Consider the following 57,671-nt stretch of genomic DNA (forward strand, 5'->3'; position numbering starts at 1 on the left):
GATTTTCTGCTCGATTCTCGCGCTCGGTATAGCCGGTATCATTCCTTGGTGGATGCTGATTGTGGTCGGCTTAAGGGACCTGTGGATGGCTATTCAAGTACTCTGGCTGGCACAGTATGGATACGGGCCTTTGCCTGTCCATTTCGTTGGAAAAACAGGAACCGCGCTGCTTATGATGTCCATTGTGGGCCTCATTTTTGCGGATCTTGGTCGTACCACGTTCTTCCATACGTTGTACCTCGCTGCGCTTGCCGCGGGTATCTGGGGCATTGCCATGTACTGGCTTGCCGGATACATCTATACCCGTCAGGGCGTCGGTCTGCTTCGCAAGGAACTGGGTGAGCGATATGGTGCCTGATACGTCGGCTCCGGTTTCATTCCCCGTGCCGAAGGAGAATGAACCGGTACGCCGTCGGTCCGTGTTCTCTCGATCATTCCGCGGCGCGGATTCACACCATGCGCTTGCTCCCGATGACGCTTCTGCTATTCGAAGCCGTAGAAGACGTAAAACGAGCGACGACTCACTCAGACTCATCGACGATTTGGTGAATCGTCCGATGGATCCAATGTTCTCCGACTCTCGATTGGTTCATGAACATCATTCAGTGATTGTCACATGGTTGAATCGCGTGATTGTCTTCATCATCTGTGTCGGGGTGGGATTCGCTGGCTCCCTGTTCGTGCAACAGCTCCAGTCTGATCCGCGCAAACAGGTTAGACAAACATTGGCGAGTCAGCTGGAAAACCGGAATTCCCAGATTGATGACTTGACTACGCAAGTGAATGATTTACGCAGTCAAGTCGATGAACAGTCGAAGAGGATATCCGGCAGTGTGAAGAGCGATGTACTGCGACGCGATGAGTTGGTCAATGGCACAGTAGCGGTCGCTGGAGAAGGAATAACGATGAGTCTGGCGGATCCCATCGCCGCAAGTCAGTCGGGAACTTCCTCCAATCGTGTGGGTACGACCAGTAGTATTCGTGTCGTCACCGATCTCGATTTGCAGCTATTGGTATCGCTGATGTTCCAAAATGGTGCTGAAGCCATTTCGATCAATGGAAACAGGCTTGGTGCACAAACCTCCATTCGCAAAGCCGGAGGTCATATTCTTATTGGTATGAGTGCCGTGGAGAGTCCTTATTCCATCGAGGCCATCGGGAATAAAAACACGCTTGCACAAGCTATGAATGAAGAACATTTGCCAAACCTCTACGCATCGTTCAAAGCGGCAGGTATTTATCCGCAGGTAAGTAAATCCAATTCGATTACACTTAAGGCAGCGGTTACTAGCGAAATACAATATGCGGAAAGGAACGAGTAATGGCAGCCGTTCTAGGTCTGATTATCGGCGTGGTTGTCGGTGTGTTCGTCAAACCAGACATTCCCATTGTTGTGCAGCCGTATCTTCCTATTATGGTGGTTGCAGCTCTTGACGCCTTACTGGGTGCTGCCAGAGCCTACTTCGAGCGCAGCTTCTCCGATCGCGTATTCGTGATTTCGTTCTTTGCCAATGTATTGACCGCGACTCTATTGGTATTTCTCGGCAATCAGCTTGGTGTCGGCTCTCAGCTGCAGACGGCTGTCATCGTTGTGTTGGGCATACGTATCTTCTCCAACGTGTCCGCCATCAGACGTTTCATCTTCCGGAGCTGACGATGAAGCGAACAAAGCAGTCGAACACTTTACTCGATAAGATGCGCGATCAGCATGCGCAAGACAAAGTCAACGATCGGATGGAAACCGGCTCCTTCCCGACGGTACGTAAAAAGCCCAAAAAACGTCTGGACCGTGGATCGACTCGTTCCCGACTGATTTCTTCCGTGTTGGTCTCTCTGATGTGCGCACTGCTGGGATTTGCCTACATGAGTCAAATCAACAACACCAAATCAACATACGAGACCATGGACGAAAGCGAACTCGTCCGTTTGCTCAATGAATCAAATACACAGATTTCCAATCTCGAACAACGCAAAAACCAGCTGAGCAGTCAGCTGGAATCGCTGAGATCCGCGGCCGACGAGCAAGAACAGGCCGAAAAAATCGCAAAACAGAATGAGGAAACCAGCGGATTAATCTCTGGCAGACTGCCGGCAAAGGGCAAAGGGGTCACCATTAAGGTGGACCGAGGTACCACGAAAGTGGATGCTTCGATCATGTTCAATCTCATCGAAGAGTTGCGTAACGCCGGAGCCGAGGTCATCGCGATCAACAATGTCCGAGTCGTTGCATCCACTTATATTCAAGATGCTGAAGACGGGCTAATTGCGGATGGCGTCTCCATCACACCGACATATGTCGTCAAAGCGATTGGCAACCCTCAAGAGCTTTCCAATGCAGTAGACATCGCTGGCGGTGTGGGTGCCCAGCTGCAGGTCAAATACGGCGCGAACGTCGATGTGGAATCCTCAGACAATGTCGTTATCGATGAAGTTCGAGATGCCGCACAGAATCAATATGCAAAGCCCGTCGAACAATAATCGCGTTTGCGAAACGACAGACGTTGCCGTTGCCTTCACTGATATTTCACTATTGAACACGGATATTGTTGTCTTTGATCGCGATAAAAAGCGCTAGACTAGTGCATTGTCGTTATACGAAAGGGAACTGAATTGACCGAACTGAACAATGAAGCCCAGCTCAATGCCGTTGCCGCCGGCGATACGGCGCTGGATGCGGAAGCGCTTGCCGAACGGCAGAAGTTCGAGGCTGAAAATGAGGTGTTTCAGCATTCCGCGCAGAAAATGCGTGATCACGGTATGAGCGAAACCGCAATCAACCAGTTCCATCATCTCTATGACGTGTGGCGTCATGAAGAAGCTTCCAGCTGGATTCGCGAAGAGGATATCGAGCCTCTCGAACGAGTGCCTAGCTTCCATGATGTATATGAGACCATTAATCACGACAAGGCGGTCGATGCGTTCGCCAAAACCGCGTTCCTGAAGCTCAACGGCGGTCTCGGTACCTCGATGGGACTTGATTGCGCCAAATCACTGTTGCCGGTGCGTAGGCATAAGGCCAAGCAGATGCGGTTTATCGACATCATCATCGGTCAGGTGCTCACCACACGGACCAGACTTAATGTTGAGCTCCCGCTTACCTTCATGAATTCGTTCCGTACCTCTGCGGACACGATGAAGGTGTTGAAGCATCATCGCAAGTTCGAACAACATGATGTACCGATGGAAATCATCCAGCATCAAGAGCCAAAACTGGTAGCGGCTACCGGCGAACCGGTCAGCTTCCCCGAAAATCCGGATCTCGAATGGTGTCCGCCCGGGCACGGTGATCTGTTCTCCACCATCTGGGAGTCGGGATTACTGGATACATTGCAGGAGCACGGGTTCGAATATCTCTTCATCTCTAACTCCGACAACCTCGGAGCAAGACCTTCACGTACCTTGGCCCAGCACTTCGAGAATACCGGCGCACCGTTTATGGCTGAGGTTGCAATCCGCACCAAAGCGGATCGCAAGGGCGGCCATATCGTGCGTGACAAAGTTACCGGTCGTCTGATGCTTCGTGAAATGAGTCAGGTGCATCCGGATGACAAACAAGCGGCTCAGGATATCCAGAAGCATCCGTATTTCAATACGAATTCGATCTGGATCCGTATCGACGCGCTTAAGGCAAAGCTCGCGGAATACGATGGCGTCCTGCCTCTTCCGGTAATTCGCAACAAGAAGACCGTCGATCCCACCAATCCGGATACTGAAGAAGTAATCCAGCTGGAAACTGCCATGGGGGCTGCTATCGGACTGTTCAACGGTGCCATTTGCGTGCAGGTGGATCGTATGCGATTCCTGCCAGTCAAGACCACGAATGACCTGTTTATCATGCGTTCCGATCGATTCCATCTCACCGATTCGTACGAAATGGAAGACGGCAACTACATTTTCCCGAACGTGGAACTCGACGCCCGATACTACAAGAACATTCATGATTTCGATGAACGATTCCCTTATGCGGTTCCTTCCTTAGCCGCGGCCAATTCGGTATCTATCCAAGGTGATTGGACATTCGGCCGCGATGTGATCATGTTTGCCGATGCAAAATTGGAGGATAAAGGCGAGCCCAGTTATGTGCCAAATGGCGAATATGTTGGTCCTCAGGGCATTGAGCCGGATGATTGGGTGTGATCTGCTACGCCACGCGGAAAAACAAAAAACATACAAATTTCGCGAAATGACACGCAACTGCAAAAAAAGCCTCTAATATAGAGAGGTGGGACAACCCACACCTATAACGAAACTTTAACTATACGTGAGGACTAATGGCAGAGGGCACAAGCGGACGTCGGCGTTTTTCCGACAAATGGGGCAAGCACGAGCTAGACGTATTGGCTGTGCTGTCATCCGCGTTCCCGCAATGGCTCACTTCCCGCCAAATTGCGCAACGTGTGAAGGCATACGCGGATTCGTATGGAGAGCTAGCAGATCAAGCCGCCAAGGCGGCATTTGCCAAGCAATTCCAGCGTGATCGTGCCAAGTTGGCGGCTATGGGCATCGCCATCGAATCGCGGCAACCTGAATATTCTTCTAAATCGGAAGGGCAGGACTTTGCGTCCTATCGTCTTCAGCTTGGCGATGAACCGCGCATCCGTCTGATGTTCGAACCGGAGGATATGCCGGTACTTGCGGCAGCCAATTATCTGGCTCGTTCTATGTCCATCTCCTCGGAGCCGGATCAGTCTCGTTTGACTCAACACGCCTCGCGCACCACACCACGCGTGCCTCAGACCCCGATTCCCGGCCTTGGACTTGATTCCATCGCTCCAGGACTGGGCACACAGCATATTCCTGATACGTTGGTCAAGGTCATCGATTCACGGCGGTTCGCCGCCACCATTGATGTGGATGGTGAACACTTGAACGTGGCGTATGCCGATTCCGATGATTTGGCCATGTACGTGTTGGAACATCCCGGTGCAACCATAGTCAGCCCGCAGGAAGCTGTTGACGCTTATCATCGTCGTCTTCATGCCGCATCTCTGTTTGCGCTGGCAGATGAATCTGCCGGGCAGATCAGCGCTTCTGTTGTATCGCCTTCCATCAGTCGCGATGTCAGTGAACCGGGTGATCCTGAATCCATCAAGGCTCAGAATAAGAAAAATGGTTCTGCGTTCCAGACGGGAAGCGAAGTCGATAGACGCTTACGTTTGATGCTTTTCCTGTCCGCTCATTTGGGTGAAGAGTTCTCCATGAATGAGTTGGCTGAGCGGTTCATCGGCAAAGCCAAGAACGATGATGAGATGAAGAAATTCGTCAACATCATCCATAAGGACATCAATACATTGACCACGGTGTCTGACGATGGCGAGATGGCCGGTAGCCAGTTCTTCGATATCGATTGGCCTCTGTTGGATGCCGAGGGAATCGTTTCAGCCACCAATTCGTTGGGGTTGGAACGACTGGCTGGAATTTCGCCGCAGTATCTCAGCATGCTGACCGCTTCCGTCAGCTACTTGGCGCATTCTCCGTTACTTCCAGACAAGCAACGTGGTCAAGCTGAATCATTGTACGAGCGTCTGCGCAAGCATGTCAGCCCCGGACAAACTCCATGGCTGAGTCTTACCGGGTATGAGTTGGAGCCCCGCAGTTTTTCCAAAGTCAAGCGCGCCATCAATACCGACGCCTTGTTGGATATGGAATACACTGATGGCACAGGACGCACCAGGCGCAGACTAGTGGCTCCGGCGAAGATCTTTATCGATGAGGGTGTGTACTACGCCGCAATGTATACCGATGTCGGCGCGGCGGCACCCAAAGACAAGAAGGCGTTTGTTTCTAAAGACAAAACTATAGACAAGGCCAACGGTAAGCCACGAATCTGGCAGGTGCTGCGTCTGGCCCGTATCGAGAAGGCAGAGCTGGTCAAGCCCACCAAGCAGCTTGATATTCCGAATATGCCGGTCAGTGAGTTGCGCAAATGGAGCTTTGACAACGGCACCGAAGCGGTGTTCATCACCGATCAGCGGGATTTGTCGTTCACCAAAACCCTTCCCGGCGCAACCATTGAGCCGTATGGGGAGGGGGAGAAGGTTCATCTGACCGTTTCCTCCGATTCTTGGTTTGTAGCGTTCTGCATCGCTCATGCACGGCATATTGCTGCAGTGGCTCCAGAAACGCTTCGCACGATGATTATTGCCCGAGCCGAACGTGAGCTGAGCATCAGCGACGACAGCAAGTAAGGAAGAAACACTTATGCCGTGGTGGATATGGTTGATTCTTGCCTTGTTCATGCTGACGATGATTATCGGCGGATTCGTTTATGCGGGTATACATGGAGCTCATTCGCTGAAAGATATAGCTCATACGGGAGAACGTGTAGGGGAACGCATCTCCGCTATGACAGAGAGCAAATCATCTGACGAGAGTCATGAAGTACCTCTATTCGTTCAGCCACTGATCGTTGCGCAAGAGCGATATTCGGATGCACATGCACAAGTACTTCGTCGCAAAGCCGACAAGCGGAATCGTCACGTCCAAGCATGGAATCGCTGGAAACGTTTTAACAACTAACCATTTTTGGTTGTGCGATATGGATATTGCACAACCGGCATGAGGCGGAAAGGCATCATGGTACGTCACCATCACAGCAAGGAAGACTCACAATCACATAACCTCAGTCCTTCGCAACGATATGCCACTTTCCGCAAAGTACAACGGCAACGTATGTCGGTGGCGGCTCGTTTCGCCGCTACTCTGCCGTTCGAACTCGATGATTTCCAGACCGAGGCCAATGAGGCGTTAGAAGCCGACAGCAATGTACTGGTGGCCGCGCCTACCGGTGCCGGCAAAACCGTCGTAGCGGATTTTGCCATCTTTCTAGCACAAGAGCGTAACGTCAAAGCGTTCTACACCACTCCCATCAAGGCGTTAAGCAATCAAAAATACCATGATCTCGTGGAAGTCTATGGTTCGGATCGCGTGGGTTTACTGACCGGCGACACATCCATCAATTCCGAAGCGGACATTGTGGTCATGACCACTGAGGTCTTGCGTAACATGCTTTATGAGCGTTCTTCAACACTGAACGCATTACGCTATGTGATTCTGGATGAAGTGCATTATCTCGCGGATAGGTTCCGCGGCCCCGTATGGGAAGAAGTAATCATCCACCTGCCGAAATCCGTGAAGATCGTAGGCCTGTCTGCGACGGTATCCAATGTAGAGGATTTCTCTAATTGGATCTCCTCAGTACGAGGAGACACCAAGCTGGTAATCAGCGAACACCGTCCCGTGCCACTGGAACAACACGTAATGGTACAAGCGGATGAGCATACTGAGCCCGAAGTGTTTGATTTATATCGCAGAGATGCTCAAGGGCACCAGACGCTTAAGCTTAATTCCGAGTTGATCAACCGGCTTGATCAACTCGATCGGAAAGCGGCAAGACGACGCGGCGAAGAAAGGCCGGATAAAAAACGCGCAGGTCGTTCAGGACGAGGAAAGGGCAAAGAGGGACGCACTGGCCATATGCCACAGCCCGAACGCCACACACCTCGCCGATGGGCTGTGGTGGATGAGCTGAATTTTCTTGACATGCTGCCCGGAATCTACTTCATCTTCTCTCGCAATGGTTGCGATCAGGCCGTGGAACAATGCATTAATGCCGGGCTTGAACTGACAACCGATCAGGAAGCGATAAGAATTCGTCGCATCGTAGATGAGATGGTGGACGGCCAACTGGCACAAGAAGACTTGAAAGCGCTTCAGTTTTCAAAGTTTCGCTTCGCGTTGGAGGAGGGTTTCGCTTCTCACCATGCAGGCATGATTGCCTTGTTCCGTCAAATTGTCGAGCGCCTGTTCGAGGAGGGGCTCGTCAAAATGGTGTTTGCTACCGAAACACTGGCTCTGGGCATCAATATGCCCGCTCGATGCGTTGTAGTTGAAAAACTTGAGAAATTTGATGGTACCGGGCATGTGAGTCTGACTCCCGGTGAATTCACCCAGCTGACCGGTCGTGCGGGACGTCGTGGCATTGATACCATCGGTCATGCCATCGTCGTCGATCATCATGGTTTTGTGCCGGCTACTGCCGCAGCTTTGTCTTCCAAGCGTGTATATCCATTACACTCGAGTTTCCGCCCCACCTTCAATATGGCAGTGAACCTGCTGAACTCCAGTGATTACGAAACCGCTCGCGTAACATTGGATCAGTCATTCGCTCAGTGGGAAGCCAACGAGTCCGCCTGGCAGCTGGAATCCCAAATCACAACATTGAAAACTGCGCTGGACGGCTATGAGCGGGCATTCCAGTGCAGTCATGGTGATTTCCGTGAATTCATGACTATTCGTATGGAGTTAAGCTCCATCGAAAAAGATGGACGTCGCAGCCTTAAACGAGAGATGTTCTTGACCGATAAGGAACGTTCCGCAGCTTTTGCCGCACTCGATCAACGAATTCGACAGTTACGTCAGAAAGAGCAGCAACATCCATGCCGTAACTGTCCTGATTTGCAGCAGCATCTCAAATGGGGACATCGTTGGGCGCGTGAGAAACGTGAGTTGGAACGTGTTCAGAACCGTTATGATTCACGCACTGGCTCCGTGGCTCGCCAGTTCGATCTTATCTGCGATATCCTTGCCCGTCTCGGTTACCTTGATGTGGAGAGCCATGCAAACGGCAAGGTCGACATGACTCTGACAGATAAAGGCCATCTGTTACGTCGTATCTATAGCGAACATGATTTGGAACTTTGCGAAGCGTTACTCGCCGGCATATTCAATAACCTTGACGACAGGGGACTGGCCGCCGTGCTTTCCTCACTGGTCTATGAGGCAAGACGCGGCACAGGCGGCGAACCAAGACACTATCCCGGTGGCATTACCGGCAAAATCGCTATCGCCTCATCTAAACTCCAAAACATTTGTGCGGATATCAATACGATGTGCGAAGATCACGGACTGGAGGAGTTGCAGCAACCAGATTGCGGTCTCCTTGATGTGATGTACGAATGGGCGGACGGTTCGTCTCTCGCCGCATGTCTCTACGGCACAGACATGACCGGAGGCGACTTCGTGCGTACCGCTAAACGGTTATCGGATGTGCTGCAGCAGATCGCGGTTGCTGGACCGTTACCTGTAGATGGGGGAGATGCGCTAGCAGATACCGCGCGCCACGCTGCCGATGCCGTTAATCGCGGTATTGTGGCGTATTCCGGCGTGGAGTAAGAATTCACGGGATTCTCATAAGATGTGACGTCAAATGACGTATCGTCAAGTAAGTATCAGGAAAGAATAAAATAGTTCAGTTCAGGTGAAACCGGAATATCGATCTCGTCCGAACTGTTACGTACAGTAATACGGTTACATGTGATTCAAGGAGGATGCCGATATGGCAGAACGCAGCCTGAGGGGTATGAGCATCGGCGCGAAGTCGTTGGAGTCCGACGACAATGTTGATTTCGCTGCACGAAATGATGTAGCGTATGTGTGCCCGAAGGGTCATCGTACAATTCTGCCGTTTGCAGAGGGTGCTGAAGTACCAGACGAGTGGGAGTGCCGCTGCGGTTCCGTGGCTCATCGCGAAGGCGACGGCGACCGTGAGGGCGACGAAATCAGCAAACCGACCCGTACGCATTGGGATATGTTGCTTGAACGTCGTAGCGAAGAGGAGCTTGCCACTCTTCTGGAAAAGCGTTTGCAGATGCATCGCGATGGGTGGATTCCCGACTACGAGTGATACTCGTACAGTGCGGTAATACATTCTAAATGAACAACACGTGAACTATATGCCCAGTCATGACGGCTGGGCATAATCATTGCTGGTATGTAGCGCGTTGCGATTGAGCCCATCGGCCAGTAATCGGATGGTTTGCACGTGCACCAAGTACAAGATGAATGACAGGGGAGAAGACCTCATGGCACAACACCCGAGAAAAGTGGTCCTGCTGGATCTCGATGGCACACTGACCAAGTCTGATGGAGGCATCATCGCATCCGTCGTGAAGACGTTTGAGGCTCTTGGCCGTCCTGTGCCGGACGACGCCGAGTTGCATCGTTTCATCGGGCCTGCGATCATCGAATCCTTGCAACGTAACCATGTGCCAGAGGCTGAGCTGGATCGTGCTGTAGACATCTACCGCAGCTATTACGCCGATAAAGCCGTATTCGACGATCCAAATGAACCTGGTAACAAAGTGCCTGGCCGTTTGGTAAATGTAGTGTTTCCGGGAATTCGTGAGCAACTGCTTAAGCTACGCGCGGATGGTTATTATCTGGCACTGGCCAGCTGCAAGCCGGAGTATCAATGTGTACCGATCTGCGAGCATTTCCATCTCACCGAGCTATTGGATGGAATATATGGCGCGTCTAAAGACAACACCCGGCTCGACAAGGATCAAGTGATCCGTTATTGTTTCGACAAGATCGGTTTTGATGGTGACGCCGGTGACCGTGCCGTGATGATCGGCGATCGTTACACGGATATTGACGGTGCTCGCGCTTGTGGTCTCGACACTATCGGTTGTCGTTGGGGTTATGCTCCAGCCGGTGAGATGGAAGAACACGGTGTCTACGAAATCATTGAGACCACCGACCAACTTGAAGACGCGGTTAACCGATATTTCCAACACACTGATTCTGCCGACTGATCTCGCTGTCTTCAAGCAGTGACGTTGCTGTTACCACCGAGGGGAGCGAGATCAACGAGTGATGAGAATGTCAGATTGAATTGTGCAGGAGTGAATCCTCTGGTGCCTTTTTATCGTCACTCTATCCAATCTGACATAACGTACATTATCGGCTATTTAGAAAAACTCCACTTATCGTTTGCCGATTGCAGATTTCAATCGTTGATCCATCTCAGATTCCATAGCATGGCGTGCCTGAAAGTACATGGTTACGATTTCCGCCAATACCAGAATCGAGATAATGATGGCCCCAAAGATACCGACACGTTCATACCAATTGCGGAATATACTATCAAGGTCATCGGCAATCAGCATATAAACCGGAAAAGGCAATAACGCCATAATAAATGACATAACATGCAGTCTGACCATGGTCCAGCTGACCATATGTACATAGGATCTGCGGGAACGAGACTTCAGCAATTGGCCGCGATGTACTGTCACAACAATAATAAATATTGCTAAAACAGCAGCGGAAAGCCATAATACGAAAGGTAAAAGATTGTTGACGTTAAACATAGAACGTGTTTTATCCGATCAGTCGTAAGATTCTTTGCGCTGCAATCGTTGCGCTTCAATCTTTTTCCGCATACGCATGGCGGTAAGTTCATCGATTGGTCGTACAGTTCGTCCAGTTGATGGCTGATTCTTAAGATCTACATAATCCTCATGATCCAGAGCAACTGCGATCTGATGCCAAAGCGATCCCACGGAAACCGCAAATACCGCTTTGCCACTACGCAACAGTTCAAGCATTTGTTCACTCGTCGTGCATTCATGCACTGTTTGGCCATCACACATAATGGTTACATCGGCCAACTGCGCTGTAGTTCGTTGGGTAAGGAAGCCAATGGCTGCAGTGACGTTTTGAAGGTTTACGCCAGCATCAAGCAACTTTTTTGAAACGGCAAGAATAACCACATCTTTAAATGAATACAGCCGGCGAGATCCTGAACCATGGGATGGATTAATGGACGGCTCCACGATTTGTTTACGTGCCCAATAATCCAGTTGACGATAGGTTATACCGGCTATTTTCGAGGCGACAGTCCCCCGATATCCGCGTGTGATTTCTTCAATGTCAGGACTTGAAAACAATTCCCCTTGAATTGCACCGTCATTGAGATTCGTGCGTTCCACGAGAGGAACATGTAAAGACAAATGAGTCTGTTCCATATCCCTCTCCCCTGCACTCATTGTTCATTCTGCATCGACTACTACGGCAAAAGGAAACAGACTGCCGTGGTAATTTCTACATTCCAACGATGGTTACCGTGAAATAATGGCGGATTTAGTAAAGAAGACGAGCCGGAATTTACCGATCATAATTTCATCGCCATTCTTCAATGCGACTTGGTCCACACGCTGACGGTTAACGTACGTACCGTTCAAGCTACCTGCATCAACCACGTAGAAAGTACCGTTAACTCTACGGAACACCGCATGTTGACGAGACACCGTAGAATCATCCAGCAAAATATCTGCCCGAGGATCGCGCCCCACGGTGATTTCATCTTCGTCAAGCAAATAACGGGAACCAGATACCGCTCCCCTAGCGGAAATGAGCAGAGCCGTTCCCTCAGACAACCTGGTAATCGTATCCAAGTCCTCTTGCGTAAGCGGACGATCACCGGTAGTGGTAATGGGCAATACATTAATTGCAGGCAGACCAATGATGGTGGTTTCACCTGCGCTTGGAATCGGATCAGTCATAATCTCTTATTCTACCTACTCCCCTGATTTTTTTCCGCATCATTCTGCAGAAACGCCAGAATTTGTGGAATTCGCCTCGTGCAACAGGTACAGGAAAAAACAAATATAACGAAAAACCCGGAACCACAAAGGTTCCGGGTTAATTGTCGGGCCGGCGGGATTTGAACCCGCGACCCCTTGACCCCCAGTCAAGTGCGCTACCAAACTGCGCTACGGCCCGATGTTGCAAAAGCAACATTTGGATAGACTACCGTAAAGGCCGCTGGAGTCAAAATCAATCAGCGTGTCGCCTTCTTTTGCTTCTTTTCTCGAATATTCACCGAAATCTGGATCGGTGTACCTTCAAAGCCGAATTCCTCGCGCAACGATCGTTCGATATATCGACGATAACCATGCTCCAGAAAACCAGTCGCAAAGATAACGAATCGTGGTGGACGAGTGGATGCTTGTGTGGCAAACAATATACGAGGTTGCTTGCCACCACGCAATGGGTGCGGATGGGCTGCCTGGATCTTGCCGAGGAAAGCATTGAGCTTTCCAGTAGGAATACGCTGATCCCAGGATTCCAGAGCGGAGCGCATTGCATTGGCCAGACGATTGGTATGCCAGCCCGTCTTGGCGGACAGATTCACTCGCTGCGCCCATGTCACACGGTCGAATTCGGTAATCCACAAACGCTCCAGACGCTGTTTGTCGAACTCGTCCATTGCGTCCCACTTATTGAAGACAAGCACAATTGCGCGTCCTGCATCCACTGCCGTGGACATGACTTTCAAATCCTGATCGGAGATCGGCTGAGAAGCATCAAACAGAATCAGGGCCAGCTCGGAACGCTCAATGGCAGCCTGCGTACGCAGCGACGAGTAATACTCCGCACCTTTGAGCTTATGCTGGCGGCGCTTGATGCCGGCGGTATCGATGAACAGCCAGTCCTCGCCATCAATATCAATGATCTCGTCGACCGGGTCACGCGTAGTGCCTGCCAAGTCATTGACCACGGAACGTTCTTCTCGTGCCAGCTGATTCAGCAGAGAGGATTTGCCTACATTGGGGCGACCGACCAAAGCCACGCGTCGCAGACTGGAAGGAGTCAGAAAACCAGAGGTCTTCTCGGCCTTCCTTAGCTTGTCAAGCGCAGCATCCAGCAAGTCACCGACGCCTCTGCCATGCATGGCGGAAACCGAATACGGCTCCCCCAAACCCAGCTTCCAGAATTCGGCCGCAAGATACTCGCTGGCCTGATCATCGATCTTGTTAACCGCCAAGGTCACCGGTTTGCCGGAGGCGCGCAACAGTTTGACTATGCGTTCATCCGTGGAAGTCAGACCTACCTGTCCGTCTACCACAAACACCACGGCATCAGCAAGCTGAACAGCCACCTGTGCCTGCGAAGCGATAGCTGATTCAATGCCTTCCACATCGGCTTCCCAGCCGCCCGTATCGACTAGCTTGAAATCAGTACCAGCCCATTCCGCATCATAGCTGACACGATCGCGGGTCACACCGGGCGTATCTTCCACGACGGCGGCGCGACGTCCGAGAATACGGTTCACCAACGAAGATTTGCCCACATTCGGACGTCCGACAATCGCCAGAACACCTACAGGCTTAGGACCGAACTGGCGACCGCTTTCCGTAAAGTCACGGCCGGAAATCAGCGCCTCATCGCCTTCGTCAAGCTCATAACCTTCCAGGTTGGCTGCATATTGTTCATACTCCTGATTCTCGATGGCTTCTTCCACCAAGCCGATCAGTACATCAAGTGTATGCTCGAAATCCATATCCGAATTGTCTATGGTGGTAACTCCGTCAGCAGCGGTCATAAAACTGGTGACCTTGGAATCCGCCTTATCTCGGGCGGCTACATCCTCAACGCCGACTCCCTTGACAGCCTGCCCGGTGCGTCGTGCCTGACGCACCTCCTCACGGGCGGTCAGCAGTACTCGAACCTCGGCATCCGGCGCCACCACGGTGGTGATGTCACGCCCTTCAGCCACGATACCGAGTCCTTCAGAGAATGAGTCGGCAGATGCCTCTCGCGCAATATACGCACGCTGCGCGGCAATAAGGACATTGCGCACGGGAATGACATTCGAGACTTTGGACACGTGAGAGGAAACCTCAGACGATCGAATCGCTTCGGAAATATCCTCACCATCGGCGTATACCTTGGGGGCAGACGGATCTACCGAAATATCAAAATGATCACCGGTGAAGAACTCTCCCACGGTTTCGGTAACGATCCGCTCATCAATGGTCTCGGCATCAAGATCAATGCCCTGTTTCATGCACCACCATGCGCAGGCTCGGTACATGGCACCGGTATCCAGATACGCATAACCGAAATATTTCGCCAGCGACTTGGCAGTAGACGATTTGCCGACGCCGGCAGGACCGTCAATGGCTACACGAATCACAGACCAACCTCCTTGGACAGCGAACGAACTTCGGTCTGGGAGAGTACGCGGTACGAGCCGGACTTCAGATCACCGAGTTTAATCGGCCCGATTTGCGTACGTACCAATCGCTTCACCGGGAATCCGATCGAACCGAAAATACGACGCACGATACGGTTCTTGCCCGAATGCAGTACGACTTTAATCAACGTTACGTCACGGGAAGAATCGATGATGGCACAATGATCCAACTTGATCCATCCGTCATCGAGCTGGACTCCGGTATTTACCAGACGCCGGCATACGGTACCGGAGATGCGCCCTTCCAAGGTCGCGATATAGGTCTTCTCCACCTCATACTTCGGGTGCATGACGTGCTGCGACAATTCACCGTCATTGGTCATAAGAATAAGGCCTTCTGAATCGTAATCCAGACGACCCATATGGAAAATGCGCTCGTACTTGTCCCCTACGATATCTCGCAGTGTGTAACGTCCCTTCGGATCCTCCATAGCGGAAAGCACCTTGCGGGGCTTGTTGAGCGCCAGCGTTACATGGTTCGGATTAATCCGAACACGTGAACCGTCTACACGAATCTGCTGCCTTTTCGGATCGACGCGAGTGCCGAGCTCGGTAACCAGCTCACCATCCACTTCGACACGACCATCGGTAATCATGTCCTCACACTTGCGGCGGGAACCGAAACCAGCCTGAGCGAGCAGTTTCTGCAAACGAATGGAATTGGAATCATCATGCGCCTTAGCAGCGCGAGAATATGCGTTTGGCATCGTTCTCCCAACGTGGCCAGACAGGGAATCCTGTCGATGTGTGCAATATGGTTCTGTATTGTTGGTGAAACTGGTTGTTCCCAGCGAATTCCAACGTTTCCATAATACCGCAGAGGCGGACTACTGGTAGACTGACACCGTTTGCGTGGAGGCACCCCGCCTTCCGGCAATTGACAAAAAGGAATAATCATGGAAGAAACCAAGCAAATGCCGTTGGCGTTGCGAGCATGCGCCGAACTCGCCGGCAGCTTCTTGCTGTGCTTTGCTGTTTATGCTTTCTCGACATGGGGCTCTGCCGTATTCGGCATCAATATCGTGTTCTTCGCCTTGGCCACCGGCCTAGCTTACGCGGTAGTTACCGCCATATTCTCCCGTATTTCCGGTGGACAACTCAATCCAGCCATCACCGTCGCCGCGGTATTGTCCTCGAAGACCCGAGCTGTGGATGGCCTGCTGTATGTAGTGGCGCAAGTGCTAGGTGCTGTCGCTGCTGGTTTCGCAGTGGTCAAGTTGCTGCCTACCTCCGAACAGGTGACTGCCAAGGTGTGGCTGACTCCGGCTGTGAACGGATTTGAAAAAGGCTCTGTGGCATACTCAGTATTATCTCAGTACGGCATTACGTTCTCGGTGACGTTGGCGATTGTCGTTGAAACTGTCGCCAGCTTGATCGTAGTATCCGCTGCCATGTCCACACTGGGCGAGCACGGTGAATCATCTGATCGACATGCAACAACCATGGGTCTTGCCTATGGGCTGGCTGCCGCAATGAGTTATACGGTAACCGGTGCTGGTCTCAATCCTGCACGTTCTACCGGCATTGCGTTAGCCGCCATAAACCAAGGACTTGACCAGAATCCGGTCCAGCAGTTATGGGTGTTCTGGATCAGCCCGATTCTTGCCGCTGCAGTTGTGTCATTGGCGATGATCATCGTGCAGATGGCCACCACAGCCAAACCGAATGCTTCGGACGAAGCAGTGAATGCTGAAGTCACCGAAGATGCCGTTCGTGGCAACTCCGAAGAGACCGAAGACGGTGTATTCTTCGACCAATCAGCTGCACAGGATGATGCTCGTTCAGATCAAAAAGCTGTTGAGCAGACCGAAGAAACTGAAGTACGTGATCAGCAATCCGACTCCCAAAGCGATGCCGATGAAGGAGTCAAACGCGACTGAACGGACCTTCCATGGGCTGTGGTCGCGCAGTATCAGACGGATAAGTCCAGTCATTATGGCCGTCACGGCGATAACCACCGTGGCGGCCATCGTATATCCACAGACAGCAAGCAGCGTGGCGGCAATGATGACGCCGAGAACAATCCACTCGAACCAAGGTTTGCCTTCGTGAGCTTCAGATACATAGGGATGATTATGCATAATGCTGCTTTCCTGTGAGATCGGGCATATATGAATATATGACAGGGCTCCCCCTCGCAAGAGGGAGAGCCGATTATACGATGATTGAATAACGATCAGTGGAAGAAGTGGCGAGTGCCGGTCAGGTACATCGTCACACCAGCATTCTTGGCCGCATCAATAACCTCTTCATCGCGAATCGAGCCTCCGGGCTGGACAATCGCTTTGACGCCTGCGTCGATAAGCACCTGAGCACCATCGGCAAACGGGAAGAATGCATCAGAAGCAGCCACTGAACCGGCGGCACGGTCAACACCGTCGGCCAACGTATTGGCACGCTCGACTGCCAGATGGCAGGAGTCGACACGATTGACCTGTCCCATGCCGATGCCGACTGTGGCCTGATCGTGGGCCAACAGAATGGCATTGGACTTGACACAACGAATCGCGCGCCATGCAAATACCAAATCCTTCAGAGTTTCGGCATCCGCCGCCTCACCGGCAACCAGCTTCCACGCATCCGGATCATCGCCCACCGCGTTAATCAGATCCGTATCCTGCACCAGTAGGCCGCCATCGATCTGGCGAATAGCCTCGTGACCCTTTGGCGGTTCGGCCACCTTTAGGATACGCAGATTCTTTTTCTTGGTCTGCAGCAGTTCCAATGCGGCAGGCTCATAGTCGGGAGCGACAATAACCTCCGTGAAGATGGGACGTACGCTTTCAGCCATCTCTAGTGTCACGGTGGAATTGCATGCGATCACACCGCCATAGGCGCTCATCGGATCGCAGGCATGAGCTTTCTTGTGAGCTTCCGCCGCAGTAGCGCCAATGGCCAGACCGCATGGATTGTTGTGCTTGACTACTGCCACCGCAATTGAAGGAGCCATGTCCCAGACCGTGCGCCATGCAGCATCGGCATCAACGTAGTTGTTATAGCTCATCGGCTTTCCGCCAAGCTGCTGCGCGTGTGCAAAGCCGGTCTGATTGAGCGGATCAACGTACAGGGCCGCCTGCTGATGGGAATTCTCGCCGTAGCGCAGCGTATGCGCACGATCCCATGTACGGGTGAATTGTGCGGGGAACTTAGCCGTATCGACTTCACTGCCTTGATCGTCGTGGTCGATTTCCGCTGTAGCCAACGTATCCGGCTTGGGCCAGTGCTTGGCAGTCCACTCGTTGATAGTGGCGTCATAGGCTGCGGTGTGCGCGAAAGCCTTGGCAGCCAACCATTTGCGTTCCGCCAAGGAGAAGCCGGTGCCATCGGCGACCCGGGACGCAACCAAGGCATAGTCATTCGGATCAGTGACAATGGCTACGGTGGCGTGGTTCTTGGCGGCGCCGCGAACCATGGACGGCCCACCGATATCAATCTTCTCGATGGTATCCGCTTCGTTCGCTCCGCTTCGTACCGTATCGGCGAACGGGTACAGATTGACTACCACGAGATCAAACGGCTTAATACCAAATTCCTCAAGCTGCTTGGCATGTTCAGGATTGGTCATATCAGCCAAAATGCCGGCATGGATGTAGGGATGCAGCGTCTTGACACGTCCGTCCAAACATTCGGGGAATCCAGTGACATCGGATACCTCGGTTACCTTGACTCCCAGTTCCGCCAGCTTCTTGGCAGTAGAGCCTGTGGATACGACTTCGGTACCCGCCTTCACAAAAGCCTCGGCGAGCACTTCGATGCCTTCCTTATGGAAGACGGAAACCAGTGCACGACGTATCGGCCGGTTTGTGGTTGTCATTCCTGTTCCTCCTTGGATTGTGGGGATTGAGATACGATGGTGCGCCGCTCCGTTGTTCCGTTTTTGTGTGGGATATTTCCGGAACGGGGATTCCTGATCCTCTCAGTTATCCAGACTATCGAAAAAACAAGTGCCGTGCTAATCAACGCCACGAGCCACGCAATACTCAGTCCGATAGCTGTCGCATGTCCTACAGCCCTTGTAGAAGCCATTACGTTGACGCCGACCTGTGCAAGCCGTTGTTCGCCTAGTGAGCCATTGGACAATGCGAACAACGTAGTGAATGCCAAAGAAATGAGTCCTGCGGCTAAGCAGAACGAAGCGATCGGGTATGCCAGATCCGCCACCAGTGAGGAACGGCTTTCGACATGGCGAACGTTGATAGGCCGATAGCGGAAGCCCTGCGGTATGAACAAGGTCAGCAATCCGACGATGCAGGAGATAGTGAGGGGAGCTGCCAACGCCGCCATGCGCCACATGTCATTGGATATAGGTTCGGGGAATATGGCAAACAGCGGAACCGCCGGTAGCCCATTGGATTGTCCGACCCACAACGTGAAATTGGCCAAATCGCCTATAGCAAATCCCGCGCCAAACAACCATGAAACGGCCCACAGTGCGAGATTTGGCAGCCAGATAAGCATAGCCAAGCTAGTGGTGATACGAGATCCGGTCTCCATACCGGACATGCTAAAGACAGAAAAGACCGCAGCATGATTCAGCACGGCCCATACCACCACAGTGATCAAACCGACAGCCAAATATACACCGGCAAGGACTGCGGCTATCAACACTCCGATGTTCAAACTATGCCGAATTCGGATTGGAACATGCTGGCGATACCAATGCAAACAATTCTTCATCAATTTGCTATATGGGAAGGTGGCACCTGCAAATCCGAGAGAGAAAATAAGCGCCGCTTTACCGAGCACAAGCCATTGATCATCGACAAGACCTACACTGACACCGCTTCGCATGAACTCATTCATTGCCAACCAGGTAATCAACCCAGCCGCATACACATGGACATTGGTTTTCCTGCAACGCGACACGACTGCACCAATTAGCCAGATCAACATAATGGTAAGCAGCAACGGCGTGATGGTAAGTGTGATGGAACCGGTTTTGAAGCCGGAGCCTTCACTGAGCAACACCACAGCTAGAGTCAGCCCATACGTGGCATTAGTAAGGTTGGAGCTGCCCTCTTCCATTGAGATGACCAATAGCATCAGAGCTATATAGCAACCCACTGCAATGGCATAGATAGCCATGGATGCGAATGCCGCGCAGACACCTCGCATCCATTGACGAATCATTGTTTTCATACGGTCGGTGAACTGCACTTACGCGATATTGGCCTTGTCGAGCACGTCGCGCATAAGTTGCGCCGCCTGTCCTGGCGTTTTGCCGACCGGAATTCCAGCGGCTTCGAGGGCATTCTTCTTATCCTGAGCAGTACCCTTGCCTCCGGAGACAATCGCGCCGGCATGACCCATCTGCTTGCCTTCAGGGGCAGTGAAGCCCGCAATGTAGGCCACGACCGGCTTGGTCATATGTTCTTTAGCCCAAGCCGCTGCCTCTTGCTCTGCAAAACCACCAATTTCGCCGATCATCATCACAGCCTTGGTGTTCGGATCTGCCTCAAAAGCCTCAAGAGCTTCCAGCAACGTGGTACCGACAATAGGATCACCGCCGGCACCCAAGCATGCAGTAAAACCAATATCCGAAAGTTCACCCATAAGCTGATAGGTCAGCGTACCGGATTTGGAAACCAAGCCTAACGGGCCGCGGCCGACAATGCCATCAGGAATAATGCCGAGATTGACTCCAGGATCACCCAGCGTGATAAGCCCCGGGCAGTTCGGCCCGATGATACGTACGCCTTTCTGCAGCGCCAGTTCTACGAAATAGGCAGAATCGGCGACAGGAATACCTTCGGTGATAACTACCACCAGTTCTATTCCAGCTTCAACAGCCTCGACTACTGCGTCTTTGGCAAAGCGAGGCGGTACAAAGACCACACTGGCCTTGGCGCCCGTAGCGTTGCGAGCTTCGGAACAAGTGGCGAACACCGGAATATCTGCATCCTTCTCACCCTTGGCACCGGGGAAGGTGACGGTGGCTCCCGCCTTGCGGGGGTTTACACCGCCGACGATGTTGGTGCCGGCCCTTAGCATGCGTGCAGTATGGGTCATGCCCTGATGGCCAGTCATGCCCTGAACGATTACTGGGGCACCGTCTTCAATGAACAGCATCAGCGAACCTCCTTGGAACCGACGGCCTCAGCGGCAAGCTGGGCGGCTTTCTGTGCAGCACCTTCCATGGTCTGAGACACATGGATGATCGGATTGTTGGCTTCAGCCAGAATATGCAGACCTTCTGCCGCAGCGTTGCCATCGAAACGGACCACAATCGGTTTTGAGCTACCAAGCGTCTTGACGGCTTCCAAAATACCATTGGCAACTTCCACGCAAGAAGTGATACCGCCATAGACATTAATGAACACCGATTCGACCTGCGGATCGGACAATACAATCTCAAGGCTGCCAGCCATTACAGCCGCAGACGCACCGCCGCCGATATCCAAGAAATTAGCAGGTTTGATACCGGTTCCCTGCTCCTCGCCTGCACCAGAAACAGCATCCAAGGAGCTCATGACCAGTCCTGCGCCGTTACCGATTACACCGACCTCGCCACGCAGATGCACATAGTGCAAGCCATGTTCACGGGCTTTCTGCTCGAACGGATCAGGAACAATTGGATCCACGAAACGTGTCCAACCGCCATGACGGAATGCGGCATTATCATCAAGCGAGATCTTCGCATCTAAGGCGCACAGCTGCTTGGTGGATTCGTCATCCGGGTCACCGATTTTGGCCAACGGGTTGATCTCCACAAGCGTTGCATCGTTCTCTTTGAAGCATCGCCACATTTTGAGTAGAATCTGAGCTGCCTGATCTACATCAGCATGATAGAAACCAATGCTCTCTGCCATTTTAGTGGCAGCTTCAAGGTCAAAATCGCCGAGCGCTTCAATATGCAGACGCTTGACCGATTCCGGATGTTCCTTGGCGATCTCTTCCACTTCCGTGCCGCCATTGGCGGTAGCAAGCACGTCAAAATCACGAGAGGTACGGTCCACAGAGATCGACACATAGTACTCATGCAGAATATTCTTGGCTTCAGCTACAAGCACGCCAGAGACTTTGTGTCCGTGAATGGTCATCGGCAAAATGGCCTCGGATTCGAGAATGGCCTCATCGCGGTTGTGAGCAATTTTCACGCCGCCGGCCTGACCACGATGTCCAATCTTCACCTGCGCCTTAATCACGCAAGGATAACCGATTTTGTCCGCCGCCTCGGCCACTTCATGTGAGTTCTGTGCGAAGATGGCACCCGGGGTGGGGATGTCCTGTTCCTCAAGCAGCTCGCGTGCCTGGTATTCGTAAAGGTCCATGGATCCTTCCCTGACTAAATAATGGTCCGGCATGTAACTGTACACAGTACATGCCGGACCATGACAATACAACGCGCGTTCGTGAGACAGCTCACGCAGGCATGGAGACCAACGAGCTGGTGGGCGCGCCGCCAAGCTTGTCAATACCGTCAAGTCCGTCGAGACGCATCACGAAACTGAAGCCAGCCACTTTGCCCCCGGCTTTCTCTATGAGATCTGCACCGGCTTTGGCCGTGCCGCCGGTTGCGATGAGGTCATCCACAATAAGCACTCGCTCGCCATGCGCCACGGCTTCGGTCTCGATCTCCACGCTGGCGGTGCCGTATTCGAGATCATAGGATTCACCGATAGTTTCAGGCGGCAGTTTGCCAGCCTTCCGAATGGCGATGAATCCTTTGCCCAACCGTGAAGCGAGCGTAGGACCGAACAGGAATCCACGGGATTCCAGACCAGCAATAGCATCGAATTCATCCGCGGGAACCGGCAAAGCCTCTTCGAGTGCCTGAAGCAGAATCTTCAGCCCCCTCGGATCGGCAAGCACCGGCATAAAATCGCGGAAGATAATACCTTCCTTAGGGAAACCTGGCACAGAACGAATCAGAGATACCAGATATTCGGCGTTCTCCTGACCGACCTTGCCTAATGCGTCGATAGTGATATCCGACTGCGTCATATATTCGTCCTCAGAATAAGGTTGCTTACGGGTATTTGACGTGGCTTTCTGGTTCATACACATGGACGCGTATGAACCAGAAAGCCTACTTCGCTTCGGGTTCGTCCGTTTCGTTGCCCTTTGCAGCACTCTCAATCGGAACCTGAGCTGCCTCATCTTCAGTGGCGGCATCTTTCTCTTCGGATAGAGGGTTGCCGTTTTCGTCTACTTCGTCATCGGAAACATAAGCCGGACGAGTGTACTCGCGAGCGATGGCATTAAAAGCGAAACGCATTTTGGAGCCTTCAGAGTCGATCACAATCTCCTCATACTGCTCATCAACTTCCACGACCTTGCCAATTACCTGACCAATAGTAATGACTTCGGTGCCGGGCTGCAGATTGCGACGGAAATCCTGACGCTCCTGCTGCTGCTGCTTGGATTTCTTGGACTGCCACCACATCATGCCGCCGATGACCACGACCATGACAATGAGCATCAAGTAGGAAGAATCCACGGGATAAACTCCTTCAGATCAACGGTCATGTCCGGAAAATGGCACACGACCGGATTATGCAAACAGTCAGAAGTTTAGAAGGTCTTGCTGACATCGCTCGTAGGCGTCAGCCCCAGATGCTGCCAAGCTTTCTCAGTCGCGACACGGCCTTTGGGCGTACGCATCAGGAATCCCTCTCGTACGAGATACGGTTCGCAAACGGTTTCCACCGTCTCGGATTCCTCACCGACCATGGCGGCGAGATTATTAAGACCAACCGGGCCGCCACCAAAATTACGCACAATAGCGTTAAGCACTGCAAGATCAAGTCGGTCGAGACCTTCCGAATCAATCTGGTAGAGGGCCAAGGCCTCCTTGACATCATCGGGGCGCACCATGATGAGATCATGGACAATGGCCCAATCACGCACACGGCGCAACAATCGATTAGCGATACGCGGGGTGCCACGAGAACGCAGGGCAAGCTCGTGAGCAGAGCCGTCGTCCAGATTCACGCCCAGCACATTTGCGGATCGCTCGATAAGTTTTTCCAGCTCCTCCTGTGGATAGAAGTCAAGATGTGCAGTGAAACCGAAGCGTGCGCGCAATGGACTCGGCAGCATTCCTTCACGCGTAGTTGCCCCGATCACGGTGAATCGCGGCAATGTCAGTGGAATCGAGCTGGCACCCGGACCTTTTCCCACCATGACATCCACACGAAAATCCTCCATGGCAATGTATAGCAATTCTTCGGCGGCACGTGGCAAACGATGAATCTCATCAATGAACAATACTTCACCGGTGTCCAACGAGCTCAGGATAGAGGCAAGATCACCGGCATGTTGCACAGCAGGACCGGAAGTCACACGAATCGGAACTTCCAATTCGTTGGCGACGATCATGGCCAATGTGGTCTTGCCAAGTCCGGGAGGACCTGCAAGCAGAATATGGTCCGGCGGCACGTCTCTCTTGCGGGCCGCATCAAGGAACAGCTGCAACTGAGCTTTAAGCCTCGGTTGCCCGATGAAACCATCCAGTACATGCGGACGCAGCTCCTCATCACTCACCGGCTCATTGCCAATAGGCGATGACGAGACCATGCGTAACGATTCTTCGTTGGCACCAGTGTTGGAAGTGCCGTAGGTCATATCATCATTCATCAGCGACCTCTATCCATCAGCGCCAAGGCGAAACGCAACACACGCGGCACATCATCCGACGTCAGAGGAGTGTTGATGTCATTGTCGTTGATGGCCTCGTTGACAGCCTGCTGCGCATCCTGCTGGCGCCATCCCAATGACATCAGACCCTCGACAACCTGCTTCATCCCGGTATCGACTGCAGATACGGTCACACCCTGCTCAGCAGATATGTTGCCTTCTATCTGGCTTAGATCGATAGATCCCTTCAATTCGAGGATAATCTTCTGAGCGCCCTTCTTGCCTAGACCTGGTGCTTTGGCGAGGGCCGCAGCATCATTATCTGCAATGGCATGGGCTAATTGCACCGGCGTTAAGGTGGATAGCAACGACTGTGCCACTTTGGGACCGATGCCAGACACTTTGATGAGTTGCAAGAAGGTTTTTTTGGCGTCCTTATCCAAGAACCCATGCAGCGTAATGGCATCCTGAGAGAGATTCATGTAGGTGTAGACACGCGTCTCTTGACCTGAATGCAATCGACTCAGATCCGTGGAGGACATGCGGACTTCATAACCCACTCCCCCAACGTTGACCAACGCGGTATCGGCCTCCACCGATTCAACCCGCCCGAACAGCATGCCGATCATGGCTCACTCCTTGCATCAATCTCCTGTGGATGGCAATAACCGCACAGAGCGCCAGACCACACCACACTCGAACAACTGTTCGAATTATACTACATGCCGCGGTCGTGGTTGATACGTCGTCGCGTCATATGCTGTGCGGCTTCGGCCCATTGACGTTGGGCAGGAGTCAGATGCTGTTCGCGCTCCCCGCCTTGCAAGGCCCCTGCCGGGCGCAAGGCATGGCAGATGGCCAAGGCAAGTGCATCAGCCGCGTCGGCTGGCGTAGGCATTTTCGTCAGGTTCAAAATACGTGTCACCATACGTTCCACTTGAATCTTTTGAGCCTGTCCGTTGCCGGTGATGGCAAGCTTCGCCTCTGTAGGCGTATGTAGGGCAACCGGAATATTTCGCTGCGCTGCAGCCAGCATGGCAAGCCCTGCGGCTTGTGCAGTGCCAAGCACCGTGTTGCGATTGGATTGCGCGAAAACACGTTCGATGGACACACTGTCTGGTGCGAATCGATCCATTTTTTCCGCCAAACCGTTATAGATAGCCAACAGGCGCAAATCCTGCGATATATCAGGAGAGGAACGCACCACATCCACGTGAATAAACGAAAGCCGGCGATGTTCGCCGGCTTCGATCACGCCGACCCCGCAGCGTGTCAGCCCGGGATCGACGCCAAGGATAATCACTGGGAATTACTCCTCGTCAAGCTGGGCCATGACCTCGTCGGAGGCAGTCCAGTTGGAATAGATATTCTGCACATCGTCCAGATCATCGAGCTTGTCGATAAGGTTCGACACCTTGCGGGCGTCCTCAAGGCTCAGCTCCACCTCATTCTTCGGCTGCATGACCTGATCGGCGGAATCGTAGTCAAAACCGGCATCCTGCAGGGCCTTGCGCACGGTGAACAGATCAGACGGGCCGGTAATGACGGTGAAGACCTCACCATCGTCGGTCACATCTTCCGCACCGGCTTCGGCAGCAACTTCAAAGAGCTTATCGAAGTCCACACCCTCGGACGGAACGACGATCTGTCCCTTGCGCTCGAAGTTGAAGGACACGGAACCGGAAGTAGCCAGAGATCCATTGCCCTTGGTCAGGGTGGAACGCACTTCGGCGGCAGCACGGTTGCGGTTATCGGTCAAGCATTCGATGATGAGGCCAACACCTGCAGGGGCATAGCCCTCGTATACGATGTCCTCATAGTTGGCGGCACCATCTTCGGCACCGGAACCACGCTTAACGGCGCGGGCAATGTTGTCGGCCGGCATGGAAGCCTTCTTGGCCTTGTAGATGGCATCGTACAGGGACGGGTTGCCATCCGGATCACCACCGCCAAGGCGGGCGGCGATTTCAATGTTCTTGATGAGCTTGGCGAAGAGCTTGCCGCGCTTGGCGTCGATAGCGGCCTTCTTGTGCTTGGTGGTCGCCCACTTGGAATGACCTGACATTAATGCTCCTAGCAATTAGACGGATGATGTCAAACGGAATGATTGTAGGCCTGTAATCAGACATCGTCTGTTCACGGCTACGGTCTTCCACTTACTTATGCGTTTTTATAGAGATTATCGAAAAATGTTGACCGATATGAAACTAAGCCATAGGCAACTTGAATTGAGGAGCCAGACGTGCGAACGCCTCGGCATAGGCACGACGCTGATCGGACAACAGAATCGGCATGGTGCGGGTCTGCGCGACGATAGGCATGAAATTCGCGTCGCCGTTCCAACGAGGCACTACATGCTGGTGCAGATGTGCGGCGACACCGGCCCCAGCTATCTCGCCCTGATTGATGCCGATATTGTATCCGTCCGGGTGAGAAACGGTTTCCATGACTTTCATGGCAAGGGTCGTGGCTTTCTCGAATTCGAACAGCTCGGCGTCGTCCAGTTCGGTGATGAATCCGACATGACGGTAGGGGCAAATCATCAGGTGCCCGACATTGTACGGATATAGATTCATGATGGCGAAAACATGTGTGCCACGCCAAGCGATCAGACCGTCCTCATCAGATTTATTTGGTCCTGCGCAGAACGGGCATTCCTTGGCTTTTGGCTTCGTGGGACGGTCCTCGTCATTACGCAGCACGTATGTCATACGCTGTGGAGTCCACAAACGTTCAACAGTGTCTTCCTGAGGTGGGAAATCAGCCGGATTATCGACTCGTATAGTCTCGGTCATGAAGGCGCTCTCCTTTCCGGAATCGATGTTCATCTTTTGATCGGTTCGCTCATCGACAAACTGAGGGGAGCCAGCAGCAAATGTCTGGACTCCCCCTCAGTTCTTCGGTCTCGACGACTCGCTCTAGAGTCGGGCGATTATCGTCAGTCTTCGACTGCGGCGTTGAAATCGTCTGCGGAATTCACCTGAACCCGCTTCTTGATCACGGTGAGAATCTGCTCACGAGCCTTGTCGACCGGCACACCGTTGAGCTGGCTTCCATCGCGGAAGCGGAAGCTCACGGCATTGTTATTCATATCCTCCTCGCCGACGATGAGGATGAACGGCACCTTGGACTTAGAAGCATTGCGGATCTTCTTGCCGAAACGGTCGTCGGAGTAATCGATCTCACAACGGACCATTTCATCCTCAAGCGACTTGACGAAACCAGCCAGATGCGGAGCGAACTCGTCCGCCACCGGCACGCCAAGCACCTGTACCGGAGCAAGCCACGCCGGGAACGCGCCGGCGTAGTGTTCCAGCAGCACGGCGAAGAAACGCTCGATGGAGCCGAACAGAGCACGGTGAATCATCACCGGGCGCTGGTGGGTGCCGTCCTTCGCAATGTACTCAAGCTGGAAACGCTCAGGCAGATTGAAATCAAGCTGGATGGTCGAGACCTGCCAAGTACGGCCGATGGCATCGCGGGCCTGCACGGAGATCTTCGGGCCGTAGAAGGCGGCACCACCCGGATCGGCAACGAGGTCAAGGTGAGATGCCTCGGCGACCTCACGCAACGTGTTGGTAGCCTCCTCCCAGATCTCATCGGAACCGACATACTTGTTCGGATCCTTGGTGGAAAGCTCCAAGTAGAAGTCGGACAGACCGAAATCGCGCAGAACCTTAAGCACGAAGGTGAGCAGGTTGGTCAGTTCGTCCTTCATCTGCTCACGGGTGCAGTAGATGTGGGAATCATCCTGAGTAAGGCCACGCACGCGGGTCAGGCCGTGGACCTCGCCGGACTTCTCGTAGCGGTACACGGTGCCGAACTCGAAGAGGCGCAGCGGCAGCTCACGGTAGGAGCGCTGGCGCGACTTGAAGATCAGGTTGTGCATCGGGCAGTTCATTGGCTTGAGGTAGTAGTCTGCGCCCGGCTTGGTGATGTTGCCCTCGGCGTCCTTCTCCTCGTCCAGGTGCATCGGCGGGTACATGCCATCCTTGTACCAGTGCAGGTGGCCGGAGGTCTCGTACAGGCCGCCTTTGGTGATGTGCGGGGTCTGGACGAAGCTGTAGTGGTACTTGCGATGCATCTCGCGGGAGTAGTCCTCCATCGCGTTGATCACTGCTGCGCCCTTCGGATGGAATACGGCCAGACCGGGGCCAATCTCATCCGGGAAGGAGAACAGGTCCATCTCGGCACCGAGCTTACGATGGTCACGCTTGGCGGCCTCCTCCAAACGGGTCTGGTAGGCCTTAAGATCTTCCTTGGTGGCCCATGCGGTGCCGTAGATGCGCTGCATGGTAGGGTTCTTTTCGGAACCGCGCCAGTAGGCGGCTGCGGAGCGCTCGATCTTGAAGGCCTTGATGAAGCGGGTGTTCGGCAGGTGCGGACCGCGGCACAGGTCCTTCCAGACAGTATTGCCGTCGCGGTCCACGTTGTCGTAGAAGCTAAGCTCCTTCTCGGCGATCTCGGTGGCGGCGGCCGGATCGAGGTGCGCCTCCTTGTCCTTGATGAGCTCGATCTTGAAAGGCTGATCGGACTCTTCGGCCAAAGCCTCATCCTCGGTCACCACGCGACGGCGGAAGGACTGGGAGGACTTGATGATGTGCTGCATGCGCTTTTCGATCTCCTTGAGATCGTCCGGCGTGAAAGGCTTGTCCACCTGGAAGTCGTAGTAGAAACCGTCCTTGATCACAGGACCCACGCCCAGCTTGGCGTCCGGGTAGATTTCCTGCACAGCCTGAGCCATAACATGCGTAGCTGAGTGACGCATGATCGCGAGGCCGTCCTCGGAGTCGAGGGCGATCGGCATCACGGAGTCACCGTCAGCAAGCGGCGTATAAAGATCACGGTTTTCGCCGTTGATCTTGACGGCGATGATGTTCTTGTCATCAGCGAACAGCTCGACGCCGGTGGTGGTTGCTTCCACCTCCTTCGCTTCGCCGTTGACCGTAATGGAGATGGAGCTTAACGCCATGATATGTCCTTTGCTATCGGGGTCCGCGTTACTAATGTGCAGGCCTGGACTGATAATCAACAGTGGACACGATAGGCACTGCGTCAGACAAACGCATGAGTGAATCGCAACAATACAGAAAGACCTCGCCAAAGCGAGGTCTGAAGTGGAGCGGACAACGGGACTCGAACCCGCGGTCTCAACCTTGGCAAGGTTGCGCTTTACCAACTAAGCTATGTCCGCAAAGGATTCCGCCGTGAGAAGCGGATTCCAGTGGGCGATGTAGGAATCGAACCTACGACCCCTTCGGTGTGAACGAAGTGCGCTAGCCGCTGCGCCAATCGCCCGATGAAATCGGTATTCAGTTATGTACAACGAGACTTCCATCTCTTGTGGGCGATACAAGATTCGAACTTGTGACCCCTTCCGTGTCAGGGAAGTGCGCTACCTCTGCGCCAACCGCCCGGTCCTAGTCAATACATTGATTTACATCAACGTCCTGAGAGGTGGGTACGAGAGTCGAACTCGTCTATACGGCTTTGCAGGCCGCTGCCTAACCGCTTGGCTAACCCACCGTAAGGTCTGTCAACTCAAGGACCTAGAGCGGACAACGGGACTCGAACCCGCGGTCTCAACCTTGGCAAGGTTGCGCTTTACCAACTAAGCTATGTCCGCATGTACTCAGCTCGGTTATCCTCGCCGAAGCACGAGTGATTACTATACTCGTCTATCCGCAATTCGTCTAATCCGGCGTGTCGTGATTATTCTACATGCCCCGTTCATGCCCTGTTCCGTCATTTATTCTTTTCCATCTTCAGCTTGCGCTCGCTGATGGCTAAAGCTGAAGATGCGACCGCTTACGGCACGATACCCTAGGAACTATGAGTGAAGAGTCGAATATGACGCAGCCGGTGATGATCGCCGCATTCGAAGGATGGAATGATGCCTGTCAGGCGGCCACGAATGTCGTCCGATATCTGGTGGGACACTATGAGTCTCGTGAGATTAGACATATCGATTGCGACGGCTTCTATGACTATCAGATAGCCCGACCGATGCTGTGTCATGTATCCGGAAGAGCAAATCTCGTCTGGCCGCAAACCACGTTCTACGACATCACGTTGGATGCCGGACGTCACCTGTATGCGCAGATAGCTCCTGAGCCCAATTACCATTGGAAGGAATATTGTTCCCAAAGCTTGCGTATCGCCGAGGAACTCGATGCGACGAAGGTGATTACCTTGGGATCCATGTTCTCCGATTGTCCGCATACCCGTCCGTTGCCAATCGCCGTAAGCGATGGCGAATGCCAGTGTGAATGTGACCGCGAATACAACGGTCCTGTGGGAATTCCCACCATTTTGGACTGGTCGGCGTCCGACGCAGGATTCGACCATACGTCTATGTGGGTATCCATTCCGCAATATCTCGGTAGCGACGATTGCGCAGCAGGAACAATACGCTTGTTAGACGCGTTAGGGAAACACATCGGCTATACATTTGACGTGTCCGCTCTGAAACGGAGAGCGGAGCAATGGAAGACTCAAGCATCCGCGCTGGTACGATGCAACGATCAATTACGTGAATACGTTAAACATTTGGAGCGCGAATATGACCTCAAGCGTCAAGCAGAGAAAGATGCGGGGGTAGGCACTCCGCAATGCGAGCAACTGGTCCGTGAGGCCGAGGAATTTCTACGGCAGATGGGCGATGAGTGATCGTATTTTGCGTTCCGAGACCGTCGGATCGCAAAACTGGCCTACTGCCATTACTTGATTCTGTTTGGATGCGAATCAGACCCTTCTCATAACAATGAGGCGTGTCTCCCTGTTTTGCGGAGACACGCCTCATGCGATGTGTCGGTAAATTCCTTATGCGGCAGCGGCCACGGACGGATCAATAGCGGGCAGTACTCCGGCAATAAGCAGCAGAGCCACCACGACGGCCAATCCGATTCGATAGATGGCGAAAGCCTTGTAGGAGAAGGTGGAAACGAATTTCAGGAATCCGATGATGACCACATATCCCACAAAGAAAGCCACGAAGGTCGCCGCAATCGTAGGAATCCATCCGGGGAATGCGCCGATCGCGGTGCATGCAGCGGCATCCCCGGCAGAGCACGCATTGACATCCTTCACAGCGGACACGGATTCCAGTATTCCAGCACCGAACACCGCCGGAATGGCCATGAGGAAGCTGACACGCACAGCGGCTTCACGGGTGTAGCCCATCGCTCGGCCGAAAGTGATTGTGCCGCCGGAACGGGATACGCCAGGAATGAGTGCCAGCATCTGGCCGATACCGAAGAACAAGGCGTCCTTCCATGTCATTTGGTTCATGGTTTTCACCTGCTTGGCACGCGCATCGAAAACCCATAGGAGTATGCCGAACACAATCAGTACGGTTACCGTAATCCACAGGTTTCTCAGTGTCGTCTCAATAGCATCCTTGAACAACAGACCGGCGATGAGAATCGGCATGGTGCCGATGATGATGAACCATCCCATCTGCGTATCCGGGTTGTGTGCGCCCAGTCGGCTTTTAAGATCCTTGCCTTCTTTGCCAAATAGGGAACCGAACCAAGAACCGAGAATGCGAATAATGTCACGACGGTAATAGAGAATCACGGCAAGCTCGGTGCCCAACTGAATGATAGCCGTGAACGCGGCACCCGGATCCTTACCGATCATCAAGTCGCCGATAATGCGAATATGAGCGCTGGATGAAACAGGCAGATATTCGGTAAGCGCCTGAACCAATCCCATGAACAACGCCTGGAAGAAATTCATAACCCCTCGCGTTTTTCCTTATAGATATATGTGTTTTATAACGATGAACACCCTACCCACAGGGGTGTAAAACAACACTAAGTTTTACGGGCATATATGATCTCTACAATGGAACCGGCAATGGTTCCAATAAGGATGGAGCGACTATGGCTATTTATCGCAAAAGCAGGGCGTTCGCCCCGCAGGGATTCTTCGAATGCGAAGGTCGCGGTCTGCAGTGGCTTGGACAAGCTCATGCACAAGGTGGCCCACGTGTGGTTCAGGTATATGACTGGGGCAAAGATCATCTGAATATCGAACGAGTGAGCGCATCCTCCCCTACGGCACAAGCCGCTTATGATTTTGGTGTGGCTTTGGCCCATATGCATGACGCCGGCGCCGATTACTTTGGCTCTGCGCCAGCCGGCTATAACGGCACATGCTATTTCGGCCCGCTGCAGGATCCGGTGAAAATGGATACCGGCACTTGGACCGATCCTATTTCCTATTTTGCCGATGGACGATTGCGTCCGATGGTTGAGCTTGGTGTCCGACGCGGAGAACTCGACCAACGAGACATCGAATTGACTGAACGGGTCATCGAAGCGCTGCCGGATATCATGGGACGTGCGGCAGATGACAAGCCGGCACGTATCCACGGTGATCTGTGGAGCGGCAATGTGATGTGGACCGCTGATAGCGGACATACTGAAGCCGTACTCATTGATCCGGCGGCCCATGGAGGTCATCGAGAAGAGGATCTGGCTATGCTGCACCTGTTCGGGATGAGTTACCTGACGCAGATTATCGAGGGATATCAATCCGCGCATCCGCTGAAAGCAGGATGGAAGGATCGCATCACCCTTTGGCAGCTCTACCCCATTGCCGGACATTGCGTGTTCTTCGGCGGTGGATATGTGAACGAATATCGTTCCATGTGCCGTTCATTACTGAAATAAGAAGCAAGCATCAGATAGATAAAAAATGGCTGTGGTCCTTACTGCAGAAAAGTAAGGACCACAGCCATTTTCAATCCCTATTCAGCTCAATGCGTCCTTCAGCTTGCTGAAGAATCCGCCCTTCTTCTGACCTGTCTGTGGACGTGAAGCTTGCGCCACATGACCGGCATCGGCGTCATGCAGAGTGGAGAATCGTTCGATGAGATCACGTTCTTCATCGTCCAGCTTGGTGGGGATCAGCACGTTCACATGAGCCACGATATCGCCACGTTCATCGCTGTTGCGCAGATTGGTAACGCCCAAACCCTTCAGCGTGACGGTATCCTCCGGCTGGCATCCTGCTGGAATGCTCACCGTCTGCTTGCCGTCAAATGTTTCGATGGTAAGGTCATGTCCAAGCACGGCCCAGCTCATCGGCACCTGAATCCAGCAATGCAGATCATCGCCATCTCGGGTGAACTGCTTATCTGATTTGATACGAATATCGATATAGAGATCGCCGGCGGCACCGCCGCCTTCACCTACTTCTCCTTGCGAGGCGAGCCTCAAACGCGCATTGTCGTTAATGCCGGCGGGAACATTGACGCCAACGTTCCGCGTGGTGCGCACGCGGCCGTGTCCCATACAACTTGGGCACGGATTCGAGATAATGGTGCCATGTCCCTCGCAGCGTTCGCACGGCGCTGAGGTCATCATCTGGCCGAGCATAGTGCGAACCACCTTCTGCATGAATCCTTGACCATGGCAATCCGGGCAAGTAATGGGCTGCGCGCCGCCCTGAGCACCGGAGCCGCCACATTCCTGACACAGAGAGAACGTATTGATCTTCACATGTGCCGTGCCGCCGAATACCGCCGTCTTCAAATCGATGGTGGCTGAAGCCAAGGCATCTCGTCCTGGCTGAGTCCGTGGTACGGGCCCTTGCGATCCCGCCCCGAATGCAGAGCCAAAGAATGTGGAGAACACATCTCCCATATCACCGAATCCGCCGGAGAACCCTCCTGCGCCCGCGTTGGGATTGTTCGGGTCCACGCCCGAATCATACATACGGCGCTTATCCGGATTGGAGAGCACCTCGTAGGCGTTGTTCACTTCCTTGAACTTGTCCTCGAACTCCGGACCGGCAATATCGGGGTGGTATTTGCGGCTGAGCTTGCGGTACGCCTTCTTGATTTCATCGTCGCTTGCGTTACGGTCTACGCCCAGCGTCTCGTAATAATCTGCCACTTGGTTCTATTCCTTTGTGTTCATTTGGTCCGGAGTTATTCTGCCACAGCCCGCAGTCAGCGGATGGCTTGAATACATGTTGGAGGGTCGATTCGATGGATTACTGATTGTTCACTGCGTCGCCCGTATACCGTGCATATGGCATATGCATAATGTCAATCCCGCGCGCCACCTTCGCTGATGAAATCCGTCAGATATCGCGCAACAGCCCTAACCGCTGCCATGGTCGTCGCATAGTCCATATGCGTAGGTCCGATAGAACCCACAAACGCAACGGGCTCAGTATGTGATTCAACCTGTTCTTCTGCGAAGCCTGACCGATCCTGTTGTGCTTCTTCGTCGGCCTTCACCACGCCTCCGCGTCCATACCCGCCGCTGACTACTGAAGCGTGCAGAAGCTGTGGACTGTGGCTCTCCGATCCAATGGAAACGCCCACGCCTGAAGGTGTTGTTTCTTCGCTGAGATTGCTCATGAGTTTCATGAGCACCACTTGTTCTTCCAACGCATCAAACAGCGGCGCGAGATCGGTCCATGAACGAGAATGAGCCAGATTCGACGTGCCGGACATATACAGCTCGCTGGCGCGCTCATCGAGTGCCATCGACTCGAAAGCACTCGCAAGATCATCAGCTACGGAATGGACGGAATCGTAGCCCACCGACGCGCCGATAGCACGTACCGTATCGGCAGCTGCGGAAAGAGACAATCCATGGCATTGATCGTTGACAGCTGCACTCAGGTGCGCGATATCCTCCGTGGAAGGCATAACGGACACGGTCAATCCGTGTTGAGCTACACGCCCGGTATCAGTGATCACCACCGCCAATAGCATAGACATGGATACAGGAACCATCTCCACGTGTCTGAGTGTTGCTTTAGCTAATGATGGCGACGCTACTACGGCTACCTGCCCCGTGATTTCCGAGAGCAATCTTGCCGCACGTTGCAAGGCATCCTTAAGACTGACAGAGCCAGCCAGAAACTCTCGTATACCTCTCCGCTGCGCCTTACTCAACGGCACCACCGTGGCTAGGCGGTCCACGAAATATCGGTAGCCCTTTTCCGTGGGCACACGTCCAGCAGAGGTATGCGGTTGGATAAGGTAGCCTTCGTCCTCCAAAGCCGCCATATCATTGCGGACCGTCGCCGAGCTGACCCCCAAATCGTGTTCACGGGTCAACGCAGTGGAGCCAACCGGTTCCTGTGAACGAATGTAGTCCTCCACCACGGCGCGCAGCACCAGCATGCGCCTTGATTGCGTCATGCGCGCCTCCTTTGTCGGTATGGATAAATGGGCCTATTGTTCATGCGAGGTATGTTCCGCATTCACTCTGCCTACCCTTCGGCGACACGCTGGACATGCAGTATTACAGCATCCGGTGTGTCTTTGTGCGCTAGGTGCTTTACGAAAGCTCACCAATGGCCTAATGAGTATTGTATTAGCACTCATTGGATTCGAGTGCTAATACGTTCATCGACAGCGAATGAATGTTAATTGTGAACGCTAACAGCACACAACTTACCAAAACACGCCAAATATGCACCACAAACGTCTTCTTCCGACGTTAACATGGGAAACGCAATGTGAGGGCGTCATGCGCCCGGCACAAGCCGGATACGCGGCCCGACCAATTGGAAGGAAAGTAAATCCATGACCGAATTCAAGGAGACCGAGCTCGACGAGCGCGCCATCGCGATGGCAAAGGTCCTTTCGGCTGACGCGGTTGAGAAGGCTGGTTCCGGCCACCCCGGTTCCCCCATCTCCCTGGCGCCTGTCGCCTACACCCTGTACCAGCACTTCATCAAGCACGATCCTAACGATCCCAACTGGGAAGGCCGCGATCGCTTCATTCTTTCCGGCGGCCATGCTTCTCTCACCCAGTACGTTCAGCTGTACTTCTCCGGCTACGGCGTGACCTTGGATGATCTCAAGCACTTCCGTGGCGGTGCCGATACCCGCACTCCGGGTCATCCTGAGTACGGTCTGACCCCGGGTATCGAAATGACCACCGGCCCGCTGGGTCAGGGCTTCGCCTCCGCCATTGGTTTTGCTTACGGCGAGCGTTTCCAGCGCGGTCTGCTTGATCCGGAGACCCCGAAGGAAGACTCCCCTTTCTACCACAAGATCTGGGCCATCTGCGGTGAAGGCGATATCGAGGAAGGCATCTCAGGCGAGGCCGCCGCTCTGGCCGCCAACCAGAAGCTCGGCAACCTGACCGTGATCTTCGACGCCAACCGCATCCAGATCGAAGGCGACACCAACCTGGTGCTGGCCGAGGATGTCCTGAAGCGCTTCCAGGCCTACGGCTGGTACACCGATGAGTTCAGCTTCATCCAGCCCGATGGCTCCTACAAGGAGGACATCGAAGGCCTGGCCGACGTGATCGCCAAGGCCGAGGCCGCCGCTCCGGACCAGCCGAAGCTCATCAAGGTTCACTCCTTGATCGCATGGCCGACCCCGGGCAAGACCAACGATCCGTCTTCCCATGGCTCCAAGCTCGGTGCCGAAGCCGTTGCTGGCCTCAAGAAGGTTCTCGGCTACGATCCGGAAGAATCCTTCCACGTCGACGAAGAGGCTCTGGCTCACGCTCGCAAGGTTGCCGAGCGCGGTCTGGAAGCCCACAAGGCATGGGACGAGAAGTTCGACGCTTGGCGCAAGGCCAACCCGGACAAGGCCGCCCTGTACGACCGCATCAAGGCCGGCGAGCTGCCGGAAGGCTTCGACAAGGCCATCGATGACCTTGAGGCCACCTTCGAAGTCGGCAAGGGTGTCGCCACCCGTGGCGCCTCCGGCTCCGTGCTGAACGCCATCGCCGCTGTCATGCCGGAACTCTGGGGCGGCTCCGCCGACCTCGGTGGCTCCAACAAGACCGATCTGAAGGGCGCTGCCACCTTCGCTCCTGCCGAGTGCGCCACCAAGCAGTGGCCGAACTGCAACGAGTTTGGTCGCCAGCTGCACTTCGGCGTGCGCGAGTTCACCATGGGCTGCATCACCAACGGCATCCTGCTGGGCTCCCACACCCGTCCGTTCGGCGGCACCTTCTTCATGTTCTCTGACTATGAGCGCTCCGCCGTCCGTCTGGCCGCCCTCATGGAGATCCCGAACCTCTACGTCTGGACCCACGACTCCGTGGCTGTCGGCGAAGATGGTCCGACCCACCAGCCGGTTGAGCACCTCGCTTCCTTCCGCGCCATCCCGCAGCTCGAAGTCATCCGTCCTGCCGACGCCTTCGAGACCGCTGAAGCCTACCGTTACTTCTTCGAGAAGAAGAACACGCTGCCGGGTGCCATGGTGCTGACCCGTCAGGGCGTTCCGGTCCTCGCTGAGACCGCCGCAAAGGCCAAGGACGGCGTCAAGAAGGGCGCTTACGTGCTCGTTGACACCGAAGGCACCCCGGACGTCATCATCATGGCTTCCGGTTCCGAAGTCCAGTGGGCTGTCGCCGCCGCCAAGACCCTCGCTGAGAAGGGCACCAAGGCTCGCGTGGTCTCCTTCCCGTCCATGGAATGGTTCGAGGAGCAGGATGCCGAGTACAAGGAGGCCGTGCTTCCGGCTTCCGTCAAGGCCCGTGTCTCCGTCGAGGCCGGCGTTGCCATGCCGTGGTACAAGTACCTCGGCTCCTACGGCAAGCCTGTTTCCATCGAGCAGTTCGGTCTGCAGGGTGACGGCGCTCAGAACATGATCGACCTCGGCATCACCGCCGAGCACGTGGTCGAGGCCGCTGAGGCTTCCATTGCCGAGGCCAACGCCTGATATCAAGCTCAATAGTTTGAGCAAATAAATATTTCGGCTCCTCTCTTAAGGGAGGGGAGCCAATAACAAGGAGAAAAATATGACTGAAGCAACTCAGCGTACGTCCGACAACGGCGTTTCCATCTGGCTGGACGACCTGTCCCGCTCCCGCATCGAGTCCGGCTCCCTGCAGGACCTCATCGCCAACAAGAACGTGGTCGGCGTCACCACCAACCCGTCCATCTTCCAGAAGGCCCTGAGCCAGGTCGGCCCGTACGATGCTCAGCTCAAGGAGCTCGGTAAGGTCGACGTTGAGACCGCTGTCCGCGAGCTCACCACCACCGATGTGCGCAACGCCACCGACATCTTCCGCGAGATCGCCGAGAAGACCGACTTCGTCGACGGCCGCGTGTCCATCGAGGTCGACCCGCGCCTGGCCCACGAGACCGAAGCCACCGAGAAGCAGGCTGTCGAGCTGTGGGAGAAGGTCAACCGTCCGAACGCCATGATCAAGATCCCGGCAACCCTCGAAGGCCTGCCGGCCATCACCGCTACCCTGGCCAAGGGCATCTCCGTGAACGTCACCCTGATCTTCTCTCTCGAGCGTTACGAGCAGGTCATCGACGCTTACATCGAGGGCATCGCTCAGGCTGCCGCCAACGGCCACGACCTGAAGCACATCGGCTCCGTCGCTTCCTTCTTCGTCTCCCGCGTGGACACCGCTGTGGACAAGCTGCTGGAAGCCAACGGCTCCGACGAGGCCAAGGCTCTGGAGGGCAAGGCCGCTGTGGCCAACGCTCGTCTGGCCTACGAGCTGTTCGAGAAGAAGTTCGCCTCCGATCCGCGTTGGGCCGAGCTGGCTGCCAAGGGTGCCAAGGTTCAGCGTCCGCTGTGGGCCTCCACCGGCACCAAGAACCCGGCTTACTCCGACTGCAAGTACGTTGACGAGCTGGTTGCTCCGCACATCGTCAACACCATGCCGGAGAAGACCCTGAACGCTCTGGCTGACCACGGCAACGGCGCTCCGTCCATCGAGGGCACCTACGAAGAGTCCCACGCCATCATCAACAAGCTGGCTGAGCTCGGCATCAACCTGAAGGACGTCACCGACAAGCTGGAGGCCGATGGTGTCGCCGCCTTCATCAAGTCCTGGGATTCCGTGCTGGCTGACGTGCAGTCCGGCATCGATCGCGTGAACGCCTGAGACTGATTTGAGCTGATGCGCCTTACGGCGTATCGGTGAGTTTCGAAAAGGGTTCCGACCATAATCCATTGTGGTCGGAACCCTTTTCGCGTATCCGGCTTGCTCACGAGCGAAACCCTGCTGGACATGGGCTTCTCGCAATCAACTCCCCTGAACATAGAGAGACGGGAAAGGTCATAGCCTTTCCAGCCATGCCTTCATACGGCGCAGTCCCTCGGCTGTATCCTCGGCCGTGCCGACGTACGAAAGCCGCACATAGCCACGTCCGCGCGATCCAAAACCGGAGGCGGGCGTCACTACCACATGGGCTTCATTCAGCAATCGAATGGCGAAATCATGATCGTTCATGCCGGTGGCCGCCACATTGATGAGCATGTAGAACGCACCATCCGGCACATCGCAGTTCACCAGTGGCATTTCGGCCACCGCTTGCGCCACCGTGTCTCGATTTGCCCGGTAAGCCGCCTTCATCGTGGACAGAATATCGGCAGACCCACCCAGAGCGGCCACGGCACCCTGCTGCAGCGCACCCGGCACGCAGGAGACCACGTTCTCTTGCATCACCGTCATCTGATCGATGATGGGTTTCGGCCCGAACGCGCATCCGATACGCCAACCGGTCATGGCGAAGGTCTTGGAGAACGAGTCGACGACGACCGTGCGCTCCTTCATTCCCGGCATCGTAGAGATGGACAGACATTGCACATGGTCATCGTATACGAACGCCCGATACACCTCGTCGCTGATCACCCACAAATCATGTCGGCGCGCCACGTCGGCAATGGCGGCCAGTTCATCGGGGCCGATGATGGCTCCAGCGGGATTCGACGGCGAATTGAGCAGCAATGCCTTGGTTCGTGGCGTAACCGCCGCCTCCACATCCACGGCTCTCATGCGGAATCCATTGTCTTCATGCAGCGGCACCGGAATCACGTTCGCTTGTGTCATTTGAGCCTGACCGAAATAGTTCGCATAACCCGGGTCAGAAATAAGAATGTCGTCTCCGGCATCCAATGTGGCGATCATGGCCAGGTACACAGCCTCCATACCACCGGCGGTCACGATGATCTCGCCGTCCGGATCGTAGTCGGTATCGTCTTGAGCGTTGCGATACCGACACCAAGTTTCGCGCAGCGCCAATGTACCGCGATTGGGAGTGTAGTGCGTATCCCCATGAATAGCCGCATGATACGCTGCATCGATCATCGGTCTTGGCGTATCGAATCCCGGCTCCCCTACGGCAAACGAAATAACATCCGGTATTCCTGCCGCCAATTCGAACATCTCACGTACGCTGGGATACAGCGCTTCTTGTGCACGACGTGAAATAACAGGCATCCTCAACCCCTCCTGACATTTCATAGATACGCAACATCTTGCATTGTATCCATGACGAGGTTTCAGATGCGGGTGATGCTCCATGAGCGCACATGTCTGTACAAAAGCAGGGAATGACCACAACGTGAGTCCGGAGAGACCGCGGAAACCGGAATATCTTGACCGGAACCATCTGAAGCTGGTACGTTCGCGACTGATTCCATACAATACGATGAAAGAGCGATCGCGCCATGTCTAACTCGCCTAATCCGATTAAGCATTTGACCGTGCACCAACGTCTGTTGATGACATTCACATTCTTCTCAATGTTTTTCGGTGCAGGCAATCTCATCTTCCCCCCATTTGTGGGAGCGCAAGCTGGAGCGGCTACGATCCCAGCCGCCATCGGATTCATCGTCTCTGCCGTAGGTCTGCCGATTTTGGGGGTGTTGGCCGTTACTTTCGCCGGTGGCTTCGATAGGCTAGCAGGCCGCGTCTCCCCCAGATTCGCACTTCTACTGGGGATCGCCATCATTCTGACGATTGGTCCTTGTTTCGCCATTCCGCGCACAGCCACCACCTCATTCGAAATGATGGTGGCACCGTTCGCGCCAAATGACTCCATGTGGTTCGCCCGGCTCATCTATTCCCTGTTGTTTTTTGCATCGTCGTTTATATTTGCCCAGCATCCCGAAAAATTATCCAAGGTATTAGGCCGGTTCATGGGGCCATTGTTGCTGACCCTTATTGCGGTATTGTTCGTAGCTTGTCTGGTACACGGTGTTGATCAGGCTGTCGCTCCTGCGGGCAATTATCAATCGAACCAAATGGCGCGCGGATTCTTAGATGGCTACCAAACCATGGATTTACTGGCGGCTTTGTACTTTGGCATCGTGATTTCCGCAAACGTTCGTGCATTACGCATTGAGGATGAGCCACAGGTGCAACGCGAAACCGCATTCGCTGGCTTAGGCACCGGCATATTGCTTATTCTTATTTACGCAGTGCTGAGCTATGTGGGCGTGGTATCTGGTTCCATCGCAACCATCGATCCTGAAAGCGATACGGGCGCGACCGTCTTGACTAATCTCACGTCGTCAGTGTTTGGTGCAGAAGGTACGGCATTTCTGGGCGTGGTGTTCGTCATTGCCTGTCTCAACGTGTGTACGGGTCTGATCTGCACGTGTGCCACGTACTTCCACACCAAGTTCCCCATCGCGGCAGGACATACGGTGAGTTATCGAACCTGGCAACTGATATTCACGATGTTCAGTTTCGTAGTATCGAACGCTGGATTGAGCCTCATCATCAAGGTGTCCGTGCCGGTACTTTCGGCACTGTATCCGATGGCGATCGTGCTGGTGCTGCTAGCTCTGACACATCAGGTGTTCACGACACGATTCCCACGCGTGTATTTCTGGACCGTGCTACTGGTCGGACTTGTAGCATTTGCCGGATGCGCGGCATCGCTGACCGCTGTGTTCGGCGGTTCTCTGCCATGGTTGGAGTCCGCATTAGACCTGTTGCCGCTACAGAGTAAAGAACTCGGATGGCTGACGCCTGCAGCTATCGGCGTGGTAATCGGCGTCGGTGATTCGCTTCGAGCGCAACGTGAACAGAAGTCCTGTTAAGGTACCGGCTCCCCTTTCAGCGAGGGGAGTCGTCTCTATTTACATTCAATAATTGAAATCTCACGCAGCTTTGGCTGCGGCCTCGTTGATACAACGAATGGCGTTCAGCGTACGCGGATATCCGAGGTAAGGCATGCACTGGGAAACAACAGCGATAAGGAATCGCTGTTCATTGCCCACATGCAGATTTGCACCGGCATGCGCGGTCAACTGCGGCTCGCAGCCGCCCTGTGCGGCGAGGAAGCATAATGTAATCATCTCGCGCTGGCGCACATCGAGCCCTCCGCGTGTGTAGTAATCACCAAAGCAATTATCGACCAACCACTTATTGATGTGACGGGTCTCTTCCGGGCCGGTCTGCGCGAATCCACGCATATGCGCGCCAAAGATGTCGATTTGCGATTGTTCGCCGGCGGCGGCACGCGTCTCTGGTGTGGTGGTGGATTGGCTTTCCAACGGCAGATTCACTCCACGATCGGCAAGGAGATGATTGACGATGTCGACGAACGGCAGTACTCGTCCGAAACCGAGGTAGGCGGTAGCCTGATAAACAATTTCCTTGAGCTGGACCGACGTCAGACCGGCGTCCAATGCCTTGGGTGCCATCAAGGCAAACGCTTCGTGACCCTGACAACCTACCAGTACAGCGAGAATCGCCATCCAACGGGTCCGTTCGTCCATATCCGGATGGTTTGCGCCCGGCTCGTACCGCACCTCATCGTCGACGAAATTGCCGAAGAACTCGACTAATTCAGGATCGCTGGCCGCGAGCGTGGTGTCAGCGAACAACGATTCGGATCCCTGTTCTTGATTATCGGACATGGTGGTTTCTCCTTTTTCCTCCGTCCTGATATCTGGTTTCAGCGTATGAGTCGGGCGGAATCGGGTCAAATGCCTGAATCGCACCGTCCGATATAAGCGTCGGGCATAGTCTGGAAAGAGCATCGTCGAAAGCAAACGTTCATCAGTGGAACCGGCCCGTTACATCCAGTGAGATGGTGGCAAATAGTCACCCGACGCGCTGCTAAGGTACGCAACGTATGCGTTTGTTCGCCCCGCGCAAGGATTGCGTGTCTGCGACCGACGCCGATACCGCAATCGCTGGCATACTGCATCGCACGCCACCATCGTGCGTACGGCATGCTGCGCACAGATAAAGGAGCATATTACATGACCTATCAGCATAACGCCCCGTTCCGCGCGGATGTGGTCGGCAGCTATCTGCGCCCCGCTGAGCTCAAGGCCGCGCGCGCCGACTTCGAGGCCGGCCGTATCGATGCGGCAGCGCTTAAAGCCGTCGAGGATAAGGCCATCACCGAACTGGTGGCCAAGCAGAAGGCCGCCGGCCTGCATGTGATCACGGACGGCGAGTTTCGCCGTGCTTACTGGCATCTTGATTTCATGTGGGGTCTGCAGGGCGTCCGCCGTGGCACCGCGCCCATCCAATTCAAGGGTTCGGACGGCACCGCCGTGGTCGAGGCTGCCGGCGTGGTCGGTGAGATCAGTGGTGCGAACCACCCGTTTGTGGAGCATTACCGCTTTGTCAAGGCCTTGGAGGATGAGAACACCATTGCCAAGCAGACCGTGCCATCCCCTGCCCAGACGTTGTTCGTGCTCCAGCAGGGCATAGCCGAGGATACTGCGAACCCGTATGCGGACAACAACGCACTCGCTCAAGCCATCGCTGACGCCTACATCCAAGTGGCGCATGACTTGTATGCAGCCGGTTGCCGTACACTGCAGTTTGATGACTGCACATGGGGCGCGTTCGTGTCCGAGGACTTCAAGGACACCGTGTTCGGCGTGGATGCCAAGACCGTGCAACGTCAGTTTGCGGCCGTGAACAACGCGGTAATCGCCGCCATGCCAGAGGACATGGTAGTCACCACGCATATCTGCCGCGGCAACTACCAGTCGCAGTGGTTTTCTGCCGGCGGTTATGGACAAGTGGCGGATGTACTCTTCGGCGAAGAGAACGTGTCTGCTTACTATCTGGAATTCGACGATGACCGTTCCGGTGATTTCGAGCCATTGGCCAAAGTATCCGGGGATAAGAAGGTGGTGTTGGGCCTTATTACCTCGAAGAAGCCGGAGCTTGAGGATCCTGAAGCCATCAAGGCGCGTATCGCCGAGACTGCGCAGTACGTGCCGTTGGAGCGTCTGTGCCTGTCCACGCAGTGCGGTTTCGCTTCCACGGAGGAGGGCAATCACCTGACCGAAGACCAGCAATGGGCCAAGATCGCCCTAGTACGTTCCATCGCGGATGAGGTATGGCCGAGCCGTTAAGCAGACGGTCCGGTGGACCGTCTGTAGGCGAGGCCGAGCAGCGACAGCTGCGAGGTGATGATGAGTCCCGCTGAGAGCGGGTCTTCAGTTGCTGGACCGAGCCGTTAAACGGACAATTAACAACTGCAGGTTAGGTTTGGCTCCCCTCGGTGAGGAGAGCCAAACCCATCTCACGCTTGCCAGTAATAGCTAAAGAAGTTCGCAATCTTGTCGGTGGCGTCCTTAAGCACCTCGATACGGGGCAGGTAGACGATACGGAAGTGATCCGGCTCGCCCCAGTTGAAGCCTCCACCGCGGGTGATAAGGATACGCTCATCATGGAGCAGGTCAAGGGCGAACTGCTCGTCATCGCGGATATTGAACTTTTTCACGTCGATCTTCGGGAAGATGTAGAAAGCGGCTTTCGGCTTAACGGCAGTGAGCCCCGGAATCGAGTTGATGGCGTTGTAAATGTATTCGCGCTGCTCGTATAGACGTCCTCCGGGCACGATGTAGTCGTTGACGGACTGATGGCCGCCGAGTGCCGTCTGCACGATGGACTGCGCAGGCACATTCGAACAGATACGCATATTCGCCAACATGTTGAGGCCTTCGATATAGTCCTTGGCGATGCGCTTGTTGCCGGAAAGCACCATCCAGCCCACACGGTAGCCGGCGATCATATGCGATTTGGACAGTCCGGAGAACGTCACGCAGAACAGATCAGGAGCCAGCGACGCAATGGACGTATGTGTGAGCCCATCCATGACCAGACGATCGTAGATCTCGTCAGAGAAAATCATGAGCTGGTGTTCGCGTGCGATGTCCACGATCTCCTGCAGCACTTCCTTCGGGTAAAGCGCGCCGGTAGGGTTGTTTGGGTTGATGAGCACGATGGCGACCGTACGGTCGGTGATCTTGGCACGAATGTCGTCAAGATCCGGATACCATTCGGACTGCTCATCACACACGTAATGTACGGCAGTGCCGCCGGCCAGATTCACACAGGCAGTCCATAGCGGATAGTCGGGGCTGGGAATGAGCACTTCATCGCCGTCATCCAGCAGCGCAGACATACACAGGTTAATGAGCTCACTGACACCGTTGCCTGTGTAGATGTCGTCGATGGTGACATTCGGCAGATTCTTGAGCTGCGCATACTGCATGATGGCCTTGCGCGCGGAGAACAATCCCTTGGACGGCGAATATCCTTCAGTGTCAGTCAACTGATGCGCCATATCGTAAACGACTTCATCCGGTGTGCGGAAACCGAACGGCGCAGGGTTGCCGATGTTCAATTTCAGAATGTGTGTGCCGTCCGCCTCCATACGGGCCGCCTCGTCCACCACCGGACCACGCACATCATACAAAACATTGTCAAGCTTGTGTGACTTGCCGAATGTACGGCGGCGACTTGAAGGGATTTCTGTTTCCAAAGGGCGAGTATCAGAAAGTTCATTATGGTTCAATTTCAACGCCTCGGTTCCTGTATTGTTGTTTGTTGTGATGATATCGTTGTCATGATTAGTGGTGACATCGTTGTCACGCCCAACAAGTGGCGCATCCTGCAGCAATCGAGGAGAAGATTCCTCGCCACGCAGCCAGCTCGCGTCTACATCTAATTCCCCGGCAAGAAACAAAAGCACATCCTCGCGCGGTACGGTTTTGCCGGATACATATTGGCTGATGTGACTTTTCCCCATTTTCACGCCGCTATGCTCAGCCGCGCGAACAAGATCAACTTGCTTCAGCCCCCGACTGTTCATTGCATTACGCAGCCGCTCCGCGAATACTGATGCGCTCATATTATGCCTCCAACCGAAGTTCAATTCCCTGCGTTGAACTTCGGTTCAAAGCATACGCCTAGTTCAATATAAGTTCAATAACGAGCGTGTAAACGCACATGACTTCGTCACATGAAAGGTTCAATTTCTTGCCGCGAGGGACAAGTCGCAGGTCCGGATCGTGTAACGGAAATTGCAGCAGCAACGTTGGCTATACGTACCGCTTCATAGAGCGAAGCGCCGCGAATGAGTTCTGCGCTCATCACCCCTACATGGCAATCGCCCGCTCCGTTAGTATCGACGGCATGCACATGATGGGACGGTACCAATCGCGCGCGCTCCCCCGCTGCGGCACTCAGCCATGCACCCGAAGCTCCAGCACGAAGAATCACGGGAGAGTCCAATCGCTCACTGAGCGCAGTACAAACGGTTTCTGCATCTCGCGCAATCGCGCCGGACAATCCCAGACGACGTCCCAGCGCCAGCCCTTCCTCATAGTTGCAGGACCATATAGGCCGGTGGGCAATAATGGCATTCAACAGCCGGTCTTCCGCCCCCGCTGCCACCGAGGATGGATCAAATACGGTGGTGAAGCGATGGAAAGTATACCGTTCGAGGAAAGCGAGCAATCCTCGCGAGGTGGGATGCGCAAACGTGTAGCCGTTAATATGAACGATGTCTGCATCGGTTGGCTTGATGCCATTGAAGCAGCGTTCATCACCCTGGGTCTCAGCGCCTCGCACTGTTACGAACGTGCGTTCGGCACGCGCATCGGTCATGGCCATGCAGATACCGGAATCACGAGTTGAATCAGTGAGTCCGATATGGGCGATACCGTCGTCGACCAATGCATCCCGAATCTGCGTAGCCCATGGACCAGTACCGATGATACCGCCGTGCGCCGCCGCGACGCCCATTTGGCGCACAGCATGCAGGATATTGAAACTGGATCCTACTCGGGCCACGGCTTCATCAGCGAAGGCGTCACCTCCAGGCTCCGGCACGCGATCGATACGCATGGTCAGGTCAACAAGCATCTGGCCTAGACTGATAACTCGTCCCGCGGCGGGATTGTCACTGCTCATATTTATCCCTTTCGGACAGATCCAGCAGTCGTTCGGCCACGGCGGCAAGATCCAGACCGTTCACTTCTTCCACCGCACGAGCCAAATCAGCGGGTAAAGCGCTAGCTCCATGGCACGCGCCAAGAATTGCACCGCTGATAGCCGCAATGGTGTCAGTGTCCCCACCTAAGTTGGCTGCCACAACTAGAGCATCATACGGACGCTCAGCATATCGGGCAATAATTGCACATGCTGCGGGAACGGATTCATTGGCCTCTACGCTGGTACCGATTAGGTCACGCAAATGCTGGGCGAACATATCATGATCGTAGAGGTCAGCGGCGTTATCGCCTATATGATCTCGCGCCCAATTGATGGCCCACCGCGCACGAGCAATCACCGATGCTTTTGCGGACCAATGACCTGTATCAAGCCCCTCGAACTGTCTCATAGCTAAGTATGCAGTCACAAAATTGCAGGCCAGAAGCAAAGCTTCCACCGGAGCCGCCCCATTGATGCCGTAGCTTACAGCCGCAGCGACCAGCATGGTGGACTCAAGCCCTTGTCTGGTGTTATGTGTCACGATAGAGGATCGCCGCGCGATTTCCGCCAGATGCGGGCCGGGTCTATTGGCAATGCCAATGGGGCATGCACGCATAGCACCACCGTTGGTAGTGCCGAGAATACCGGTTTGCTCTACGGCGACACCGGCTTGGAACTGTTCAAGAGCCCGTTTGGTAGAGGGGCCCAGCAAGTCCAGCGAACCCTTGGCTTTCATATCCGCTTCCCAATTCAGCAATGCACAAGCATACTGACGAATATCAAGTTCACCGTTGCCGTCAATGAGCTGATTGGCCAGCAACAACGCCTGCTCGGTATCGTCGGTAACGCTTCCGGCCTGCATGTTCGCCGCAATGGGTTGCCGGGCGGATGCCTCTATGAAAGTGCGAATAGGAGCATTGCCATATTCCGCACGAATTGTCTCCGGGGACATGCTCTGTGTGGGCATGCCGAGCGCATCGCCGATAGCGAGGCCCAGCAACGCCCCCATGGCATGATCATGCATGGAACCAATCACCATGTTTCCTACTGTAGTCGGGATTCGATCCATTGGGCCACGCCGTCTTCGTTATTAGGCGAACAGATTTCGTCGGCGATAGCAAGTACCGCCGGATTGGCGTTGGATACAGCTATTCCCCTACCGGCCGTCTGCATCATAGTTATGTCAATGAGATCATCGCCGAATGCGACTGTCTGTTCGACAGGTATATCGAAACGATCACAGACAAGTCGCATGGCATGTTGCTTGTTGGCTTCGGGATTCATAAGCATCCACATGACGCCTTCGCTCACCGAAATCTCAAAATCGTCCGGTATGAGCGGGCGCAACATATCCCATTGATCAGGTTCGGGGAAAATCGTAATTTTATCAGCCACGCCATCAGGCACATCATGAAAGTCGGTGTATCGAAAAGTCTGTGTTTTCCAATAAACGCTAACGTCAAAATTGGTGTATCGTACGTCGTCCATTACGATGCCGATTCTCAGCTCCGGAATGGCACTCAACAAATCAAGACAGACTTCACACGCACGGCGCGAAGGGAACCCGATTTTGATCAGGCTTCCGTCATTTGGAACCGCTCCAGAGGTGAGCGTGTCGAAGTTGGAATGGGCCGGGTCAAAATCAATGAGTGCACCATTCAGATAGATCACGGCATCAACCGGCAGTTGCTCGGCGAATCTCAATCCAGTGCTGACTGGACGTGCAGTGGCAATGACGAATCGAGAGCCCGCGTCATGCGCACGTTCAATAGCGCGAATGCTACGCTCGCTGATGTCGCGATCCTCAAATACCTCGGCGTCATGAAGCAATGTGCCATCAAGATCAGCAACAATCAGTGACGGCAACATATTAGCCAAAGGATCGGGCCCACAAGAAGTATTGCGGACTGGATTATGCGCGGTAACTGTCCGAACATCATCATGAATCGTCATCACAACAGTCCTTGGCAATACGAACGAACGAGTTCTGCAGAATGATGGAGCTTGGCGTGCTCTTCTTCAGTGAGTTCAAGCTCCACAATCTCATTGGCACCATTGGCACGCAGTTCAGTGGGCACTCCCAGGAATACATCATGCTCGCCATATTCGCCATCGAGCAATGTGGAGACAGGTACGATACGCCGTTCATCCCACAAGATGGTCTGCACGATTCCGGCCACGGTAGAGGCGATGCCAAAGTTGGTCCCTCCCTTGGCCGCGACGATCTCATTGCCTCGCATTCTCGTCTTTGCCTCAATCTCAGCGGTGGATACCGAGGCGAAACGATCCTGATTATCAGCAAGGAATCGGGCGAATGGTTTGCCGCCAAGCGAGACGGTGGACCATGCGGCGAATTGCGAATCGCCATGCTCTCCCATGACGAAGCCGCCCACGTTGCGCGGATCCAAGCCCGTCTCCTCTCCAATAATGGTTTTCAGCCGTGAAGTATCAAGCGCGGTGCCGGTGCCGAGCACCTGCGTACGCGGAAGACCGGACCTTTTCCATGCGTACCATGCCATCACATCCACCGGATTGGACACCATAACAATGACACCGTTGAATCCGGAAGCCATAACATTGGCCACCACTTCTCCGACCAAACCGACCGTAAAGCCCAGCTCGGCAAGTCGTGTGGAATTGGCCGGTGGCTTACGGCCTACGGTGATGACCACGATGTCCGCATCCTTGCAATCCGAATAATCACCAGTGCGTACCTTCACATGGCGATCCTGGAACTCGCTGCCATCGTCCAAATCATGAGCCTCTCCCAGTGCCTTTGCGCCGAAATGATCAATGAGCACTAATTCATTGCATAATCCATGTGTAACAATGCCGAATGCCGCGGTGGCTCCCACCTGCCCGGTGCCGACGATAACGACACGGTTCCTGTTCATAGTAACCATCTCATGCTCCTTCCTGAACACTGCTTCAGCCTGACACAATAGTACCGGCCAGCATGGTGCTTGACAGCCGGCAAGCACCATGACATCAAAAAAGCTGCGGCCCGCAACCGAAAGCAACAGTTGCGGGCCGCAGCTTAATAAAGCCTCTAGGCATTGACTGCACGGGAATCAGCCAATATTGAATTTAGTCATCATATCCAGACCGATAATCAAGGCCACCCACAACAGGGCGATGATGACGGTCCAACGATTCAGGTTCTTTTCTGCGACGCCAGAGGTACCGGCATTCTGAGTAAGGCCGCCACCGAACATATCGGAAAGGCCACCGCCCTTGCCCTTATGCATAAGGATGAGCAACGTCAGGATGAAGCTGAGCAGCACTACGATGATCTGCAGCGCAATCTTAAGAGCGGTCACAGGGTACCTCCGAATCAATAAAACCAATGCATTAGCTTAGCGCATACGTGGGAGAAACGTCGTATTGTTATCGCCCTTGCGTGGATTTCGATACCAGACGAGCGATTTTCGCCAATTCATCAACGTCCAGAGCGGCCCCTCCGATAAGGAACCCATCCACATCAGGCTGAGAAATAAGCTCCGCCGCGTTCTTGGAGGTCACCGACCCTCCATACAGGATACGAACGGCATCGGCGACATCAGCGCCGAAGGTTTCTCGCAAATCCTCTCGAATGGCGCAGGATGCCTCCTGTGCAGACTGAGGAGTGGCAACCATTCCCGTGCCGATAGCCCATACCGGCTCATACGCCACGATGAGTTTCGAGGTTTCCTCATCGCTGAGGTCACGGGTAACATCGCGCACCTGACCGACGGCAAAATCAAGCTCAATCCCCTGCCGACGTTCCTCGAAGCTTTCCCCGACGCACAAAATCGGCTGCATCCCGGCGGCAAGCACCGCGCGCACTTGATCGACGATATTGGCATCGTCCTCCGGGTGATACTTGCGTCGCTCGGAGTGTCCGACGATCACATAAGAGCACCCGAGGTGGGCTATCATATCAGCCGAGACATCGCCGGTGAAAGCACCTTGAGTGGTTACGGATACCGATTGGGCACCATAGGTCACGCGCAACCGGTCCGCTTCGACCAACACCTGCACGCTACGCAAGGAAGTGAAAGAAGGGAATAGCGCGACCTCACAGCGTTTGAAATCAAAATGCGCGTCGCGTAACAGCCATGCCAGCTTTTGCACGAAATACGTGGCCTCAAGATGATCGAAATTCATTTTCCAATTACCGGCCACCAATGGAATGCGCCTGACTGTCATATGCCCCTCCTCTCAACATCAGAACTCCCCTTCCCGAAAGAAGCCAGCACTATAGATGGCCGAGGAAAGTCCAAACATATTCAGGACTTTCCTCGGCCATCCAGCGATCTGTATCCCTTCAGATAAGGGGAGCCGCTGTATTCAAACTACTCAAGCACCTTGAGACCCGGGAGCTCCTTGCCCTCAAGGAATTCGAGGGAAGCGCCACCACCGGTGGAGATGTGAGAGAAGCCATCCTCCGGGAAGCCGAGGTTGCGCACTGCGGAAGCAGAGTCGCCGCCGCCCACGATGGTGAAGGCACCAGCCGCAGTGGCGTCAACGAGACCCTGAGCCACAGCCTTGGTACCAGCAGCAAACTCCGGAATCTCGAACACGCCCATCGGGCCGTTCCACACCACGGTCTTGGAGTCCACGATCTTGTCGTGGAACAGCTTCTGGGACTCCGGACCGATGTCCAGACCCATCTTGTCGGACGGGATGGCGTCAGCGGCCACAACCTCCGGAGCAACCGGGGTATCGCCGGCCGGGAAGCCGGGGTTCACTACGATATCGGTCGGCAGCACGAGCTCGACGCCGTTCTTCTCGGCGGTCTCGATGTAGCCCTTGACCTTGTCGAGCTGATCCTCTTCGAGCAGGGAGGTGCCGACCTCGTAGCCCTTGGCCTTGAGGAAGGTGAACACCATGCCGCCGCCGATGACCAGACGGTTGGCCTTGTCGAGCAGGTTCTCGATCACACCGAGCTTGTCGGAGACCTTGGAACCGCCGAGCACCACGGTGAACGGACGCTCCGGGTTCTCGGTGGCCTTGGACAGGGCCTTGACTTCCTTCTCGACCAGCAGGCCTGCGGCAGCCGGCAGATCGGCGGCCACATCGTAGTTGGAGCCCTGAGCACGGTGGACCACGCCGAAGCCATCGGAGACGAAAGCCTCGCCGAGGGCGGCGATCTTCTTGGCGTAAGCGGCACGCACCTCAGCGTCCTTGGAGGTCTCCTCCGGGTTGAAGCGCACGTTCTGCAGCAGCACCACATCGCCGTCGTTCATGGCGGCAACCTTGGCCTGTGCATCCTCGCCATAGGTGTCGGATGCCAACGGAACCTCGATGCCGAGCAGCTCGCCGAGACGGGCGGCAACCGGAGCCAGGCTCAGCTCAGGGACGACCTTGCCCTTCGGGCGGCCGAGGTGGGCCATCAGAATGACCTTGGCGCCTTCTTCGCGCAGGGCCTTGATGGTCGGCAGGGCGGCCTTGATACGACCGTCATCAGTGATGGTGGTGCCGTCCAGCGGGACGTTGAAATCGGCGCGGACGAGAACGCGCTTGCCCTTGAGATCTCCGAGATCCTTGAGTGTCTTCATAATATCCTTTCCTTGACGGATTTCACGTCAAAGTGGCCAGTTTTGCCACTTTGCATATTACAGGCATTTGAGAACAAAACCGTGCACCCGTTCAAACAAAACACCGGATTCAATCCTGACGACTGAATCCGGCGATGTTCACGATACATAGACCCTTACGCGCATCGTCACCTACCTAGATAGATGGACGCATGCACATGTTTCACTTGCCTTCGGCGGCACGGGCCTTTTCGGTCTTTTCCGCAAGCTGCAGCAGACGACGAATGCGACCGGCGATTGCATCTTTGGTGATTTGCGGTTCGGCGATCTTGCCAAGCTCTTCAAGGCTCTTGTCTACATGATCGATGCGCAGCTGACCAGCCTGACGCAGGTTGTCAGGAATGTTATCCCCCAATACTTCAAAGGCGTGCTGCACCTTCTCGCTAGCCTCGGCAGCGGCTTTTGCGGAACGACGCATATTGGCGTCGTCGAAGTTGGCCAGACGATTCGCCTTGCCACGGGTTTCGCCATCGGAGCGTTTGCCGGTCCACTCACGAGCCGAACGGGAGGCCCCCATAAGCTTGAGCATGCGTTCAATGGCGTCCGGGTCCTTCAGCGTGACTCGCTCGGAGCTGCGCAACGTGCGGTGTTTCGCCTGAATGCCAAGACGGCGAGCCACGCCGCACAATGCCATGGCGGCTTCCTCGGACGGGCAGGCAATCTCCAAGAAGCTCGCCTTGCCGGGGTCAGAAAGGAATCCACGCGCCATGAAGGCTCCGCGCCATGCCGCCTTGATCTGAGCGATGGAACCATTGACCACTTCGGTCGGCAAGCCGTGAACCTGCTGCTTGCGGCGATCAACCAAGCCAGTCTGCAGGGCAAGAGCCACTACATTGCGCGTAACCAGCACCACATACGTTTCCACAGGACCGTTCTGCGTCTGGCGCGTGAGATGATTGATCTCGGCCTCATGCCCGAATACGTTGCGCAAGGTGTTGCGCAACCACTCGGCCGCATCAAGCGAAGTGAATACAGCCTGAATAACATAAGCGTTCTGTACGGGACGCAATCCGCCGCCAAAACGAATCATCGCAGCGGCTTGCGCTTTGATAGCCGCCGGTGAATCGCCTTCAAAAGCGGCCAATTCGCTTTTGACATCGTCCAGAAGAGCCAAGATCCAACCTCCTACAGTCCCGTTCTTCTCAATGCATCAAGCGCCTCGGCTTTGTTGCAGTCGGAAGCCATCGGCTTACTGTGATACCTAATCTCGTGGACAACTAAACCCGTTTGACATATAATTCGGGCTCTGTTTTCTCGCACTGTGAGCAATCTGATCAATTGCTATAACAAATGACGTTTATGCAGTTCCCTTGCGGAAACGGAAACGTTCAATCCATGCAGACGCAACCGACGGGCCAACTCCTCGCTCATCGCCACCGAACGATGCTGGCCACCCGTACAACCTATGGCAATAGTCACATAGTGCTTGTCTTCCTGGGCGTACCCTTCCAGAGCCGTTTCGATTGCCTTCTCATAGGCATCAAGGAATTCCACGGCACCCTTGCTGGAGAGTACATAATCCGACACCGGCTTGTCCAGACCATTCAGCTCGCGCAATTCAGGCACCCAGAACGGATTGGGCAGGAATCGCACATCAGCCACGAAATCAGCATCAATGGGCATACCGTATTTGAACCCGAAGCTGAATATATGTACGGAAACGGTAGCGGGACCGGATCCGAGCATTGCATCATAAAGCTTCGTGGAAAGCTGATGAATACTCAGATTACTGGTATCAATAACCCAATCGGCACGTTCTTTAAGATTGTTCAGCAGCTGGCGTTCCTCAAGAATGCCATCGATCAAACGATTCCCATGCTGCAACGGATGCGGCCTGCGAACAGATTCATATCGTTTGATCAGTACATCGTCACTTGCATCAAGGAACAGTATGCGGGTTTTCACTCCGAGATCATCGAGATGGCTCAGCACCGCCACCAGATCATCGAAATAACTGGAGCGTACATCAATCACCGCAGCGAGCTTATGGACGCCTCCATTGGCTCCCGAGGTGGTCATCATATCGACCAATGGGATGAGCAACCGGGGCGGCAGATTATCCACCACATACCAGCCCATATCTTCCACACAATCGGCGGCGTGGGAACGGCCGGCCCCAGACATACCGGTGATAAGCAGCACCTCAAAATCGGCGGCTGGAGACGTTTGCTTCGCCGGCGTGGAAACCGCATACCGAGATTCCGCTTGAGTCTCCCCTTTCGGTGGCACGCTCGACGATGACGCCGTACGCACAGATGCAGATTCGTTCATCACAGAGCCTCCTCAAGAGCTTTGCGCATGGCTATCTCCAGATGATCGTCTTCGGTGGTCGTGTCTTGCAACCGCTGATCAGCGTCACTGGGCGGATCTGTATCCCAAATACCGGTCATGAGCAATACCTGCACCAAAGCCTGATACAACAGCATCTCCTCGCCTCCGATGGCGCGCCCACCGCGGTTTCTCCACGCTTTCATGAGTTTGGTGGGACGCGGATCATATACGACGTCCAGCAGCGAACCATGCACGGATGCCATGCCGTCAACCAGCATTTCAGCCACACCATCGGCGGCATGGTCAGGAATCGTATTGATGGCGTATTCAGCCTGGCTTGCAGCGGTTGTAAGCGCTGCAACATCATCTAAGCTGATTTCGTCATAGGGATGGCTGGTTTTGATGAATTTGCCGAGCACGTCATTCAAGCCGGGGTTTTTCCCGGGATGCCGTGCCGCTATGGTGACATGTCCGATTTCCGGCATCATCGCGCAGGCCGCCGCAGCTGAGGTGGCGGTATTGCCGTTGCCGATAATCAGCGCGTTCAGACTACGGTCTGGCTTATGGTGTTCGCCGAATTCACGATTGGCATTGTCAAAAGCCAATTGGATACCGATAACATCCGTATTGTACAGCCGAATACCGGGTTTGCCATGGGGCCATTCCTGATCATCATAGGTTGCTTTCGACCAATCAAACACTGCGGTGTTGGCAATGTGAAGCTCTTTTGCCCATAGATTCGAAGGGACGCCATACGGTTGGATGGTTTTCTTCAATGGCATGGTGAGGCTCAGACCGGCCCAAGAAGGGTCGAGTCCTTTCAGGAAAGCATCGAGCTCGTCTTCTCCTACTTCATGCTTGTCATAATGCCATTCTGAGAGACCGAGCGCTCGATAGGCGGCGTTATGCAGTACGGGGGAAAGCGAATGTGCGATGGGCTTGCCGAGCACCGCGCAATGATGATTGGCCATTTCCTCTCCTTTTGACTCTTCCCATGCTAGTCGACTTCCGAGCCTGCGCCGGTACATTTACCCGTCCGCACACCGTCATGGCGTCATTCCTTTTGTCGGGCCTCCACTTGTCGGGCCTCCACATGCAAAGCGTTGTACAGTGTCTCGGCCTTGGCATGACCGACGCCTCTGACCGCTTCGAAATCCTCCACACTGGCCTCTCGCATAGCCTTTACGGATCCGAAGTGCGCGAGTAGACGCTTCTGGTAGCTTTCGCCGATGCCGGGAATATCATCCAACGCGCTGCGCAGAGCGCCTTTGCGCCGCTGCTGGCGATGGTAGGTGATGGCGAAACGATGGGATTCGTCACGCACGCGTTGCAACAGGTACATGCCTTCGGATTGACGTTTGAGGATGATCGGATACTCATCGTCCGGGACCCATACCTCTTCAAGTCGTTTGGCCAGACCGCAAACGGCTACATCGTCCACGCCACAATCGCTTAGCGCCCTGGCCGCCGCCATGACCTGTGGTCGTCCACCGTCAACCACTACGAGATTCGGCTTGTAGGCGAAATGCCTCCGGTTGGTGTTTTGCTGGACGAGCATGTCTACGTCATCCGAAGTTGCTGTCGAATGCCCGGATGCACTCTGCGACGACACCTCAGCATCTCGAGATGATGCCTGAGCCATAACGGCTTGAGCTGCCCGCTCCTCGGCGTCAATGCTCTCGCCTGAATCACCGGCGATATTGCCATGGCGAAAACGCCGGGTCAGCGTCTCATAGAGAGCGGACAGATCATCCACCGCGCCCTTGCCGTCATTGCCGCGGATGGCAAACCGGCGATACTCGGATTTCTTGGCTATCGCATCTTCAAACACCACCATTGAAGCTACTTGGAATGAACCGTCTACGGTATTTGAAATGTCGTAGCACTCAATGCGCAACGGCGCTTCAGACAAGCCCAATGCCTTGGCCACATCATTCATGGCCTGAGTACGGGCTCCCATGTCTGAGATACGACTCATTTTCGCCCGTGCCAAAGCCTGCTTCGCATTGTCGTTTGCACGATCCATAAGCTGTTTTTTGTCACCTCGCGCAGCCACTCGAACCGTTACCGCTCCCCCGCGCAGCCCAGTCAGCCAATGCTCAAGTTCTTGGCTGCGCGATGGCTCAATGGGAACAATGATCTCACGCGGTATGGGGGCTATCGGAGCGAGTAAATCGGCACGGCCCGTCACTTCCTGACGAGTGTTGCGCTCTCGGGTGGCCTTGGCACGAGACAGTGCATCGGTCGCTGTGACGGTCTGAGTAGATCCGATGGCTTCACGCCTGGTGGATATCGCAGTTCCCTCACCTTGCGCACCTTGCGCCTGATCATCAGCTCCAGTCGCATCCGAATACTCCGAATACACCTGAACGATGAAATCGGCCATAAGATCGCCGTCCTCGATATCTTCGACACGTTCGACGCTCCAGTTGCGCTCGCCACGAATCGATCCGGCTCGCACATAGAAGGCAT

Annotated in this window: 52 protein-coding genes and 6 tRNA genes (2 of these 58 running past the window's edge); 17 read left to right on the top strand and 41 right to left on the bottom strand. The window is 54.5% G+C overall.

Annotation, left to right across the window (positions count from 1 at the left end):
- The 10 genes from G1C97_RS04470 to G1C97_RS04515 all read left to right on the top strand — a co-directional run.
- Window positions 1-358 carry the 3' portion of a CDP-alcohol phosphatidyltransferase family protein gene (locus G1C97_RS04470; RefSeq protein WP_169240737.1) on the top strand. It extends 263 nt beyond the left edge of the window, so only the last 358 of its 621 coding nucleotides appear in the window; its start codon lies beyond the left edge, outside the window; its stop codon occupies window positions 356-358.
- The gene (locus tag G1C97_RS04475; RefSeq protein WP_169240895.1) at window positions 348-1,322 is read left to right on the top strand and encodes a DUF881 domain-containing protein; all 975 of its coding nucleotides are present in this window, start codon (window positions 348-350) and stop codon (window positions 1,320-1,322) included. Before G1C97_RS04470 ends, G1C97_RS04475 begins: the two co-directional genes overlap by 11 nt.
- Entirely contained in the window at window positions 1,322-1,654 is a 333-nt protein-coding gene (locus tag G1C97_RS04480) for a small basic family protein (RefSeq protein WP_100495726.1), read from the top strand. Before G1C97_RS04475 ends, G1C97_RS04480 begins: the two co-directional genes overlap by 1 nt.
- A gap of 2 nt (window positions 1,655-1,656) precedes the next feature.
- A complete protein-coding gene (locus G1C97_RS04485; protein ID WP_169240738.1) occupies window positions 1,657-2,478 on the top strand; it encodes a DUF881 domain-containing protein in 822 nt (273 codons plus the stop codon).
- Between the two features lie 132 nt (window positions 2,479-2,610).
- A complete protein-coding gene (locus tag G1C97_RS04490) occupies window positions 2,611-4,137 on the top strand; it encodes a UTP--glucose-1-phosphate uridylyltransferase (RefSeq protein WP_205832523.1) in 1,527 nt (508 codons plus the stop codon).
- 134 nt (window positions 4,138-4,271) lie between these two features.
- The gene (locus G1C97_RS04495) at window positions 4,272-6,188 is read left to right on the top strand and encodes a helix-turn-helix transcriptional regulator (protein ID WP_169240739.1); all 1,917 of its coding nucleotides are present in this window, start codon (window positions 4,272-4,274) and stop codon (window positions 6,186-6,188) included.
- Window positions 6,189-6,201: 13 nt separating this feature from the next.
- Window positions 6,202-6,519 (top strand): hypothetical protein, encoded by a 318-nt coding sequence (locus G1C97_RS04500; RefSeq protein WP_169240740.1) that lies wholly within the window; start codon window positions 6,202-6,204, stop codon window positions 6,517-6,519.
- 57 nt (window positions 6,520-6,576) lie between these two features.
- Window positions 6,577-9,174: a DEAD/DEAH box helicase gene (locus tag G1C97_RS04505; RefSeq protein WP_169240741.1), complete on the top strand. Its 2,598-nt coding sequence runs from the start codon at window positions 6,577-6,579 to the stop codon at window positions 9,172-9,174.
- A 163-nt stretch (window positions 9,175-9,337) separates the two neighbouring features.
- Window positions 9,338-9,685: an RNA polymerase-binding protein RbpA gene (locus G1C97_RS04510; RefSeq protein ID WP_169240742.1), complete on the top strand. Its 348-nt coding sequence runs from the start codon at window positions 9,338-9,340 to the stop codon at window positions 9,683-9,685.
- A 178-nt stretch (window positions 9,686-9,863) separates the two neighbouring features.
- Complete coding sequence (locus G1C97_RS04515; protein WP_169240743.1) at window positions 9,864-10,595, top strand: HAD hydrolase-like protein; 732 nt, start codon at window positions 9,864-9,866, stop codon at window positions 10,593-10,595.
- A 171-nt stretch (window positions 10,596-10,766) separates the two neighbouring features.
- Here G1C97_RS04515 and G1C97_RS04520 read toward each other — a convergent pair whose 3' ends face one another.
- The 6 genes from G1C97_RS04520 to G1C97_RS04545 form a co-directional block, all read right to left on the bottom strand.
- Window positions 10,767-11,153, bottom strand: coding sequence for a hypothetical protein (locus G1C97_RS04520; protein WP_169240744.1), 387 nt, complete (start codon window positions 11,151-11,153; stop codon window positions 10,767-10,769).
- Between the two features lie 18 nt (window positions 11,154-11,171).
- Window positions 11,172-11,810, bottom strand: a complete 639-nt coding sequence (locus G1C97_RS04525) for a MerR family transcriptional regulator (RefSeq protein ID WP_169240745.1) — start codon at window positions 11,808-11,810, stop codon at window positions 11,172-11,174.
- Window positions 11,811-11,903: 93 nt separating this feature from the next.
- On the bottom strand, window positions 11,904-12,347 hold the full coding sequence (locus G1C97_RS04530) for an FHA domain-containing protein (RefSeq protein WP_100495735.1): 444 nt from the start codon (window positions 12,345-12,347) through the stop codon (window positions 11,904-11,906).
- A gap of 146 nt (window positions 12,348-12,493) precedes the next feature.
- A tRNA-Pro gene (locus tag G1C97_RS04535) sits at window positions 12,494-12,567 on the bottom strand.
- A gap of 58 nt (window positions 12,568-12,625) precedes the next feature.
- Window positions 12,626-14,764: a bifunctional cytidylate kinase/GTPase Der gene (der, locus tag G1C97_RS04540; RefSeq protein WP_169240746.1), complete on the bottom strand. Its 2,139-nt coding sequence runs from the start codon at window positions 14,762-14,764 to the stop codon at window positions 12,626-12,628.
- Complete coding sequence (locus G1C97_RS04545) at window positions 14,761-15,531, bottom strand: pseudouridine synthase (RefSeq protein ID WP_169240747.1); 771 nt, start codon at window positions 15,529-15,531, stop codon at window positions 14,761-14,763. The genes der and G1C97_RS04545 overlap by 4 nt, the downstream gene beginning before the upstream one ends.
- A 189-nt stretch (window positions 15,532-15,720) precedes the next feature.
- Between G1C97_RS04545 and G1C97_RS04550 the strand changes: the two genes are divergently transcribed.
- On the top strand, window positions 15,721-16,704 hold the full coding sequence (locus tag G1C97_RS04550; protein ID WP_169240748.1) for an MIP/aquaporin family protein: 984 nt from the start codon (window positions 15,721-15,723) through the stop codon (window positions 16,702-16,704).
- Here G1C97_RS04550 and G1C97_RS12430 read toward each other — a convergent pair.
- The 18 genes from G1C97_RS12430 to G1C97_RS04640 form a co-directional block, all read right to left on the bottom strand.
- Complete coding sequence (locus G1C97_RS12430) at window positions 16,606-16,905, bottom strand: DUF3017 domain-containing protein (RefSeq protein WP_335341327.1); 300 nt, start codon at window positions 16,903-16,905, stop codon at window positions 16,606-16,608. The two genes, G1C97_RS04550 and G1C97_RS12430, sit on opposite strands and share 99 nt — an antisense overlap.
- A 95-nt stretch (window positions 16,906-17,000) precedes the next feature.
- The gene (gene purH / locus G1C97_RS04560) at window positions 17,001-18,638 is read right to left on the bottom strand and encodes a bifunctional phosphoribosylaminoimidazolecarboxamide formyltransferase/IMP cyclohydrolase (RefSeq protein WP_240951007.1); all 1,638 of its coding nucleotides are present in this window, start codon (window positions 18,636-18,638) and stop codon (window positions 17,001-17,003) included.
- Window positions 18,635-19,981, bottom strand: coding sequence for a cell division protein PerM (locus tag G1C97_RS04565; RefSeq protein ID WP_470287752.1), 1,347 nt, complete (start codon window positions 19,979-19,981; stop codon window positions 18,635-18,637). The genes purH and G1C97_RS04565 overlap by 4 nt, the downstream gene beginning before the upstream one ends.
- The gene (gene sucD / locus G1C97_RS04570) at window positions 19,982-20,893 is read right to left on the bottom strand and encodes a succinate--CoA ligase subunit alpha (RefSeq protein ID WP_205832524.1); all 912 of its coding nucleotides are present in this window, start codon (window positions 20,891-20,893) and stop codon (window positions 19,982-19,984) included.
- Window positions 20,893-22,095 carry an ADP-forming succinate--CoA ligase subunit beta gene (sucC, locus tag G1C97_RS04575; protein WP_169240750.1) on the bottom strand — a complete coding sequence of 401 codons (1,203 nt, stop codon included), beginning with the start codon at window positions 22,093-22,095 and terminating at the stop codon, window positions 20,893-20,895. The genes sucD and sucC overlap by 1 nt, the downstream gene beginning before the upstream one ends.
- 91 nt (window positions 22,096-22,186) lie before the next feature.
- Window positions 22,187-22,768, bottom strand: a complete 582-nt coding sequence (locus G1C97_RS04580) for an adenine phosphoribosyltransferase (protein WP_169240751.1) — start codon at window positions 22,766-22,768, stop codon at window positions 22,187-22,189.
- 85 nt (window positions 22,769-22,853) lie between these two features.
- Window positions 22,854-23,246 carry a preprotein translocase subunit YajC gene (locus G1C97_RS04585; protein ID WP_169240898.1) on the bottom strand — a complete coding sequence of 131 codons (393 nt, stop codon included), beginning with the start codon at window positions 23,244-23,246 and terminating at the stop codon, window positions 22,854-22,856.
- Between the two features lie 92 nt (window positions 23,247-23,338).
- Complete coding sequence (gene ruvB, locus G1C97_RS04590; RefSeq protein WP_169240752.1) at window positions 23,339-24,403, bottom strand: Holliday junction branch migration DNA helicase RuvB; 1,065 nt, start codon at window positions 24,401-24,403, stop codon at window positions 23,339-23,341.
- Window positions 24,403-25,032 (bottom strand): Holliday junction branch migration protein RuvA, encoded by a 630-nt coding sequence (ruvA, locus tag G1C97_RS04595; RefSeq protein ID WP_169240753.1) that lies wholly within the window; start codon window positions 25,030-25,032, stop codon window positions 24,403-24,405. The genes ruvB and ruvA overlap by 1 nt, the downstream gene beginning before the upstream one ends.
- A gap of 89 nt (window positions 25,033-25,121) precedes the next feature.
- Window positions 25,122-25,706, bottom strand: a complete 585-nt coding sequence (ruvC, locus tag G1C97_RS04600) for a crossover junction endodeoxyribonuclease RuvC (RefSeq protein WP_100495800.1) — start codon at window positions 25,704-25,706, stop codon at window positions 25,122-25,124.
- A 6-nt stretch (window positions 25,707-25,712) separates the two neighbouring features.
- On the bottom strand, window positions 25,713-26,468 hold the full coding sequence (locus G1C97_RS04605) for a YebC/PmpR family DNA-binding transcriptional regulator (protein WP_100495801.1): 756 nt from the start codon (window positions 26,466-26,468) through the stop codon (window positions 25,713-25,715).
- A gap of 142 nt (window positions 26,469-26,610) precedes the next feature.
- Window positions 26,611-27,198, bottom strand: a complete 588-nt coding sequence (locus tag G1C97_RS04610; protein ID WP_169240754.1) for an HIT family protein — start codon at window positions 27,196-27,198, stop codon at window positions 26,611-26,613.
- Window positions 27,199-27,341: 143 nt separating this feature from the next.
- Window positions 27,342-29,375: a threonine--tRNA ligase gene (gene thrS / locus G1C97_RS04615; protein WP_169240755.1), complete on the bottom strand. Its 2,034-nt coding sequence runs from the start codon at window positions 29,373-29,375 to the stop codon at window positions 27,342-27,344.
- 146 nt (window positions 29,376-29,521) lie between these two features.
- Window positions 29,522-29,597: transfer RNA gene (locus G1C97_RS04620), tRNA-Gly, on the bottom strand.
- Window positions 29,598-29,628: 31 nt separating this feature from the next.
- A tRNA-Val gene (locus G1C97_RS04625) sits at window positions 29,629-29,701 on the bottom strand.
- 46 nt (window positions 29,702-29,747) lie between these two features.
- A tRNA-Val gene (locus G1C97_RS04630) sits at window positions 29,748-29,819 on the bottom strand.
- Between the two features lie 39 nt (window positions 29,820-29,858).
- Window positions 29,859-29,929, bottom strand: a tRNA-Cys gene (locus tag G1C97_RS04635).
- Between the two features lie 27 nt (window positions 29,930-29,956).
- A tRNA-Gly gene (locus G1C97_RS04640) sits at window positions 29,957-30,029 on the bottom strand.
- A 206-nt stretch (window positions 30,030-30,235) separates the two neighbouring features.
- Between G1C97_RS04640 and G1C97_RS04645 the strand changes: the two genes are divergently transcribed.
- Window positions 30,236-31,072, top strand: coding sequence for a PAC2 family protein (locus G1C97_RS04645; protein ID WP_169240756.1), 837 nt, complete (start codon window positions 30,236-30,238; stop codon window positions 31,070-31,072).
- A 153-nt stretch (window positions 31,073-31,225) separates the two neighbouring features.
- On the opposite strand, the gene G1C97_RS04650 is transcribed toward G1C97_RS04645, so the two are convergent.
- Window positions 31,226-32,143 (bottom strand): undecaprenyl-diphosphate phosphatase, encoded by a 918-nt coding sequence (locus G1C97_RS04650; protein ID WP_169240757.1) that lies wholly within the window; start codon window positions 32,141-32,143, stop codon window positions 31,226-31,228.
- A 146-nt stretch (window positions 32,144-32,289) separates the two neighbouring features.
- Between G1C97_RS04650 and G1C97_RS04655 the strand changes: the two genes are divergently transcribed.
- Window positions 32,290-33,081, top strand: coding sequence for a fructosamine kinase family protein (locus G1C97_RS04655; RefSeq protein WP_169240758.1), 792 nt, complete (start codon window positions 32,290-32,292; stop codon window positions 33,079-33,081).
- A gap of 81 nt (window positions 33,082-33,162) precedes the next feature.
- On the opposite strand, the gene dnaJ is transcribed toward G1C97_RS04655, so the two are convergent.
- Window positions 33,163-34,308, bottom strand: coding sequence for a molecular chaperone DnaJ (gene dnaJ, locus G1C97_RS04660; protein ID WP_100495807.1), 1,146 nt, complete (start codon window positions 34,306-34,308; stop codon window positions 33,163-33,165).
- 155 nt (window positions 34,309-34,463) lie between these two features.
- Window positions 34,464-35,573, bottom strand: coding sequence for a heat-inducible transcriptional repressor HrcA (gene hrcA / locus G1C97_RS04665; RefSeq protein ID WP_169240759.1), 1,110 nt, complete (start codon window positions 35,571-35,573; stop codon window positions 34,464-34,466).
- 387 nt (window positions 35,574-35,960) lie between these two features.
- Between hrcA and tkt the strand changes: the two genes are divergently transcribed.
- The gene (tkt, locus tag G1C97_RS04670; RefSeq protein WP_169240760.1) at window positions 35,961-38,063 is read left to right on the top strand and encodes a transketolase; all 2,103 of its coding nucleotides are present in this window, start codon (window positions 35,961-35,963) and stop codon (window positions 38,061-38,063) included.
- Window positions 38,064-38,142: 79 nt separating this feature from the next.
- On the top strand, window positions 38,143-39,246 hold the full coding sequence (tal, locus tag G1C97_RS04675) for a transaldolase (RefSeq protein WP_100493989.1): 1,104 nt from the start codon (window positions 38,143-38,145) through the stop codon (window positions 39,244-39,246).
- A gap of 174 nt (window positions 39,247-39,420) precedes the next feature.
- On the opposite strand, the gene G1C97_RS04680 is transcribed toward tal, so the two are convergent.
- Complete coding sequence (locus G1C97_RS04680) at window positions 39,421-40,584, bottom strand: pyridoxal phosphate-dependent aminotransferase (RefSeq protein WP_169240761.1); 1,164 nt, start codon at window positions 40,582-40,584, stop codon at window positions 39,421-39,423.
- Between the two features lie 230 nt (window positions 40,585-40,814).
- Between G1C97_RS04680 and brnQ the strand changes: the two genes are divergently transcribed.
- Window positions 40,815-42,194, top strand: coding sequence for a branched-chain amino acid transport system II carrier protein (gene brnQ / locus G1C97_RS04685; RefSeq protein WP_240951008.1), 1,380 nt, complete (start codon window positions 40,815-40,817; stop codon window positions 42,192-42,194).
- Between the two features lie 60 nt (window positions 42,195-42,254).
- On the opposite strand, the gene G1C97_RS04690 is transcribed toward brnQ, so the two are convergent.
- Window positions 42,255-43,016: a carboxymuconolactone decarboxylase family protein gene (locus G1C97_RS04690; protein WP_169240762.1), complete on the bottom strand. Its 762-nt coding sequence runs from the start codon at window positions 43,014-43,016 to the stop codon at window positions 42,255-42,257.
- 348 nt (window positions 43,017-43,364) lie between these two features.
- On the opposite strand from G1C97_RS04690, the gene G1C97_RS04695 reads away from it, so the two are divergent.
- Window positions 43,365-44,480 (top strand): 5-methyltetrahydropteroyltriglutamate--homocysteine S-methyltransferase, encoded by a 1,116-nt coding sequence (locus G1C97_RS04695; protein WP_169240763.1) that lies wholly within the window; start codon window positions 43,365-43,367, stop codon window positions 44,478-44,480.
- 170 nt (window positions 44,481-44,650) lie between these two features.
- Here G1C97_RS04695 and G1C97_RS04700 read toward each other — a convergent pair whose 3' ends face one another.
- The 12 genes from G1C97_RS04700 to uvrC all read right to left on the bottom strand — a co-directional run.
- Window positions 44,651-46,264: an aminotransferase class I/II-fold pyridoxal phosphate-dependent enzyme gene (locus G1C97_RS04700; protein ID WP_169240764.1), complete on the bottom strand. Its 1,614-nt coding sequence runs from the start codon at window positions 46,262-46,264 to the stop codon at window positions 44,651-44,653.
- Window positions 46,265-46,371: 107 nt separating this feature from the next.
- Window positions 46,372-47,328 carry a PfkB family carbohydrate kinase gene (locus G1C97_RS04705; RefSeq protein ID WP_169240765.1) on the bottom strand — a complete coding sequence of 319 codons (957 nt, stop codon included), beginning with the start codon at window positions 47,326-47,328 and terminating at the stop codon, window positions 46,372-46,374.
- Window positions 47,318-48,388 carry an ADP-ribosylglycohydrolase family protein gene (locus G1C97_RS04710; RefSeq protein ID WP_205832525.1) on the bottom strand — a complete coding sequence of 357 codons (1,071 nt, stop codon included), beginning with the start codon at window positions 48,386-48,388 and terminating at the stop codon, window positions 47,318-47,320. Before G1C97_RS04710 ends, G1C97_RS04705 begins: the two co-directional genes overlap by 11 nt.
- 5 nt (window positions 48,389-48,393) lie before the next feature.
- Window positions 48,394-49,218 carry an HAD family hydrolase gene (locus G1C97_RS04715; RefSeq protein ID WP_169240901.1) on the bottom strand — a complete coding sequence of 275 codons (825 nt, stop codon included), beginning with the start codon at window positions 49,216-49,218 and terminating at the stop codon, window positions 48,394-48,396.
- Window positions 49,219-49,301: 83 nt separating this feature from the next.
- A complete protein-coding gene (locus tag G1C97_RS04720) occupies window positions 49,302-50,252 on the bottom strand; it encodes an L-lactate dehydrogenase (protein WP_169240766.1) in 951 nt (316 codons plus the stop codon).
- 168 nt (window positions 50,253-50,420) lie between these two features.
- On the bottom strand, window positions 50,421-50,669 hold the full coding sequence (gene secG, locus G1C97_RS04725) for a preprotein translocase subunit SecG (protein ID WP_100495820.1): 249 nt from the start codon (window positions 50,667-50,669) through the stop codon (window positions 50,421-50,423).
- Window positions 50,670-50,736: 67 nt separating this feature from the next.
- Window positions 50,737-51,537, bottom strand: a complete 801-nt coding sequence (tpiA, locus tag G1C97_RS04730; protein WP_169240767.1) for a triose-phosphate isomerase — start codon at window positions 51,535-51,537, stop codon at window positions 50,737-50,739.
- Window positions 51,538-51,683: 146 nt separating this feature from the next.
- Window positions 51,684-52,889, bottom strand: a complete 1,206-nt coding sequence (locus G1C97_RS04735; RefSeq protein WP_169240768.1) for a phosphoglycerate kinase — start codon at window positions 52,887-52,889, stop codon at window positions 51,684-51,686.
- Between the two features lie 202 nt (window positions 52,890-53,091).
- Entirely contained in the window at window positions 53,092-54,042 is a 951-nt protein-coding gene (gene whiA / locus G1C97_RS04740; protein ID WP_169240769.1) for a DNA-binding protein WhiA, read from the bottom strand.
- A 167-nt stretch (window positions 54,043-54,209) separates the two neighbouring features.
- Window positions 54,210-55,157 carry an RNase adapter RapZ gene (gene rapZ, locus G1C97_RS04745; protein WP_417852206.1) on the bottom strand — a complete coding sequence of 316 codons (948 nt, stop codon included), beginning with the start codon at window positions 55,155-55,157 and terminating at the stop codon, window positions 54,210-54,212.
- A gap of 41 nt (window positions 55,158-55,198) precedes the next feature.
- Window positions 55,199-56,170: a shikimate dehydrogenase family protein gene (locus G1C97_RS04750; RefSeq protein WP_169240902.1), complete on the bottom strand. Its 972-nt coding sequence runs from the start codon at window positions 56,168-56,170 to the stop codon at window positions 55,199-55,201.
- Window positions 56,171-56,253: 83 nt separating this feature from the next.
- A protein-coding gene (uvrC, locus tag G1C97_RS04755; RefSeq protein ID WP_169240770.1) for an excinuclease ABC subunit UvrC crosses the window boundary here: on the bottom strand, window positions 56,254-57,671 show its 3' portion. It continues 973 nt past the right edge of the window; the window shows 1,418 of its 2,391 coding nt (coding positions 974-2,391); its start codon lies off the right edge, out of view — the gene reads right to left on this strand; the stop codon is at window positions 56,254-56,256.

Source organism: Bifidobacterium olomucense (genome assembly GCF_012932375.1).
Lineage (GTDB): Bacteria > Actinomycetota > Actinomycetes > Actinomycetales > Bifidobacteriaceae > Bifidobacterium > Bifidobacterium olomucense.

Excerpts from the sequence above, each read along its gene's own strand:
- G1C97_RS04680 (WP_169240761.1), bottom strand. The coding sequence starts at position 40,584 with ATGCCTGTTATTTCACGTCGTGCACAAGAAGCGCTGTATCCCAGCGTA.
- tkt (WP_169240760.1), top strand. The coding sequence starts at position 35,961 with ATGACCGAATTCAAGGAGACCGAGCTCGACGAGCGCGCCATCGCGATG.
- brnQ (WP_240951008.1), top strand. The coding sequence starts at position 40,815 with ATGTCTAACTCGCCTAATCCGATTAAGCATTTGACCGTGCACCAACGT.
- sucC (WP_169240750.1), bottom strand. The coding sequence starts at position 22,095 with ATGGACCTTTACGAATACCAGGCACGCGAGCTGCTTGAGGAACAGGAC.
- tpiA (WP_169240767.1), bottom strand. The coding sequence starts at position 51,537 with ATGACAGTCAGGCGCATTCCATTGGTGGCCGGTAATTGGAAAATGAAT.
- ruvB (WP_169240752.1), bottom strand. The coding sequence starts at position 24,403 with ATGAATGATGATATGACCTACGGCACTTCCAACACTGGTGCCAACGAA.
- G1C97_RS04655 (WP_169240758.1), top strand. The coding sequence starts at position 32,290 with ATGGCTATTTATCGCAAAAGCAGGGCGTTCGCCCCGCAGGGATTCTTC.
- G1C97_RS04515 (WP_169240743.1), top strand. The coding sequence starts at position 9,864 with ATGGCACAACACCCGAGAAAAGTGGTCCTGCTGGATCTCGATGGCACA.
- G1C97_RS04705 (WP_169240765.1), bottom strand. The coding sequence starts at position 47,328 with ATGAGCAGTGACAATCCCGCCGCGGGACGAGTTATCAGTCTAGGCCAG.
- G1C97_RS04720 (WP_169240766.1), bottom strand. The coding sequence starts at position 50,252 with ATGGTTACTATGAACAGGAACCGTGTCGTTATCGTCGGCACCGGGCAG.
- G1C97_RS04485 (WP_169240738.1), top strand. The coding sequence starts at position 1,657 with ATGAAGCGAACAAAGCAGTCGAACACTTTACTCGATAAGATGCGCGAT.
- G1C97_RS04530 (WP_100495735.1), bottom strand. The coding sequence starts at position 12,347 with ATGACTGATCCGATTCCAAGCGCAGGTGAAACCACCATCATTGGTCTG.
- G1C97_RS04505 (WP_169240741.1), top strand. The coding sequence starts at position 6,577 with ATGGTACGTCACCATCACAGCAAGGAAGACTCACAATCACATAACCTC.
- G1C97_RS04610 (WP_169240754.1), bottom strand. The coding sequence starts at position 27,198 with ATGACCGAGACTATACGAGTCGATAATCCGGCTGATTTCCCACCTCAG.
- G1C97_RS04645 (WP_169240756.1), top strand. The coding sequence starts at position 30,236 with ATGAGTGAAGAGTCGAATATGACGCAGCCGGTGATGATCGCCGCATTC.
- G1C97_RS04585 (WP_169240898.1), bottom strand. The coding sequence starts at position 23,246 with ATGCTCATTGTCATGGTCGTGGTCATCGGCGGCATGATGTGGTGGCAG.
- hrcA (WP_169240759.1), bottom strand. The coding sequence starts at position 35,573 with ATGACGCAATCAAGGCGCATGCTGGTGCTGCGCGCCGTGGTGGAGGAC.
- G1C97_RS04710 (WP_205832525.1), bottom strand. The coding sequence starts at position 48,388 with ATGGTGATTGGTTCCATGCATGATCATGCCATGGGGGCGTTGCTGGGC.
- G1C97_RS04750 (WP_169240902.1), bottom strand. The coding sequence starts at position 56,170 with ATGGCCAATCATCATTGCGCGGTGCTCGGCAAGCCCATCGCACATTCG.
- G1C97_RS04650 (WP_169240757.1), bottom strand. The coding sequence starts at position 32,143 with ATGAATTTCTTCCAGGCGTTGTTCATGGGATTGGTTCAGGCGCTTACC.
- G1C97_RS04695 (WP_169240763.1), top strand. The coding sequence starts at position 43,365 with ATGACCTATCAGCATAACGCCCCGTTCCGCGCGGATGTGGTCGGCAGC.
- G1C97_RS04700 (WP_169240764.1), bottom strand. The coding sequence starts at position 46,264 with ATGAGCGCATCAGTATTCGCGGAGCGGCTGCGTAATGCAATGAACAGT.
- G1C97_RS04480 (WP_100495726.1), top strand. The coding sequence starts at position 1,322 with ATGGCAGCCGTTCTAGGTCTGATTATCGGCGTGGTTGTCGGTGTGTTC.
- ruvA (WP_169240753.1), bottom strand. The coding sequence starts at position 25,032 with ATGATCGGCATGCTGTTCGGGCGGGTTGAATCGGTGGAGGCCGATACC.
- G1C97_RS04495 (WP_169240739.1), top strand. The coding sequence starts at position 4,272 with ATGGCAGAGGGCACAAGCGGACGTCGGCGTTTTTCCGACAAATGGGGC.
- G1C97_RS04520 (WP_169240744.1), bottom strand. The coding sequence starts at position 11,153 with ATGTTTAACGTCAACAATCTTTTACCTTTCGTATTATGGCTTTCCGCT.
- G1C97_RS04580 (WP_169240751.1), bottom strand. The coding sequence starts at position 22,768 with ATGACGCAGTCGGATATCACTATCGACGCATTAGGCAAGGTCGGTCAG.
- sucD (WP_205832524.1), bottom strand. The coding sequence starts at position 20,893 with ATGCTGTTCATTGAAGACGGTGCCCCAGTAATCGTTCAGGGCATGACT.
- G1C97_RS04510 (WP_169240742.1), top strand. The coding sequence starts at position 9,338 with ATGGCAGAACGCAGCCTGAGGGGTATGAGCATCGGCGCGAAGTCGTTG.
- G1C97_RS04605 (WP_100495801.1), bottom strand. The coding sequence starts at position 26,468 with ATGTCAGGTCATTCCAAGTGGGCGACCACCAAGCACAAGAAGGCCGCT.
- G1C97_RS04475 (WP_169240895.1), top strand. The coding sequence starts at position 348 with ATGGTGCCTGATACGTCGGCTCCGGTTTCATTCCCCGTGCCGAAGGAG.
- G1C97_RS04735 (WP_169240768.1), bottom strand. The coding sequence starts at position 52,889 with ATGAAGACACTCAAGGATCTCGGAGATCTCAAGGGCAAGCGCGTTCTC.
- G1C97_RS04545 (WP_169240747.1), bottom strand. The coding sequence starts at position 15,531 with ATGCCAAACGCATATTCTCGCGCTGCTAAGGCGCATGATGATTCCAAT.
- purH (WP_240951007.1), bottom strand. The coding sequence starts at position 18,638 with ATGACAACCACAAACCGGCCGATACGTCGTGCACTGGTTTCCGTCTTC.
- G1C97_RS04550 (WP_169240748.1), top strand. The coding sequence starts at position 15,721 with ATGGAAGAAACCAAGCAAATGCCGTTGGCGTTGCGAGCATGCGCCGAA.
- G1C97_RS04525 (WP_169240745.1), bottom strand. The coding sequence starts at position 11,810 with ATGGAACAGACTCATTTGTCTTTACATGTTCCTCTCGTGGAACGCACG.
- G1C97_RS04690 (WP_169240762.1), bottom strand. The coding sequence starts at position 43,016 with ATGTCCGATAATCAAGAACAGGGATCCGAATCGTTGTTCGCTGACACC.
- thrS (WP_169240755.1), bottom strand. The coding sequence starts at position 29,375 with ATGGCGTTAAGCTCCATCTCCATTACGGTCAACGGCGAAGCGAAGGAG.
- G1C97_RS04715 (WP_169240901.1), bottom strand. The coding sequence starts at position 49,218 with ATGTTGCCGTCACTGATTGTTGCTGATCTTGATGGCACATTGCTTCAT.
- G1C97_RS04500 (WP_169240740.1), top strand. The coding sequence starts at position 6,202 with ATGCCGTGGTGGATATGGTTGATTCTTGCCTTGTTCATGCTGACGATG.
- G1C97_RS12430 (WP_335341327.1), bottom strand. The coding sequence starts at position 16,905 with ATGCATAATCATCCCTATGTATCTGAAGCTCACGAAGGCAAACCTTGG.
- tal (WP_100493989.1), top strand. The coding sequence starts at position 38,143 with ATGACTGAAGCAACTCAGCGTACGTCCGACAACGGCGTTTCCATCTGG.